At 69.0% G+C, this 56,283-nt stretch carries 58 protein-coding genes and 1 pseudogene (1 of these 59 only partly in view); 32 read left to right on the top strand and 27 right to left on the bottom strand.

Annotated features, from left to right (window positions below; translation table 11 throughout):
- Positions 1–321, bottom strand: the start of a protein-coding gene (gene hpnC, locus RJ03_RS17045; RefSeq protein WP_036503549.1) for a squalene synthase HpnC. The gene continues 534 nt to the left of window position 1, outside the view; 321 of the gene's 855 nt are visible here — the first part of the coding sequence; its start codon is at positions 319–321; its stop codon lies beyond the left edge, outside the window.
- Positions 322–425: 104 nt separating this feature from the next.
- Between hpnC and RJ03_RS17040 the strand changes: the two genes are divergently transcribed.
- Entirely contained in the window at positions 426–1,643 is a 1,218-nt protein-coding gene (locus tag RJ03_RS17040) for a helix-turn-helix domain-containing protein (RefSeq protein ID WP_063820397.1), read from the top strand.
- Positions 1,644–1,655: 12 nt separating this feature from the next.
- On the opposite strand, the gene crcB (RJ03_RS17035) is transcribed toward RJ03_RS17040, so the two are convergent.
- From crcB (RJ03_RS17035) to RJ03_RS17025, 3 genes are all read right to left on the bottom strand, one after another.
- The gene (gene crcB, locus RJ03_RS17035) at positions 1,656–2,018 is read right to left on the bottom strand and encodes a fluoride efflux transporter CrcB (RefSeq protein ID WP_036503547.1); all 363 of its coding nucleotides are present in this window, start codon (positions 2,016–2,018) and stop codon (positions 1,656–1,658) included.
- The gene (gene crcB, locus RJ03_RS17030) at positions 2,015–2,533 is read right to left on the bottom strand and encodes a fluoride efflux transporter CrcB (protein ID WP_036503544.1); all 519 of its coding nucleotides are present in this window, start codon (positions 2,531–2,533) and stop codon (positions 2,015–2,017) included. The genes crcB (RJ03_RS17035) and crcB (RJ03_RS17030) overlap by 4 nt, the downstream gene beginning before the upstream one ends.
- Positions 2,534–2,680: 147 nt before the next feature.
- Positions 2,681–3,328 (bottom strand): phosphatase PAP2 family protein, encoded by a 648-nt coding sequence (locus RJ03_RS17025; RefSeq protein WP_036503542.1) that lies wholly within the window; start codon positions 3,326–3,328, stop codon positions 2,681–2,683.
- A 194-nt stretch (positions 3,329–3,522) separates the two neighbouring features.
- Between RJ03_RS17025 and RJ03_RS17020 the strand changes: the two genes are divergently transcribed.
- A complete protein-coding gene (locus tag RJ03_RS17020; protein ID WP_036503541.1) occupies positions 3,523–4,257 on the top strand; it encodes a LysR substrate-binding domain-containing protein in 735 nt (244 codons plus the stop codon).
- Positions 4,258–4,304: 47 nt separating this feature from the next.
- On the opposite strand, the gene RJ03_RS17015 is transcribed toward RJ03_RS17020, so the two are convergent.
- Entirely contained in the window at positions 4,305–4,589 is a 285-nt protein-coding gene (locus RJ03_RS17015; protein ID WP_086007267.1) for a DUF2631 domain-containing protein, read from the bottom strand.
- Positions 4,590–4,751: 162 nt separating this feature from the next.
- Here RJ03_RS17015 and dxr point away from each other — a divergent pair, with 162 nt between their 5' ends.
- Together dxr and RJ03_RS17005 are read left to right on the top strand one after the other, a co-directional pair.
- Positions 4,752–5,891, top strand: coding sequence for a 1-deoxy-D-xylulose-5-phosphate reductoisomerase (dxr, locus tag RJ03_RS17010; protein WP_036503588.1), 1,140 nt, complete (start codon positions 4,752–4,754; stop codon positions 5,889–5,891).
- Positions 5,892–5,912: 21 nt separating this feature from the next.
- Positions 5,913–7,136 carry a M50 family metallopeptidase gene (locus tag RJ03_RS17005; protein ID WP_036503539.1) on the top strand — a complete coding sequence of 408 codons (1,224 nt, stop codon included), beginning with the start codon at positions 5,913–5,915 and terminating at the stop codon, positions 7,134–7,136.
- Here the strand turns inward: RJ03_RS17005 and RJ03_RS17000 are convergent.
- From RJ03_RS17000 to nfi, 5 genes are all read right to left on the bottom strand, one after another.
- A complete protein-coding gene (locus RJ03_RS17000; protein ID WP_083870902.1) occupies positions 7,120–8,502 on the bottom strand; it encodes a diacylglycerol/lipid kinase family protein in 1,383 nt (460 codons plus the stop codon). The two genes, RJ03_RS17005 and RJ03_RS17000, sit on opposite strands and share 17 nt — an antisense overlap.
- 130 nt (positions 8,503–8,632) lie before the next feature.
- The gene (locus RJ03_RS16995) at positions 8,633–11,428 is read right to left on the bottom strand and encodes a cation-translocating P-type ATPase (RefSeq protein ID WP_036503538.1); all 2,796 of its coding nucleotides are present in this window, start codon (positions 11,426–11,428) and stop codon (positions 8,633–8,635) included.
- A 32-nt stretch (positions 11,429–11,460) separates the two neighbouring features.
- Positions 11,461–11,691, bottom strand: a complete 231-nt coding sequence (locus RJ03_RS38960) for a hypothetical protein (RefSeq protein ID WP_036503537.1) — start codon at positions 11,689–11,691, stop codon at positions 11,461–11,463.
- A 12-nt stretch (positions 11,692–11,703) separates the two neighbouring features.
- The gene (locus tag RJ03_RS16985) at positions 11,704–11,964 is read right to left on the bottom strand and encodes a three-helix bundle dimerization domain-containing protein (RefSeq protein WP_051024782.1); all 261 of its coding nucleotides are present in this window, start codon (positions 11,962–11,964) and stop codon (positions 11,704–11,706) included.
- Positions 11,965–12,469: 505 nt separating this feature from the next.
- A complete protein-coding gene (gene nfi / locus RJ03_RS16980) occupies positions 12,470–13,252 on the bottom strand; it encodes a deoxyribonuclease V (RefSeq protein ID WP_245552305.1) in 783 nt (260 codons plus the stop codon).
- Positions 13,253–13,507: 255 nt separating this feature from the next.
- Here nfi and ispG point away from each other — a divergent pair, with 255 nt between their 5' ends.
- The 3 genes from ispG to RJ03_RS16965 all read left to right on the top strand — a co-directional run bounded on the left by ispG (position 13,508) and on the right by RJ03_RS16965 (position 17,511).
- Positions 13,508–14,641, top strand: coding sequence for a flavodoxin-dependent (E)-4-hydroxy-3-methylbut-2-enyl-diphosphate synthase (gene ispG / locus RJ03_RS16975; protein ID WP_210743744.1), 1,134 nt, complete (start codon positions 13,508–13,510; stop codon positions 14,639–14,641).
- Positions 14,642–14,749: 108 nt separating this feature from the next.
- Positions 14,750–15,610, top strand: coding sequence for a GNAT family N-acetyltransferase (locus tag RJ03_RS16970; protein ID WP_083870899.1), 861 nt, complete (start codon positions 14,750–14,752; stop codon positions 15,608–15,610).
- 80 nt (positions 15,611–15,690) lie between these two features.
- Complete coding sequence (locus tag RJ03_RS16965; RefSeq protein ID WP_083870913.1) at positions 15,691–17,511, top strand: penicillin-binding transpeptidase domain-containing protein; 1,821 nt, start codon at positions 15,691–15,693, stop codon at positions 17,509–17,511.
- Positions 17,512–17,578: 67 nt separating this feature from the next.
- Here RJ03_RS16965 and RJ03_RS37185 read toward each other — a convergent pair whose 3' ends face one another.
- Together RJ03_RS37185 and RJ03_RS16960 are read right to left on the bottom strand one after the other, a co-directional pair.
- Positions 17,579–17,734 (bottom strand): hypothetical protein, encoded by a 156-nt coding sequence (locus RJ03_RS37185; protein ID WP_157122006.1) that lies wholly within the window; start codon positions 17,732–17,734, stop codon positions 17,579–17,581.
- A 153-nt stretch (positions 17,735–17,887) separates the two neighbouring features.
- Positions 17,888–18,418, bottom strand: a complete 531-nt coding sequence (locus tag RJ03_RS16960) for a peroxynitrite isomerase (RefSeq protein ID WP_371507284.1) — start codon at positions 18,416–18,418, stop codon at positions 17,888–17,890.
- Between the two features lie 184 nt (positions 18,419–18,602).
- On the opposite strand from RJ03_RS16960, the gene RJ03_RS16955 reads away from it, so the two are divergent.
- Positions 18,603–19,436, top strand: coding sequence for an ABC transporter permease (locus RJ03_RS16955; RefSeq protein ID WP_083870892.1), 834 nt, complete (start codon positions 18,603–18,605; stop codon positions 19,434–19,436).
- Positions 19,433–20,254 (top strand): ABC transporter permease, encoded by an 822-nt coding sequence (locus RJ03_RS16950; RefSeq protein WP_083870890.1) that lies wholly within the window; start codon positions 19,433–19,435, stop codon positions 20,252–20,254. Before RJ03_RS16955 ends, RJ03_RS16950 begins: the two co-directional genes overlap by 4 nt.
- Positions 20,255–20,275: 21 nt before the next feature.
- On the opposite strand, the gene RJ03_RS16945 is transcribed toward RJ03_RS16950, so the two are convergent.
- Entirely contained in the window at positions 20,276–21,139 is an 864-nt protein-coding gene (locus RJ03_RS16945; RefSeq protein ID WP_036503530.1) for a helix-turn-helix domain-containing protein, read from the bottom strand.
- Positions 21,140–21,316: 177 nt separating this feature from the next.
- Between RJ03_RS16945 and RJ03_RS16940 the strand changes: the two genes are divergently transcribed.
- On the top strand, positions 21,317–22,078 hold the full coding sequence (locus RJ03_RS16940) for a pirin family protein (RefSeq protein ID WP_036503528.1): 762 nt from the start codon (positions 21,317–21,319) through the stop codon (positions 22,076–22,078).
- A 15-nt stretch (positions 22,079–22,093) separates the two neighbouring features.
- Here RJ03_RS16940 and RJ03_RS39075 read toward each other — a convergent pair whose 3' ends face one another.
- Together RJ03_RS39075 and RJ03_RS39070 are read right to left on the bottom strand one after the other, a co-directional pair.
- The gene (locus tag RJ03_RS39075) at positions 22,094–22,312 is read right to left on the bottom strand and encodes a thioredoxin domain-containing protein (protein ID WP_373281708.1); all 219 of its coding nucleotides are present in this window, start codon (positions 22,310–22,312) and stop codon (positions 22,094–22,096) included.
- 50 nt (positions 22,313–22,362) lie between these two features.
- Positions 22,363–22,644: pseudogene (locus tag RJ03_RS39070) on the bottom strand (thioredoxin domain-containing protein); the annotation flags it as partial.
- A gap of 75 nt (positions 22,645–22,719) precedes the next feature.
- On the opposite strand from RJ03_RS39070, the gene RJ03_RS16930 reads away from it, so the two are divergent.
- The 5 genes from RJ03_RS16930 to RJ03_RS16910 all read left to right on the top strand — a co-directional run bounded on the left by RJ03_RS16930 (position 22,720) and on the right by RJ03_RS16910 (position 27,309).
- Positions 22,720–23,334 (top strand): TetR/AcrR family transcriptional regulator, encoded by a 615-nt coding sequence (locus tag RJ03_RS16930; RefSeq protein ID WP_036503526.1) that lies wholly within the window; start codon positions 22,720–22,722, stop codon positions 23,332–23,334.
- A gap of 281 nt (positions 23,335–23,615) precedes the next feature.
- Complete coding sequence (locus tag RJ03_RS16925; protein ID WP_083870910.1) at positions 23,616–24,047, top strand: hypothetical protein; 432 nt, start codon at positions 23,616–23,618, stop codon at positions 24,045–24,047.
- A 59-nt stretch (positions 24,048–24,106) separates the two neighbouring features.
- Entirely contained in the window at positions 24,107–24,970 is an 864-nt protein-coding gene (gene map / locus RJ03_RS16920; RefSeq protein ID WP_036503524.1) for a type I methionyl aminopeptidase, read from the top strand.
- 31 nt (positions 24,971–25,001) lie between these two features.
- A complete protein-coding gene (locus RJ03_RS16915; RefSeq protein ID WP_036503521.1) occupies positions 25,002–26,555 on the top strand; it encodes a cobyric acid synthase in 1,554 nt (517 codons plus the stop codon).
- A gap of 193 nt (positions 26,556–26,748) precedes the next feature.
- Complete coding sequence (locus tag RJ03_RS16910) at positions 26,749–27,309, top strand: hypothetical protein (protein ID WP_036503519.1); 561 nt, start codon at positions 26,749–26,751, stop codon at positions 27,307–27,309.
- Between the two features lie 50 nt (positions 27,310–27,359).
- Here the strand turns inward: RJ03_RS16910 and RJ03_RS16905 are convergent, their stop codons facing one another.
- A complete protein-coding gene (locus RJ03_RS16905) occupies positions 27,360–28,373 on the bottom strand; it encodes an alpha/beta hydrolase (protein WP_051024781.1) in 1,014 nt (337 codons plus the stop codon).
- A gap of 191 nt (positions 28,374–28,564) precedes the next feature.
- On the opposite strand from RJ03_RS16905, the gene mqo reads away from it, so the two are divergent.
- Together mqo and RJ03_RS16895 are read left to right on the top strand one after the other, a co-directional pair.
- Positions 28,565–30,157 (top strand): malate dehydrogenase (quinone), encoded by a 1,593-nt coding sequence (gene mqo, locus RJ03_RS16900; RefSeq protein ID WP_444543647.1) that lies wholly within the window; start codon positions 28,565–28,567, stop codon positions 30,155–30,157.
- Positions 30,063–30,425, top strand: a complete 363-nt coding sequence (locus RJ03_RS16895) for a GNAT family N-acetyltransferase (protein ID WP_444543646.1) — start codon at positions 30,063–30,065, stop codon at positions 30,423–30,425. The genes mqo and RJ03_RS16895 overlap by 95 nt, the downstream gene beginning before the upstream one ends.
- Before the next feature lie 79 nt (positions 30,426–30,504).
- On the opposite strand, the gene RJ03_RS16890 is transcribed toward RJ03_RS16895, so the two are convergent.
- Positions 30,505–31,281 carry an EI24 domain-containing protein gene (locus RJ03_RS16890; protein ID WP_036503515.1) on the bottom strand — a complete coding sequence of 259 codons (777 nt, stop codon included), beginning with the start codon at positions 31,279–31,281 and terminating at the stop codon, positions 30,505–30,507.
- A 68-nt stretch (positions 31,282–31,349) separates the two neighbouring features.
- On the opposite strand from RJ03_RS16890, the gene purN reads away from it, so the two are divergent.
- The 5 genes from purN to RJ03_RS16865 all read left to right on the top strand — a co-directional run bounded on the left by purN (position 31,350) and on the right by RJ03_RS16865 (position 36,782).
- Positions 31,350–31,946 carry a phosphoribosylglycinamide formyltransferase gene (gene purN, locus RJ03_RS16885; RefSeq protein WP_036503513.1) on the top strand — a complete coding sequence of 199 codons (597 nt, stop codon included), beginning with the start codon at positions 31,350–31,352 and terminating at the stop codon, positions 31,944–31,946.
- A 53-nt stretch (positions 31,947–31,999) separates the two neighbouring features.
- The gene (locus tag RJ03_RS16880) at positions 32,000–34,051 is read left to right on the top strand and encodes a magnesium chelatase subunit D family protein (protein ID WP_083870884.1); all 2,052 of its coding nucleotides are present in this window, start codon (positions 32,000–32,002) and stop codon (positions 34,049–34,051) included.
- 119 nt (positions 34,052–34,170) lie between these two features.
- Positions 34,171–34,785 carry a cob(I)yrinic acid a,c-diamide adenosyltransferase gene (gene cobO, locus RJ03_RS16875; RefSeq protein WP_036503569.1) on the top strand — a complete coding sequence of 205 codons (615 nt, stop codon included), beginning with the start codon at positions 34,171–34,173 and terminating at the stop codon, positions 34,783–34,785.
- Between the two features lie 13 nt (positions 34,786–34,798).
- A complete protein-coding gene (locus RJ03_RS16870) occupies positions 34,799–36,337 on the top strand; it encodes a cobyrinic acid a,c-diamide synthase CobB (RefSeq protein WP_036503509.1) in 1,539 nt (512 codons plus the stop codon).
- Positions 36,338–36,407: 70 nt separating this feature from the next.
- Positions 36,408–36,782, top strand: a complete 375-nt coding sequence (locus RJ03_RS16865) for a cobalamin biosynthesis protein (RefSeq protein WP_036503508.1) — start codon at positions 36,408–36,410, stop codon at positions 36,780–36,782.
- A gap of 187 nt (positions 36,783–36,969) precedes the next feature.
- Here the strand turns inward: RJ03_RS16865 and RJ03_RS16860 are convergent, their stop codons facing one another.
- The 3 genes from RJ03_RS16860 to RJ03_RS16850 all read right to left on the bottom strand — a co-directional run bounded on the left by RJ03_RS16860 (position 36,970) and on the right by RJ03_RS16850 (position 39,916).
- Complete coding sequence (locus RJ03_RS16860; RefSeq protein ID WP_157163443.1) at positions 36,970–37,479, bottom strand: hypothetical protein; 510 nt, start codon at positions 37,477–37,479, stop codon at positions 36,970–36,972.
- A 161-nt stretch (positions 37,480–37,640) separates the two neighbouring features.
- A complete protein-coding gene (locus tag RJ03_RS16855; RefSeq protein WP_051024780.1) occupies positions 37,641–38,771 on the bottom strand; it encodes an Rv3169 family protein in 1,131 nt (376 codons plus the stop codon).
- An 8-nt stretch (positions 38,772–38,779) separates the two neighbouring features.
- Entirely contained in the window at positions 38,780–39,916 is a 1,137-nt protein-coding gene (locus RJ03_RS16850; RefSeq protein WP_036503505.1) for a phosphotransferase family protein, read from the bottom strand.
- A 357-nt stretch (positions 39,917–40,273) separates the two neighbouring features.
- On the opposite strand from RJ03_RS16850, the gene RJ03_RS16845 reads away from it, so the two are divergent.
- Positions 40,274–41,614, top strand: a complete 1,341-nt coding sequence (locus RJ03_RS16845) for a DoxX family protein (RefSeq protein WP_083870881.1) — start codon at positions 40,274–40,276, stop codon at positions 41,612–41,614.
- Positions 41,615–41,616: 2 nt separating this feature from the next.
- Here the strand turns inward: RJ03_RS16845 and RJ03_RS35065 are convergent, their stop codons facing one another.
- On the bottom strand, positions 41,617–42,585 hold the full coding sequence (locus RJ03_RS35065) for a poly(ethylene terephthalate) hydrolase family protein (RefSeq protein ID WP_051024779.1): 969 nt from the start codon (positions 42,583–42,585) through the stop codon (positions 41,617–41,619).
- Between the two features lie 87 nt (positions 42,586–42,672).
- Here RJ03_RS35065 and RJ03_RS16835 point away from each other — a divergent pair, with 87 nt between their 5' ends.
- The 4 genes from RJ03_RS16835 (at position 42,673) to RJ03_RS16820 (ending at position 46,764) form a co-directional block, all read left to right on the top strand.
- On the top strand, positions 42,673–43,080 hold the full coding sequence (locus tag RJ03_RS16835; RefSeq protein WP_036503502.1) for a PPOX class F420-dependent oxidoreductase: 408 nt from the start codon (positions 42,673–42,675) through the stop codon (positions 43,078–43,080).
- A 155-nt stretch (positions 43,081–43,235) separates the two neighbouring features.
- Entirely contained in the window at positions 43,236–43,841 is a 606-nt protein-coding gene (locus RJ03_RS16830) for an LGFP repeat-containing protein (protein WP_306304680.1), read from the top strand.
- A gap of 70 nt (positions 43,842–43,911) precedes the next feature.
- Positions 43,912–45,171, top strand: coding sequence for a uroporphyrinogen-III C-methyltransferase (gene cobA / locus RJ03_RS16825; RefSeq protein WP_036503499.1), 1,260 nt, complete (start codon positions 43,912–43,914; stop codon positions 45,169–45,171).
- A gap of 132 nt (positions 45,172–45,303) precedes the next feature.
- A complete protein-coding gene (locus tag RJ03_RS16820; RefSeq protein WP_036503497.1) occupies positions 45,304–46,764 on the top strand; it encodes an MFS transporter in 1,461 nt (486 codons plus the stop codon).
- A gap of 22 nt (positions 46,765–46,786) precedes the next feature.
- On the opposite strand, the gene RJ03_RS16815 is transcribed toward RJ03_RS16820, so the two are convergent.
- The 3 genes from RJ03_RS16815 to yaaA all read right to left on the bottom strand — a co-directional run bounded on the left by RJ03_RS16815 (position 46,787) and on the right by yaaA (position 49,886).
- Entirely contained in the window at positions 46,787–47,182 is a 396-nt protein-coding gene (locus tag RJ03_RS16815; protein ID WP_036503495.1) for an ankyrin repeat domain-containing protein, read from the bottom strand.
- Between the two features lie 56 nt (positions 47,183–47,238).
- The gene (locus RJ03_RS16810) at positions 47,239–48,909 is read right to left on the bottom strand and encodes a three-helix bundle dimerization domain-containing protein (RefSeq protein WP_218000975.1); all 1,671 of its coding nucleotides are present in this window, start codon (positions 48,907–48,909) and stop codon (positions 47,239–47,241) included.
- Between the two features lie 212 nt (positions 48,910–49,121).
- Positions 49,122–49,886 (bottom strand): peroxide stress protein YaaA, encoded by a 765-nt coding sequence (gene yaaA, locus RJ03_RS16805; protein ID WP_036503492.1) that lies wholly within the window; start codon positions 49,884–49,886, stop codon positions 49,122–49,124.
- Positions 49,887–49,944: 58 nt separating this feature from the next.
- Between yaaA and RJ03_RS16800 the strand changes: the two genes are divergently transcribed.
- On the top strand, positions 49,945–51,702 hold the full coding sequence (locus tag RJ03_RS16800; protein WP_036503491.1) for a proline--tRNA ligase: 1,758 nt from the start codon (positions 49,945–49,947) through the stop codon (positions 51,700–51,702).
- Between the two features lie 66 nt (positions 51,703–51,768).
- Here RJ03_RS16800 and RJ03_RS16795 read toward each other — a convergent pair whose 3' ends face one another.
- The 3 genes from RJ03_RS16795 to RJ03_RS16785 form a co-directional block, all read right to left on the bottom strand.
- The gene (locus RJ03_RS16795) at positions 51,769–52,194 is read right to left on the bottom strand and encodes a hypothetical protein (RefSeq protein WP_157163442.1); all 426 of its coding nucleotides are present in this window, start codon (positions 52,192–52,194) and stop codon (positions 51,769–51,771) included.
- Positions 52,195–52,332: 138 nt separating this feature from the next.
- Entirely contained in the window at positions 52,333–52,764 is a 432-nt protein-coding gene (locus tag RJ03_RS16790; protein WP_036503487.1) for a ferritin-like domain-containing protein, read from the bottom strand.
- Positions 52,765–52,834: 70 nt separating this feature from the next.
- A complete protein-coding gene (locus RJ03_RS16785) occupies positions 52,835–53,374 on the bottom strand; it encodes a hypothetical protein (RefSeq protein ID WP_084506851.1) in 540 nt (179 codons plus the stop codon).
- A gap of 402 nt (positions 53,375–53,776) precedes the next feature.
- On the opposite strand from RJ03_RS16785, the gene rimP reads away from it, so the two are divergent.
- The 4 genes from rimP to RJ03_RS16770 all read left to right on the top strand — a co-directional run.
- Complete coding sequence (gene rimP, locus RJ03_RS16780; protein ID WP_036503484.1) at positions 53,777–54,412, top strand: ribosome maturation factor RimP; 636 nt, start codon at positions 53,777–53,779, stop codon at positions 54,410–54,412.
- Positions 54,409–55,437, top strand: coding sequence for a transcription termination factor NusA (gene nusA, locus RJ03_RS16775; RefSeq protein WP_036503481.1), 1,029 nt, complete (start codon positions 54,409–54,411; stop codon positions 55,435–55,437). The genes rimP and nusA overlap by 4 nt, the downstream gene beginning before the upstream one ends.
- Before the next feature lie 63 nt (positions 55,438–55,500).
- A complete protein-coding gene (locus RJ03_RS36040) occupies positions 55,501–55,881 on the top strand; it encodes a YlxR family protein (protein WP_081879203.1) in 381 nt (126 codons plus the stop codon).
- Between the two features lie 120 nt (positions 55,882–56,001).
- A partial coding sequence (locus tag RJ03_RS16770; RefSeq protein ID WP_036503479.1) for a translation initiation factor IF-2 N-terminal domain-containing protein occupies positions 56,002–56,283 on the top strand: 282 nt, incomplete at its 3' end.

Raw genomic sequence — 56,283 nt, 5'->3', positions numbered from 1 at the left:
GAGCAGATTCGCCTCGATCAATTCCTGGAACGCCTCCTGCGGCAGATCGCACGCCGCCACGGTGGGGGCCAGCATCTGCAGCACCGGATCGTCGGGTGTGCGACCCTGGTAGAGACCGGCGAGGTCGGCGCGCAGCGTCAGCAGGTGCGACACACGATCGCCCGGGGCCGCGTCGCCGACCTGGTCGATTAACCTGGTGGCTGCGTAGACCGCGTGCAGGTGCCGGCGTGGTTCGCGCGGCAACCACCGCAGCGCGACGGGAAAGTTCTCTTCCTTTTCACGGGCCCGCAGCCAGCGGGCCGGGGCTGTCGCTGCGTCCATGATTCGATGGTGAACGCAACACAGGGCTCAAATCTTCAACCGTTGAAGTGATTCCGGTTGGCGTTTTTTGTATCCGGAAGATAATCGAGTCGGAGAGGACTCGAATGAGCGATTCCCATAATGAAATTCCGATAACACCGGAGGCATTGGAGCAGCTTTCGGAGGAACTCGACGCTAGGATGCCCGATCTTCTGGACGAGGTTCGTGATCTGCTCGCCGCCGAGTGGCCCGACTACGCGCGCTATCTCGACGACCATCGCCCCGAGGTGGCCGAGGTCGGCGTGCTGTTCGTCCATCGGCTGCTGGACCTGGCCGAACACGGGCCGCGCACAGGCGATTCCGCTGGTGAGGGCGTTCCGCCGCCGACGCAGCTGGTTTTCGAACAGGTCGGCCGCCAGCAACTGCAGGACGGCGCGGACCTGTCCGATCTGCTCGGCGCGTACCAGGTCGGCGCCCGCGCGGCTTGGCATCACGTCGCGGAAACGGCGCTGAAACTCGACCTGGGGCCGGAGGTCCTCGCGGTGCTGGCGGAGGCCGTTTTCGCCTTCGTCGACGAATTCTCCGCGGCCTCCGCACACGGTTATGTGCTCGAACAATCCGCGTCCAGCGCGGCCCGGGAACGCCATCGCGAGGAATTGGCGGAAATGTTGCTCTCCGGGCGTTCCGACACCATCGGAATCCGGCTGGCCGCCGAGCGCGCGGGCTGGCAACTGCCCCCCGAGGTCGCGGTGGTCCTCGCCGATCCGGCCGATGCGCGCTCCTGCGGGGTGGTGGAACATCTCGGCGGTCACTGCCTGCCGATCCGGCGCGACGACGCGATCGGGGCGATCGTGCCCAGTCCGATGCTGGGCGGGCGGATCACCCGGCTCGTCGCCGCGCTGCGGGGCTGCGACGCGGTGATCGGTCATCCGCTCACACTGGACCTGCTGCCGACCGGTATGCGGATCGCTCGCACCGCGCTGCGGTTGCGCAAGGCCGGGGTGCTGTCCGGATCGCCGGTCGTGGTCGCCGAGGAACTCGACACCATCATCGCCAATCGTGACGAATGGCTGCTGGAAACGCTGCGAGCCCAAGTGCTGCAACCACTTCGGGAGCTGCCCGACGGTAAGCGCGACCGGCTGGTCGAAACGCTGCGCAGCTGGCTGTGGAACATGGGCGACCGGCACGCGGTCGCCGACGATCTGCACATCCACCCGCAGACCGTGCGTTACCGCATGGACCGGCTGCACGATCTGCTCGGAGAACGCCTGGATTCGCCGCGCGAGCGGGCCCGCATGTATCTGGCGCTGGTCTGGGACCAGCCGCACGGACGAGCCGGTTGAGTACGCGAGTCCTCAGCCGATCAGCGCGTGCGCGACGGCATAGCCGAGCAGTGCGGCACCCAGTCCGGCGATCACGCTGATCACCACGTTCATCGCGGCGTAGAACACGGCGCGCTGTTCGAGCAGCCGGACCGTCTCATAGCCGAAGGTGCTGTAGGTGGTGAGCGCCCCGCAGAATCCGGTGCCGGCGAACGCCAGCACCGGACTGCCGGCCGCACCACCGGTGAGCGCGCCCAGGATGAGGCAGCCGACGATGTTGACCGTCAGCGTGCCCCACGGAAACAGGCTGTCGTGGCGTGCCTGCACGAACCGATCGGTGAGATAGCGGGCCGGGGCACCGAGCACCGCACCGGCGAATACCAGGACGACGGTCACCGTGCCTCCCCTCGAATCACCTTGCGAAGCACCGTCATTCGCGTCACCGTCACCCCGGCGAGCACCGCGAGCAGCGCGCTCAGCAACGTCGCGGCCAGATAGACGAACGCCGTCACGGCCGAACCGGGCTGCAGCAGATTGCGGATCTCGACGGCGTAGGTGGAGAAGGTGGTGAACCCGCCCAGAAATCCGACCCCGAGGAACGGCCGCACCAGTCGATGCGCCGACCACACCTCGGTGATCAGCACCATCAGCACGCCGATGGCCAGGCAGCCGAGGACGTTCTCGGTGAAGGTGCCCCACGGGAACTGCCCGGGGCGGGTCGGCAGCAGCTGGGTCAGGCCGTAGCGGGCCAGACCGCCCAATCCGCCACCCAGCCCGATCACCGCCAGTACGGCGCCGTGTTCGCGCAGTAGTTCGCGGCGCTGGGACGGGACGTGCAGATCGATATCCGGATCGACCGGCCGGTCGGCGGATGCGCCGGGCCGGGGCTCCTCGCGGCGTAGTTCGGTCAACGACGGACTCCTACTCGAACACGAACATGGCGGTACCTCGAGTAGGGACTGTTGGCGATCGTCCGATCACGGTTGCTCCGGCCGCTGCGCCGAAGTGGCGAGCCCCACCGCCACGTCGGACAGAATAGCGAACCCGGGCGGACTCGCTCACACCCGCGATACCGGCGTACTTCCGGTGTCGGCGACCAGCGGCGCCAGTGCGGAGGACCGCATCCGCGTCACCATCGCGGTGGCCGGGCGGGCCAGCAGCAGACTGACGGCCGCGGCGACCGGAATGGCCAGGATCGCCGAGGCCACGACGTCGTGCGGGTAATGACCGCCGACGTAGACCCGGCTGAAGGCCAGGACGACCGCGAACACCGCTGTGATCCAGCCCAGCCGCCGATTCAGCAGATACAGCGCCGCGACGGTCGCCGCGGCGGTGGTGGTGTGGCCGCTGGGGAACGAATAGTCGCTCGGCACCGGGCACGTCTCGATGATGTAGGCGGTGGGCACGCCCCGGCACGGGCGCGGTTCGGCGACGATCACCTTCACCACCTCGGCGACCAGATAGGCGATCACCACGCTCACCGGAGCCAGCAGCGCCAGCGCCATCGACCGGTCGTCGCGGCGGCGGGCCTGCCACCAGCCGATCACCATCAGCACCGCGAACACCGCCAGGCCGGCATCGGTCAACCACAGCATCGTGTCGTTGAGCCACCGGGTGTGGTCGGCGAAATCGGTGATGGTGGTGAACAGCGGCCGATCGAATCCGGGGCCGCCGGATGCCATCGGGGCCGGGGAGGGGGTCGTCAACGCATATCCGATCTGGTCTGCCCGGGACGCCGGGGGAGGATGGGAAACGTACTGCGATCATTTCTACCGTGTTCGCCCGGCGGGCACGGTTTCGACCACTGCCGTCGACCTCCGTGTCACCTCGATCGCGTACCGGACCGCTGTGGTTCGCGGCGGATGCCGGGCCGCCCCGCCCGGTGCCATACGCTGGCCGCATGACCGAGTCTGCTCCCACCGCGCTGCGCATCGGCTACGTCCCGGGCGTCACCGTCGCCAAGTGGGCGCGGGTGTGGGCCGAACGCTTCCCCGACGTCCCGCTCGACGTGATCGCGGTGCCGCAGGCCCAGCAGCGCGAGGCCCTGGCGCAGGGACGGGTCGACATGTGCTTCGTCCGGTTGCCGATCGAACGCGAAGGGCTGCACGCGATTCCGCTCTACCACGAGGTCGCCGTGGCGGTGGTGCCCAAGGATCATCCGATCGGGCTGTTCGACGAGGTGAGCCTGGCCGATCTGGACGGCGAGCGGATGCAGGACGCGACCGATCTCGACGCCGTGGGCGACACCGTCGAGTTGGTGGCCGCGGTCGGCGGGGCGGCGGTGGTGCCGCAGTCGCTCGCGCGGCTGCATCATCGCCGCGACCTGATCTATCGTCCGCTCACCGATGTCGATCCGACGCAGATCGCCCTGTCCTGGCCGATCGAGGACGCGGTCGAACTCGCCGAGGAATTCATCGGTGTCGTGCGGGGGCGCACCGCACGCAGTTCCCGGACCACCGGTGAACGGGATCGGCGCGGGCGCCAGGAGTCCGGCACGCGCGCCGAAGGCGGTGCGGCACAGCGCGGTAGGAGCCGGGGCGAGAGCGGTGCGAAACCGGCCGCGCGCCGGGGTGGCACGGCGAAACCGGGGCGGGCGGGTAAGGCCGGCGGCCCCCGGAAACGACGCGGCCGCTGAGGCGGAACCTCAGCGGCCGGTCGAAACAGGCTGTGCGCGAAGCGGATTCAGCGCGGCTTGCGCTGGATGATCGAATCACGGATCAGCACGGCCGCCAGCGCGACGGCGAAACCGATCAGGAAGATGTATCCGGTGTAACCGGTGCCGGAGGTGTGGCCCTGCTGGTTCTCGAACAGCATGGCCAGCAGGATCACGACGACGACCCATCCGGCGATACGGAAGGTGCGCCGCGATTCACCACTCCAGCCCCAGGCGGCGGAGGGAACCTCGGCGGGATCGACCTTGGTGACGACGCCGGCGCTCTTGGCGGGTTCCAGTTCCGTGGCGGCCACGTTCGCTCCCATCATTTCCGTGTGCGCTGCGGCTCGCGGGCGCGGAGTACGCCGTGAGGTCCGCAGGTCGTGAAGGTGTCTGTCGAGAATATGTTTGCATACGACCGGCCGTCGTAGCCAGCGGGGTGACGTCCGCGGCGATTCACCGTGGACAATGAGTGCGTGTCCGACATCGTGAAAGTTCTGCTGCTGGGCAGCACCGGCTCCATCGGCACCCAGGCATTGGAGGTCGTCGCCGCCAATCCGGACCGATTCCAGGTGGTCGGACTGGCCGCGCGCGGCGGCAATACCGACCTGCTGGCCGAGCAGATCCGCGCCACCGGCACCGACAACGTGGCCGTCGCCGATCCGGCCGCGGCCGCGAAACTCGGTGTGGCCCTGGCCGGTCCGGACGCGGCGACCGAACTCGTTCGCCGCACCGACGCCGACGTGGTGCTCAACGCCCTGGTCGGCGCGCTGGGGCTGCGGCCGACGCTCGCGACCCTGGAATCGGGGCGGCGCCTGGCACTGGCCAACAAGGAATCGCTGGTCGCGGGCGGCAGCCTGGTGACGCGGGCCGCCACTCCCGGGCAGATCGTCCCGGTCGACTCCGAACACTCCGCGATGGCGCAATGTCTGCGCGGCGGGCGCGCCGACGAGGTCGCGCGGCTGGTGCTCACCGCCTCCGGCGGCCCGTTCCGGGGCTGGACCGCGCAGATGCTGGAATCGGTGCGCCCCGAGGAGGCCAAGGCCCATCCCACCTGGTCGATGGGTCTGATGAACACCCTCAATTCGGCCACGCTGGTGAACAAGGGCCTCGAACTGATCGAGGCGCACATGCTGTTCGGCATCGACTACGACAAGATCGACGTCACGGTGCATCCGCAGTCGATCGTGCACTCGATGGCGACCTTCACCGACGGCTCCACCCTCGCCCAGGCCAGCCCGCCGGATATGAAACTGCCGATCGCGCTGGCGCTGGGCTGGCCGGACCGGGTCCCCGGCACCCTCGCCCCGATCGACTTCGGCACCGCGTTCACCTGGGAATTCGAACCGGTCGACACCGAGGTCTTCCCCGCGGTCGAACTGGCTCGCGCGGCGGGTAAGGCCGGCGGCAGCGTGACCGCGGTCTACAACGCGGCCAACGAGATCGCGGTGCAGGCGTTCCTCGACGGTGCGCTCCGATTCCCGGATATCGTGCGCACGGTCGCGCGGGTGGTCGAGTCGGCCGACCGCTGGGCCGCGGAACCCAGTACCTTGGACGAGGTGCTCGCGGCGGATGCGTGGGCGCGACAGCGTGCGCGCACGCTCGTGAGCAACTGATTCAGGAGGGTTCCATACCGCATGGGCTTCGCGATCGGATTCGTGCTGTTCGCCCTCGGCATCACGGTATCGGTGGCGCTACACGAATGTGGCCACATGTGGGCGGCGCAGGCCACCGGCATGCAGGTGCGCCGCTACTTCGTCGGCTTCGGGCCGAAGGTGTTCTCCTTCCGCCGCGGTGAGACCGAATACGGCCTCAAGGCGCTGCCGCTGGGCGGTTTCTGCGATATCGCGGGCATGACCGCGCTGGACGAGGTACCACCCGAGGACCTGCATCGCGCGATGTACCGGCAGGCCACCTGGAAGCGCCTGGTGGTGATGTTCGGCGGCATCGCGATGAACTTCATCCTCGGCTTCCTGCTGATCATGCTCCTCGCGGTGGCCTGGGGGCTGCCGCGGCTGGATTCGCCGCCGGCCACCCAGATCTACCCGGCCGGTTGTGTGCCCGCGCAGAACCCCGACGGGTCGACGCAGAAGTGCACCGGCCCCGGCCCGGCCGAACGCGCCGGACTGCAGCGCGGCGACCTGGTGACCGCGATCGACGGCAAGCCCGTCAAGACCTGGGACGACTTCCGCTCGATCACCGAGAAGGCGAACGGCCCGGTCGTCTACACGGTCAAGCGCGACGATCAGACGCTGCAGATTCCGGTGACCCCGGAGCGTGTGGCGACCTATCCGCTGAAGTCCACGGACAGTTCCGAGCGAGTCACCACGCCGGTGTACGTGAGCAAAGTCGGTGTGGCACAGGATGTGTACAGCCCGGTGAAGTACAACCTCATCGCGGCGGTTCCGGCGTCAGCGGCCTTCACCGGCGACATGTTCGGCCGTACCTTCGCTTCGCTCGCGCAGATGCCGAGCAAAGTGGTCAGTCTCTGGCACGCCGTGACCGGTGGTCAGCGCGATGCCGACACTCCGGTCAGTGTTTACGGCGCCAGCAAGATCGGCGGTGAGACGGCCGAACACGGATACTGGAACATGTTTGTGCTGGTGCTGGCCAGCCTGAACTTCTTCCTAGGCGCGTTCAACCTGCTGCCGCTGCTGCCGCTGGACGGCGGCCACATCGCGGTAGTGATCTACGAGAAACTGCGCAACATGTGGCGTAACCGGAGAGGGCTGCCCAACGGCGCTCCGGTCGACTACATGAAGCTGCTACCAGCCACCTACATCGTGGTGGTGATCGGCGGTGCGTACATGATCCTCACCCTGGTCGCCGACATCGTGAACCCGATCAAGCTGTTCCCGTAGCGAATCCGGCGTGCGCGCGGCCGATCGCCAGATCGCGCAGGCGCATCCAATCCAGAGCCGGTGCGGCTGGGCGTATTCCGGGGCGATTACGCGGCACACGCACGCGCAGGGCGCCCGGTTCGACGACGCATCGCACCGGTGTGTCGAGCAGTAGCGATTCTCCGTCGACGCCCACGGGGATCGATGCGCCACCGGCCTCGACGACGACCGCGGACGCGGTCTGCTGCGTCAGGCCGCGGCTGTGCGTGCGGCGGATCAGACCCACGGCCGCGCGGGTATCGGAGACCGAGACCGTGACCGCCCCGAGCACGCCGCGGTCGAGGCGGTCGCGGCGGCTCAGCCCGGCGAGATCGCTGGTGCCGTAGGGGTTGTTGCTCACCAGCACCGCTTGCGGGCCGATCACCGTGGTGGCGCCGATATGAGCGATCAGCCGGGTCCCGCTGTGGCCGGCGAGCAGATCGGGGAGCAGGCGCAGGACGGTCGCGGTCTTGTCGTCGCGGTAGGCGGGGCTGCGCACGATTTCGGCGTAGACGCCGAACGAGGCGTTGTTGACGAACGGTCGGCCGTTGACGCGGCCCAGGTCGACGCGCATCTCCACACCGTCGCGTAAGGCGTCGAGCCCGGTCGCCGGATCGGCGCCGCCGAGCCCGAGGTCCAGCGCGAAATGGTTGCGGGTGCCCGCGCTGAGCACCAGGAACGGCAGGTCGTGCGCGGCCGCGACATCCGCCACGAGGGCTTGGGTTCCGTCGCCGCCCGCGACGCCCAGCAGATCCGCGCCGCGTTCGACGGCCTCGCGGGCCAGGGCGGCCACATCGACGCTGCCCTCCAGCAGGACGACCTCCGCGCCGAGTTCCTCGGCCCGGCGCCGCAGATCGAATTTCGCGACCTTCCCGCCGCCGGATCGCGGATTCATGATCAGGAACGGTCGCCGCGGTGGCGGTGCGGCGTATTCGACCGCGGTTGTGTGCGTGACGAGGGGGCGCAGCGCACGGTGGGCGGACACCACGGCGGCCAGGGCTGCCGCGCCCGTCAGCAATACCACCCACAGCAGGCCGGCGCGCACGAACATCACGAGCACCACGATCGGCGTCGCGACCGCCACCGCCGCCGACACCCAGCGCAGGACGCCGCGCGCGCTCACGAACCAGTACAGCGCCGCCACGGTCACCACCATGCCGCCGGCGCCGACGATCAGCACCACGAGAGTACCCAGGAGTCCGGCGAACACCACCGGTACCACGACCGTCACCGCGGCGCAGGCGAATGCCGTTCGCGCCCAGCGGGTTCGGCCGCGCAGGTCGTGACGACCGTTCGCGGTGCCGGTCGCTGCACGGTGGGTATCCGGCCGGTCGGGGGTGTGATCCATGGCGTGCCTCGTCCCGGAGTTCAGGTGCCGGCCGGGCGGCCGGATCGGTGCCGGAAGGGTCCAGGCCGGTGATCGCCTCGGCGACGACCACCCATTCGACGGGATCGGGGCGATCGCGCGACGACCGGCCTCAGTAGGTCCGGGCTCGCAGCGGCGCCACCGCGACCGCAGCGTTCAACGGCTCCGGCGGTGTACTGCGGCGAATGTGGCGGCGCCGCAGCGCCTTCTCCGCCTCGACGGCGAGCGGGATCAGCAGCGACCAGCCGAGACAGGCCAGCCACTGCCCGCCCGTCAGCGAGGTCGTCATCAGCAGGTCCTGCAGGAAGCCCAGCTGCACGGCCAGAACGGTGACCACGACCGGTATCGACAGAATCTTCAGGGCGCCGAGAATCGGTGCGGTGAAACCGGATTCGGGGTCGCGACGCATCGCCAGCCCGGCGAGGACCGACCCCAGCGACAACACCACGAAGGTCGTCGTCATCGGCACCGAGGCGGTGTCCGTGCTCATCTCGCCGGGCGCCAGCAGCATGGCGGCGAGGGCGACCGCGAACTGCAGCACACCGTAGATCAGCCACTGCGTGAACGCGGTCCGGTTGGCGATCGGCATCGCCGGATCGCGGGGCGGTTTGTTCATCAGATTCGGTGGCGGGGGATCGGTCATGATGACCGCGACCGGGAACAGCGTGATGAAGAAGTGCTGGAACAGCACCATCAGCGGGGTCAGCGCGACGCCGTGGTTGATGTCGAAGATGCTGGCCACCAGGAACAGCAGGACCAGGGAGAACAGTTTCGACATCTGGTACCGGATGTAGGACACGATCTTGTCGTAGATGCTGCGGCCCAGGCGGATCGCGGTGATCAAGGTCCCGAAGTTGTCGTCGGTGAGCACCATCTTGCCCGCCTGTTTGGTGACCTCGCTGCCCGAACCCATCGCGACGCCGATATCGGCCTTCTTCAACGCGGCGGCATCGTTGACCGCGTCACCGGTCATCGCCACCACCGCGCCGGCACGTTGCATCACGCCGGCCAGCCGCAACTTGTCCTGTGGGGTCACCCGGCCGAAGACGTGCAGATTCGGCAGCGCCTCGGCCAGTTGCTCGTCGGTCATGGCTTGCAGTTCGGCGCCGCCGACCGCCCCCGGCCCCAGCCCGAGCTCGGCTCCGATCGCGGCGGCGGTGATCGCGTGGTCGCCGGTGATCATGCGCACGTCGATGCCCGCCTCGTGGGCGATGCGCACCGATTCGACCGCCTCGGGCCGCAGCGGGTCGATGATGCCCGCCATGCCGACGAAGGTGAGATCCTCGACCATCGACATGGGGTCGGCCCGCGCGGCGTCCTCCTGACCGTCGAGGATCCGGGCAGCGAAGGCCAGGACGCGAAGCCCCTGCTCCGACATGGTGCGCATCGCGGCGGTGATCTCGGCGCGCACCTCGTCGATCGGCACCTCGGTGCGGCCCGGGCGGTAGGCGCTCGCGCAGCGGGCCAGGACCATATCGGGTGCGCCCTTGACCAATTCGACGAATCGAGTCTCACCGTCGACGCGCAGATGGTGGAAGGTCGCCATGAATTTGTAGGCCGAGTCGAAGGGCACCGCGGCGACGCGCGGGTAGTCGCGGCGGGTGAGCGGAGCGTCGATGCCGAGCTTGGCCGCCAGGACCACCAGGGCGGCCTCGGTCGGATCGCCGACCACCTCCCCGGTGTCGGCCACGGTGGCATCGCTGTCCAGGCACAGCCCGTAGGCGAGCAGGGTGAAATCCGGGACGCCCGCACCGGCGGCCTCGGTGACGGTTCCGTTCTTGCTGTAGCCCTCTCCGGTCACGCCGTACCACCGGCAGTGGAAGAACAGCGAGCGCACCGTCATCTGGTTCATGGTCAGGGTGCCGGTCTTGTCCGAGTTGATGGCGCTGGTCGCACCCAGCGTCTCGACATCGGTGAGGTTCTTGACCACGGCCTTGGCGTCGGCGAGGCGGCGGGCGCCGTAGGCGAGCATCGCCTGGACGAAGGTCGGCAGCCCGGTGGGAATCGCGGAGACGCCCATCGAAATGCCCAGCAGCAGTACCGCTGTCACATCCTGACCGCGCAGCGCGCCGATCACCACGATGATCGCCACCGCCGTCCACGCGATCACACCCAGCAGTTTCGTCAGCGAATCCAGCTCCCGCTGCAGCGGTGACCGCGACGGGGCGACCGCGGACAGCATGGACGCGATCCGGCCCATCTCGGTGTTCATCCCGGTTTCGGTCACCACCATGGTCGCGGTTCCCCGAGTGATCGAGGTGTTCTGATAGACCATGTCGGCGCGGTCGCCGAGCGGCACGTCCGCAGCGGCGAGGGTGCCGGGATCCTTGGCGACGGGGGCGCTTTCCCCGGTGAGCGCCGCCTCCTGGGTTTCCAGAGTGGCGGAGGTGACGAGCCGGCCGTCGGCGGGGACGATATCGCCGGCTTCGAGCTGGACGATATCGCCGGGCACCAGCTCGAGCGCGTCGAGCTGGATCAGCACTCCGTCGCGCAGCACCCGCGCCTGCGGCGACTGCATCTTCGCCAGGGCGTCCACGCTCGCGCGCGCCACGAGTTCCTGCCGCGTGCCGAGCACCACGTTGAGTACGACCAGCACCGCCACCACGACGGCGGTCGGAATCTCGCCGATGACGACGCTGACCACCACCACCGCGATCAACATCAGGTTCATCGGATCGCGGAGCTGGCGCAGCGCGACGGTCCACGGCGCCGGTGCGGGTTCGGCGGCTATCTCGTTGGGGCCGTAGCGTTGACGCCGCTCCTCGGCCGAGGCGGAGGTGAGGCCGGTATGCCGGTCCGAGGACAGCGCCGCCACCACGGCGTCGGCGTCGCGGGCGTGCCACTCGGCCGGTTCGGGAGCCGGCGGACCCGCCGACGAACTCTGGGGCACCGCGTGTGTGGCCGCCATAACGCTCGTCCTTTCCCTCGGCGCGCGAATCCTCAGTACGGCGTCGGACTCCAGTGCAGCGGCTGCGGGGGGACGCGATAGCCGTTGGCGCTCTGCCGATCCGGTAGCACGACCTCCGGCCGGTCGAGCGGCGCGCCGGAGGCTTTCACCCACTCCCGCAGCGCGACCAGTTCGGCCGGCCGGCGCGGACGGTGGGAACGCTCGGTGACCGTGTTCCCCGGTCTGTCGGCCCGGCCCTTGCCGTCGTGGGACTTCTTTCCCAAGAACTCGTCTCCTCAGATGACCGTCACCGGGTGGGTGCCGCGCGCACGGGTGCGAGACGAGGGCGCCGCTGTTCCGGCCGGACGGATGCTGATCGCTTGCCGCGCCGCCTTCTCGACCAGAAGAGGGACGAAGTCGTGTACTCGTGCATCGGAGAACCGCTTGTGGATGCCGCGCACGATGAGTTCTATGTCCCCGGGCGGGACGGCCGGGTGGCTTGCGATCAGCCGCTCGATGACTTGTTCGACCTGAATCAATTCCTCATCGCCGGTCATCGGTCCATCGTCTGCCCGGCGACGGAACTCGTCAAGGCACGAATTGGACGCGAATTTCGACCGCGGCTTGCCTTTTCGTGTTTCGCCCTGTCCGTCGCCGGCATCCGCTCCGCGATTACACGGCTTGATCTGCGATATTCAGCGCGGAAGCGGTGGCGGCGGTGGGCCCCCGGCGGCGTCGCGGATCGGAGGAAAGGAGTCGGATCGCACGGAGACAGGACGAATTGATTTTCGGTTTCCAGCTGCTTCGATTGTGTTCGAGGAACAGATAAACAAATCGATCGGGTTGATCGTGCCGGTAATTCGACAACCAATATTCGGAAGGAGGTGGCATTCGACTCCGGCGCCTCCCGGACGATGATCGCCCGTCGCATCGGGTGGCGTTGACGCTTCGCGGATCTCGCCGGTGAGCACGTCGAGAACTCCCATTAGCGATGAGATTGCCGAAGCTCGTCTCCGGCATTGTTTCGATGCTGCCGCGCGGCGCCGGTCGCCGGATTCGCGCTCAGCCGCGAGCGGCGGTGTCGCGCAACAGGGTCCGGCACAGCTGATCGGCGCGACGGGTGGTTTCGGGCTGGCGGTACTTCGGCGCCAGCGCGAGAACCTGGGCGCAGGCGGTGTCGAGGGAGATGCGATGGCCCACCGATACGTACACCGGTTTGATCCCGGGCTGGGTGCGCAGCGCCCGCCCGACCACCGCACCGTCCACGGTGATGTCGGCGACCGAACCACGCGCGGCGTCGGGCTCGCCGCAGTCACCCCACACCGTCTTGGCGACGCCGATCGACGGCAGCCCGGTCAGCACGCCCAGGTGGCACGCCAGCCCGAAGCGCCGCGGGTGGGCGATGCCCTGGCCGTCGCACACCAGCAGATCGGGCGTGGTGCCGAGGCGTTCCAGCGCGGCCAGGGTGGTCGGCAGCTCCCGGAACGCGAGCAGGCCGGGGACGTAGGGAAACCGTGTCGTGCCGTGGGCGACGGCGGTGTCGACGGTCTCCATCGTGGCGATATCGAGGACCACGACGGCGGCGACCACCGCGCCGGACTCGTCGTAGGCCGAATCCAGGCCCGCGACGGTGCCGAATCGCGGCGGCCGCGGGTCGTGGGTGAGCACCGAATCGCGCAATCGCTCCTGCAGTGCCGCAGCCGCTTCCGGGTCGGCGGGCAGTTCCGGAGTCATCGCCAGGCGCACGGTCAGCGCCGCCCGACACGTGGTCGTGGGATGTACATCCGGTGAATCCTCCTGAACGCGACGGTGGGTGCGGGCCTTCGGCCGGTCCACGGTAACCACATCGGCCTCCGAGCGGAAAACCCCGGATGACCGGGCACACCAGAGGGCCGCGAGCAGCCCGGCCGCGCAGCGGTGCGGTCCTGGTCACAGTCGTTCCGGGCGGTCGAGGACCCCGGACGCGCCGGCCACCGGCCGGGGTGTCGGTGCTCTCACAGGTCGCTCCCATACCGCCCGCACTAGACTCGGCAACGAACGGGTGCACCAGACGCAGACGAAAGTAGGCAGCCGAACGTGAGCACAGCCATCACCCTGGGGATGCCGGCCGCACCGGCGGCGGTCCTCGCACCGCGGCGTAAGACGCGACAGCTGATGGTGGGCACGGTGGGAGTGGGCAGTGATCACCCCATCTCCGTCCAGTCGATGACCACGACCAAGACCCACGACGTGAACGCCACGCTGCAGCAGATCGCGGAGTTGACCGCATCGGGCTGTGACATCGTGCGCGTGGCCTGCCCGCGGCAGGAGGATGCCGACGCGCTGCCGATGATCGCGAAGAAGTCGCAGATCCCGGTGATCGCGGACATCCACTTCCAGCCGCGCTACATCTTCGCCGCGATCGATGCCGGCTGTGCCGCCGTGCGCGTCAATCCGGGCAACATCAAGGAGTTCGACGGCCGGGTCAAGGAGGTCGCCAAGGCCGCCGGTGCGGCCGGAATCCCGATCCGGATCGGCGTGAACGCCGGCTCCCTGGACAAGCGCATGCTCGAGAAGTACGGCAAAGCCACCCCCGAGGCGCTGGTGGAGTCGGCGCTGTGGGAGGCGAGCCTGTTCGAGGAGCACGGCTTCGGCGACATCAAGATCTCGGTCAAGCACAACGATCCGGTGGTCATGGTCGAGGCCTACCGGCAGCTGGCCGCGCAGTGCGACTACCCGCTGCACTTGGGCGTCACCGAGGCCGGACCGGCCTTCCAGGGCACGATCAAATCGGCGGTGGCCTTCGGCGCCCTGCTCAGCGAGGGCATCGGCGACACCATCCGGGTCTCGCTGTCCGCGCCGCCCGCCGAGGAGGTCAAGGTCGGTGGGCAGATCCTGCAGTCGCTGAATCTGCGGCCGCGCAAACTCGAGATCGTGTCCTGCCCCTCCTGCGGACGTGCGCAGGTCGATGTCTACACCCTCGCCAACGAGGTCACCGCGGGGCTGGAAGGTCTCGAGGTGCCGCTGCGGGTGGCGGTGATGGGTTGTGTGGTCAACGGTCCGGGTGAGGCGCGCGAGGCCGATCTGGGTGTCGCCTCCGGCAACGGCAAGGGCCAGATCTTCGTGAAGGGCGAGGTCGTCAAGACCGTGCCCGAACATCAGATCGTGGAGACTCTGATCGAAGAGGCCATGCGCATCGCCGACGAGATGGGTACCGACGCCGAAACCGGCGAGCCCGTCGTCACCGTCGGATGATCGCCGGACGCGGATAGGGGAGTGGGCGTGTCGCGCGCCGGCCGCATTCTGTCCCTGGAGCCGAGCAAAGCCCCCGCACGCAGGCGACGTTCATGGCAGGCTGGGAGCGTGCGGAGTGTGCTGGAACCGTCGCGCCGGTCACGGATTTCCGGTGCTCGTCAGCTCGCGGATCGCGATCTGGCGCAGGTGCTGGAAGTGCTGGACACCGATCCGGTGGCCGGGTGCATGGTCGCCGCGCGCCTGCAGGAATACGGTCTGGACAATCGCGGCGGCGGGGAACTGTGGACGCGGGGCACCCCGACGGATTCGCTGTGTTTCTCCGGCGCCAATCTGGTGCCGCTGCGTGGGACGACCGACGATATGCGCGCCTTCGCCGACCGGGCGGCCCGCTGGCCGCGGGTGTGCTCCTCGGTGGTGGGCCGCCAGGAATTGGCGTTGCCGCTGTGGGAGACGCTGGAGCAGCGGTGGGGTCCGCCGCGCGAGATCCGCGCCGATCAGCCGCTGCTGGCCCTCGACGGCCGCGCCCAGGCCGTCCCCGATCCGAAGGTGCGCCGCGTGCGCGGTGACGAGCTGGAACGGTATCTGGTCGCCGCGGTCGCCATGTTCACCGAGGAGATCGGCGTCGATCCGCGGGCCGGTGACGGTGGTCGCGGATACCGGCGTCGCGTCGCGAGCCTCATCGAAGCGGGCCGCGCCTGGGCGCGCTTCGAGGACGGTGAGGTCGTCTACAAGGCCGAGGTGGGAGCCATGTCCCGGCGGACCGGCCAGATCCAGGGCGTCTGGGTGCATCCGCAGTGGCGCGGGCGAGGCCTGGGCACCGCCGGGACGGCCGCGGTCGCCGATGCGGTGGTCGCGGCGGGGCGGACCGCGAGCCTGTACGTGAACTCCTACAACGAGGTCGCCCGCCGCGCCTACGCCAAGGTCGGCTTCCATCAGGTCGCGACATTCGCGACGATCCTCGTGGACTGAACGCCCGGTTCCGCCGCGCACCGGGCAAAGCCAGTGTGTCGCAACGTTTACCAGCGACCGGCTGGCTACCATCGGTGGCGATGTCGAAGTCGAGATGTGCGCCGCGCGCGTGGGCGCCCCGCGCGCTGGTGCTGAGTGCGGCCGCCGCCGTGGTGATGACGGCGGGCGCGTGTTCGTCCGGACCGCGGGGGCCGGTCGCCGCCGCCGACTCCTTCCTGGCGGCCTTCGCCCGGCAGGATCCGGCGGACGCCGCCGATCTGACCACGCAGCCCGAGAAGGCCTCGGCGGCACTGGCTTCGGCGTGGCAGAACCTGCAGGCACAGCACCTGACCGCGCACACCGGCTCCGCGCGCGTCACCGGCGATACCGCCACCGTCGACTACACCTACGAGTGGACACTGCCGAAGGACCGCGTCTGGACCTACTCCGGACAGTTGCAGATGGGCCGCAGCGGCGGGCAGTGGAAGGTGCGCTGGAGCGCTTCCGACATACACCCGAAATTGGGTGACACCCAGAATCTGCACCTGCGCACCACCCCGGCGCCTCGCGCCCGGGTCAACGAACGATCCGGCAGCGACGTCCTGGTTCCGGGTGTGGTGCACCGGATATCGTTCACGGTGTCCGACGCCCCGGACCCGGGTTATGTGGCCGGTGCGCTGTCGGCCGCGCTCAAGCAGTTCGACGACACCGTGACCACCGACGCGATCCTGGCCGCCGCCCGCAAACAACGCGGCCCCGCACTCGTGCTGGGCCTGAGCGACTGGGAATTCGATCAGGTCAGCGGACAGTTGCTGGGCCTGCCCGGGGTGACCACCGACCGGCAATGGGACCTCATCCCGACCGACCGGCATTTCGCGCCCGATCTGATGACCCAGATCCGCAAGACCGTCATCGACGAGGTCGACGGCAAGGCCGGCTGGAGCGTGGTCACCGTGAATGCCGACGGTGTCGACACCGATGTGCTGAAAGAGGTTGCGCCGCAACCGGCACCGTCGTTCTCGCTGAGTATCGACCGCACCGTGCAGAACGCCGCGCAGCGGGCCGTCGACCCGCGCCGTGAGCAGACCATGATGGTGGTGATCCAGCCCTCGACCGGAGCGATCCTCGCGGTGGCGCAGAACGAGGCCGCCGACACCGACGGTCCGGTCGCGACGACCGGGCTGTATCCGCCCGGCTCCACCTTCAAAACCGTCACCGCCGCCGCCGCGATGACCGCCGACATCGCGAACCCGGACACCGTCGTCCCATGCCCGAGCCGAATCGTGGTGGGGGAGCGCACGATTCCGAACTACGACGAGTTCTCCCTCGGCGATGTGCCGATGTCGACGGCGTACGAACGTTCCTGCAATACGGCCTTCGCGAAATTGGCCAGCGAACTGCCGGGGACGGCACTGACCGACGCGGCGGCACGGATGGGAGTCGGCCCGGACTACACCGTGGCCGGGTTGCCGACCGTATCGGGTTCGGTGCCGCACGCCGACGACGAGGTGGTCCGCACCGAGGACGGTATCGGCCAGGGCAAGGTGGTGGTCAGTCCGTTCGGCATGGCGCTGGTGGCGGCGACGGTCGCGCACGGCTCGGCGCCGACGCCGTATCTGATCTCCGGGCACGAGACGGCCGTGCACGGCGATCGGCCGAACCTGTCGCCGCAGGTGGTGGAGGGGTTGCAGGCGATGATGCGCAAGGTGGTCACCGGCGGTACGGCGGAGCGGATCGCCGACCAGGGTGAGGTGTTCGGCAAGACCGGTGAGGCGGAGGTCGACGGCGGATCGCATTCGTGGTTCATCGGCTATCGCGGCGATCTGGCGTGGGCCACCCTGCTGGTGCGCGGCGGAAGTTCCGACAACGCGGTCGCGGTGACCAGGGATATGCTGGCGGCTCTGCCGCCGGGGAGTGCCTGAAACGATCGTGACCGGACGCTCGGCGCGTCCGGTCACGGGGGTGAAAGCTGTGTAGTTCGGGTGCCGTTTATTGTCCCTGCACCTCCGTTCCACCGACGGATGCCGAGGTCGCGTGCTCGGTCGGGGGTGACGCCCCGGCCGAACCATCTCCCAGAATCTCCACGGCCCCGGTCCCGGCGAGGATCATCCCCGCGGTGATCAGCGTGAGCGTCGAACGCTTCATGGTCTTCTCCCTTGTCGGTGAGTGAGAGCCACTGGCATCGAACCATCGGGTTCGCCGACTATTAGCCGACCTGGAAAACCGTAAACCGGCGAACCGCGCGCCGACAACCCCCTGTGCCGGAATGCGCAGCGGAAAAGGCCATGAAAAGCCTGGTTACCCCGTCAATTTCTCATTCTGTTCAGCGCGGTGCAAGCTGGCCGACAGATGGTGTTGCTTCGGTTGCCCGACGGCCGCCATCCGCAGCTTGTAATCGATCGTGTCCCCGGACAGATGGATCGAGCGGCCCAGCGCGGTGACCGACTTCGCCGTACTGGAGTTGCCGATATGAGTGGAATCGAGTTCGAGCCGCAGCCCGTCCTCGGCGACGGCGATCCGCCCTTCGCAGATCTCGGTGATCCCGGTGGGATGGGCGAGGATCAGTTCGACCCGGTCCGCGCCGATCGAGCGCAGATAGCCGGTCTCGGCGTGCAGCGAGCGGCCGTCGCCGGCGTGGCGGGTGCGCTGCCGGTAGGTGAGGAACGGCCGGCCGACGTGGCCGAACCGGATTTCCTCGTGATAGTCGAACGGCTCGATGGTCGGGTACTCCCCGTGGCCGGAGCCCCGCCAGGTGCCCAGCAGCGGAGCCAGATGGGCGATATCCGGATGGGGGGCGACGGCGGGTTGGGGTTCGAGCACGGCGCACAGCTTAGTTCCCCGCGCCGCAGAGGGTGGGAGGACCACGCGGCCTGGTCCGGTTCGTCCGGGACGAGAGCCGGTAGGTCGCGACATACATCGCGAATCGGACCGCGCTTTGCGCGGAGATCGCGCCGCGGCGGCCCCGGGTCTGGTGTGATGGACGGATGCCGACCGGGTGCGAACGGAGCAGGCGATGACCGTGCGAATCCAGGCGATGCCGCGGCGGGGCGCGCATGCCGTGCTGCGCGGCTGGTGGCTGCCGTGTTGGGTGCTCACCCGGCGCCAGATCCGGCCGTCGCTGCGCAACGGCGAGGTGCTGACGGCGGTGCTGGCGCCGACGGTGTTCACCCTGGGGTTCTACGTACCGCTGAATCGGGTGATGAGTTTCGCCGGGCACGGGGCGAGCAGCTACGCCCAGTTCCTGATGCCGATGATCGTCATGCAGGCGGTGTCGTTCTGCGCGTCCGCGGCCGCGCTGCGCGCGGCGGTCGATGCCCGCGACGGTCTCGATGCCCGGCTGGCGACCATGCCCATTCCGTCGATCGCACCGTTGACGGCCCGCACCGCCGCCACCGGATACCGCGTCGTGGTCGCATTGGCGGCGGCGCTGCTGGCCGCGCACGTGATCGGTTTTCGATTCGGCGGAAGTAACTGGGAAACCCTGGGTTTCGTCTTGTTCGCGGTGTCGGTCGGGGTGATGCTGGGTCTGTTCGGTGATCTGCTGGGGGCGCTGTCGAAGTCGCCGGAGGCCACCACCCAGGTGCTGATCCTGCCGCAGTTGATTCTCGGCATGGTGTCCACCGGGTTCGCGCCGGCCTCTCAATTCCCGCCGTGGATTCAGGGTTTCGCACGGAACCAGCCGGTGTCGCAGTTCGTCGACGCGATGCGGGCGCTCGCGGGTGACAAGCCGGGTTTCGCGACGGCGGTGGACCGGTCGACGATCGGGCCGGGTGTGGTGTGGACGGTGGCCGGGCTGCTGGTCTTCGGCGCCGGGTCGGTGGTGCTGGCCGTACGGAGGCAGCGATGACGGGGGCGGACACCGCAGTGCGCGAATTGGCCACCGTGCAGGTGGATACCGAGCGCTGGCGGTATCTGCTGCCGCAGACCCTGGTGCAGACCGGCCGGCTGCTGCGGCGGTGGCGCCGCGATCCGCTCACGACGGCGCAAATCCTGGTCTTCCCGGCGCTGCTGCTGGTGATGCTGAATACGGTGCTCGGCCGGCAGATCTCGTCGTTCTCCGGCGTCGACGCGCTCTACGGTTCGGTGCCGATGGTGACCATGGTGTCGGTGATGTCGGGATCGCTGGCCGGGGCGGTGACGCTGGGCCGCGAACGCGACGCGGGTCTGCTGGGCCGGTTCTGGGCGCTGCCGGTACACCGCGCCTCGGGATTGCTGTCGCGGCTGCTCGCCGAGGTCGCCCGGATCGTGCTCTGCACGGTGGTGCTCTTCGCGGTGGGCATGGCGCTCGGTTTCCGGTTCCACCGTCCCGCCGCCGCACTCGCGGTGCTCGGGGTGCCGCTGCTCTACGGAATCGGATTCGCCACCATGGTGACGGCGGTGGCGGTGTATTCGGCCAAAACGTTCGTGGTGGAGGCCATTTCGCTCGGGTCCTCGCTGCTGATGTTCTTCAGCACCGGATTCGTCCCGCTGCCCGCCTATCCCGACTGGGCGCAGCCGATCGTGGCCCATCAGCCGCTGTCCACGGCGATCGACTCGATGAGCGCGCTGGCGCTCGGCGAGTCGGCCCGCGGGCCGCTGTGGGCGACGGTGGGATGGTCGGTCGGTGCGATGGTCGTGTTCGCGGTGCCGGCGGCGGTCGGATTCCGGCGTGCCAGCCGGCAGTGAGCGGGGCCGGGACGGGGTCGCTCAGCGCAGTCCGTCGGCGATCTCGTTGATCATCTCCGCGGAATCACGCGGGCTCAACGCCATCGCGCGCAACTGGTCGAACATCACGCCGAAGCGCCGAATCTCGTTGTGGCCCTCGACGATATCGTCGCCGGCGATGCCTTCGACGTAGACCAGTTCGGGGTCGGCCGGATCGGGGAAGTCGAGGACGACGAAGGAGCCGACCATCGCCGGATGGGCACCGGCGCCGAACGGCAGCACCTGCAGGATGACATTGCGCTTGTCGGTGTCCTCGGTGAGGCGCAGCAACTGCTCGCGCATCACCTCCGGCCCGCCGACGACCCGGCGGATCGCGGCCTCGTCGAGGACCACCCACAATTCCAGCGGATTCCCGTCGCGGGTCAGCACCTTGGAGCGCTCCACCCGGGCCCGCAGGCGCTGTTCGATCACCGAGGTCTCGACCTTGGGCATCGCGGTATCCAGGACCGCCCACGCGTAGCGCTCGGTCTGCAGCAGGCCGGGGATGAACGAGGTCTGGAACAGACGCGCCGACAGCGCCTCGGTCTCGAAGTTGATGTAGGCGGCGTAGACCTCCGAGACAGCCGCCTCGAACGGGCGTGACATACCCGGCTTCTGCGCCTCCATCAGCAACTGCACCGCGTCGGAGCGTTGCGGTTCGCCGATGCCGTACAGGTCGAGCATCGCGGTGAGGGTGCGTCGCTGCGGGCGCGCCTGCGCGGTTTCGATCCGGTAGAGCGTGGTGACGTTGATGCCGGTGCGGGCGCTGACCACCTCCTTGCTGATCCCCGCCTGCTCACGCATCTCCGACAGCAGTGCGGCGAGCCGCCGCAGCTGAACCGTCAGCACCGTGCGTTTACCTGCCATCGCGCGCGTACTCCTTGTGAGATTCGGGACGCTCGAGCACGTTCCACGGATATGGGAACGGTCGGGCGAGCATACCGCCCGCCGCGCAGGTCCCGGCGCGATCCTGCCCGCTGGGAATATCCGCGATTGCCCGCGGATTGCAGCAGGAGAAATACGGTGGAACGGAGGTCGATCGCCATGGCGCCGACGGCAGTGGAGGCGGTGCGGGTCGTACGGTCCGGGCAGCGATACGGCTGGAAGAACGAATGGCTCGATTCCCGGCAGTCGTTTCCCGCGACCGGCAATTTCGATCTCGCCGCCAACGCGCACGGAATGTTGCTGGTGCACAACGAGGATGTCGTCGAGGCCGGTGCCGGTTTCGACACGCATCAGCATCTGAATACCGAGATCGTCACGTGGGTCCTGGAAGGCACTGTGGTGCACCAGGATTCGGCAGGCCACTCGGGCCTGATCCGTCCCGGTCTGGCGCAGCGCATGAGCGCGGGAACCGGCATCCTGCATTCCGAGCGCAACGGCGCGGTGTACGGCGAGCGCGCGAACCTGCACGTGGTGCAGATGTGGATTCCGCCGGACGAGGCCGGTCGGACGCCGAGCTATCAGGAAGCCGATGTCGAGGCCGGCCTGTCGCACAACGAGTTGGTCACCGTCGCATCCGGAATGTCCCGGCACCGCGGCGAGACGGCGATCACCCTCGGCAACCGCTACGCGGCCTTCCATGTCGCACGGCTGGACCCGGGCCGTTCGGTCCTGGTGCCGGAGGCGCCGTTCGGCCACATCTTCCTCGCCCGCGGATCCGTCGTCTTCGAGGGCACGGCCGACGGGCGGACGAGCTTGTCCGCCGGTGACGCGGTTCGCACCACGGCCACCGGCGGGCAACGCATCACGGCCGTGGCGCCGAGCGAGGTGCTGATCTGGGAGATGCACGCGAGCACCGCCTGACCGGCCCGGCCTTCGTCAGCCGGCTTTCCGTGCGCGGGAGAGCACGTCGTCGACCGTCCACTGGTCGTCGGCGTGTGTGCCGTAGTGGGAGGCGGCGAGGGAACCGTCGGAGGCGATGAGGAAATCGGCGGGCAGGCCGAGGCGGCCGCCCTGCGGGGTGCCGCGGGGGTGGGTTGTTCGCCGCGCGCCATCGGTCCGACGGCGCTGCCGATCGCCAGTGCGATGCCTGGCCACGCCCGCGGATGCAGCAGTGCGCGAGGTGCGGATTCCACGCCGAATTCGCGATACAGCGTCTTGTCCGGATCGGCGATCAGGTCGAACGGGATATCGGCGGCATAGTCGGTCAATTCGGCTGCCGCGGAATGGAAGACGGCGACTTCGCGGATTCCGGCGGCCTCGATCTCGGCATGCCGGGTGACGAAGGTGCGCAGATGGCGATGACAGATGGGGCATCCGGCGAACCGGCGGAATTGCAGATGAATCAGGCGATCGGGATCGGGGACGGGAATCGGTTCGCCGGTGACCGCGGTCAGGGTCCGGCTCGCGACGGTGGTGGGTGCCGACATGCATGCTCCTCGGTAGGTAGGTGTACCTCGTACGCCTACGGACCAGTATGCGCGTATCTTGTACGCTGTCAATCCGTGCCCCGCCCTCGCTCGCTGACCACCGCGGACCTGTCGACGGCGGCCCTCGCCGTGATCGACCGCGCGGGCCTGCCCGGTCTGACCATGCGCGCGGTGGCCGCCGAACTGGGGATGGCCACCATGGCGCTGTATCGCTATGTGGCCGACCGGGAGGCTCTCGAAGTGCTGATCGTCGACCGGCTGCTCGGCGACGTCGATGTGTCCACCCCCGTCGACGCCGACTGGCGGGCGGCGATCGCGGTATTGCTCGAGCGCATGCGGGCGGCGGTCGCGGCCCATCCGGCGGCGGCGCCGCTGGTGCCGCGGCATCGGCACGCCAGTCCGGCCGCACTGCGATGGATGGATGCCACCCTCGCCGCGCTCACCGCGGGCGGTTTCACGGGGCGGGAGCGAGTGATAGCTCAGCGGACGCTGGTGGCCTTTCTGCTCGGCTGTCTGGAGAACGAACACCATGCCGCGATCGGCGGTGCGGGCACCGCGGCGATCACTACGCTGCCGCCGGCCGACTATCCGTACCTCATCGAAACCGCCGCGCAGGCCCGCGACATCTCCGCCGAGGAGGAGTTTCGCGGCGGCATGGAGATCGTTTTGCGTGGTTTGTCGCCACACTGAGCGCGTCGCATGATCACTGCCGACGCGCCGTCGCGGATTCCGGCCATGGATGGACGGCCCGTGAAATGATTGCCAGCGCAGTCGTTCTCGAGGTATCACCGCACGTCGCGGGCATACCCCGACGCCGGGAAGACTGTGACCACACCGTGATTCCAGCAATGCGGACGCAATCTTGCGTTCTTGCATATGCAAGAGCAGAATCCGATCTACCCTTGAATTCGCCACATTCGATCCGAACGACGGACGAGCGAAATCCGGAGATCAGTGATGACGGTGCGACGATGACGACTTCGATTGCCAGTGCGTTACCCGCAGCCCCGCAATTGTTGTGCGCCTTCCAAGGTCGGCGATTCCCGGACCGCGAACTGTTGCGGTCCGCCCGGGCGCTGGCCGAACTGCACACCCGGCGCGCGCAGATCGCCGACCCGATTCTCATCGCGGAAATCGACTGCCGCCGCGGTGAACTCATCGACGACATCAACGAATGGGTCGAACGCGAATTGCCGGGTTATCGCACCGGTGTCGCGCTGCGCACCGATGTCCTCGGGCCGATGGTGGACCGCATGGCCGGCAGCTGGGTCGCCGCCAACCGTGCCATCGACCGCGACGGCGCCCGCAGCGACACCACCCACAAGCACTGGTATCACCTCGCCGAACTGGTCGACGGTTATACCGACCTCGTCAGCGGCGTCACCGCGCCGCCCGCCCGGTAACCCCAGCGCACAGCGGCGTCGCCGCCGTGGCCCCGTCCCGGGGCGGATAGTCTGGATACATGTCTGTGCGCACCCGCAAGCCACTCGCCCCCGGAACGCTCTCGCCCGTGCGCGAGGTGCCGCGCTCGATCGAGCGGCCGGAGTACGCGTGGAAGAAGACCGTGAACGAGGGCCGCGAACCGTGGGTGCAGACGCCGGAGACCATCGAGAAGATGCGGCTGGCGAGCAAACTGGCCGCCCAGGCGCTGCAGGAGGCCGGTAAAGCCGTCGCCCCGGGCGTCACCACCGATCATCTCGACGCCGTCGTGCACGACTATCTCTGCGATCACGGGGCCTACCCGTCGACCCTGGGTTACAAGGGTTTCCCCAAATCCTGCTGCACCTCGCTGAACGAGGTGATCTGCCACGGCATTCCGGACTCCACGGTGATCGAGGACGGTGACATCGTCAATATCGACGTCACGGCCTACATCAACGGCGTGCACGGCGATACGAACGCCACCTTCCTCGCCGGTGACGTCGACGAGGAGGCCCGGCTGCTGGTGGAGCGCACCCACGAGGCCACCATGCGGGCCATCAAGGCGGTCCGGCCCGGTCGTGCGCTGAACGTGATCGGGCGGGTCATCGAGTCGTATGCGAACCGTTTCGGCTACGGCGTGGTCCGCGACTTCACCGGCCACGGTGTCGGCCCGACCTTCCACAGCGGCCTGGTGATCCTGCACTACGACCAGCCCGCCATCGAATCGGTCATCGAGCCGGGTATGACCTTCACCATCGAGCCGATGATCAACCTCGGCGGTATCGATTACGAGATCTGGGACGACGGCTGGACCGTGGTCACCAAGGACCGCAAGTGGACCGCGCAATTCGAGCACACGCTGGTCGTGACCGAGGAAGGCGCCGAAATCCTCACGCTCCCATGAGGTTCGCCGCTGCGGCCGGCGCGGTGACGCGGTGAACGGCGCGCTGTTGATCGCCGGCACCACCTCCGATGCCGGCAAAAGCGTGGTGGTGGCCGGCATCTGCCGGATGCTGGCGCGGCGCGGCGTGCGGGTGGCGCCGTTCAAGGCGCAGAACATGTCCAACAATTCGGTCGTAACCCTGGACGGGGGTGAGATCGGACGGGCACAGGCGTTGCAGGCGCGCGCCTGCGGCCTCGAACCCAGCGTGCGGTTCAATCCGGTACTGCTCAAACCCGGCAGCGATCGCCGCTCGCAGCTGGTGGTGCGCGGTATCGCCGTCGACACCGTGGGCGCCCGCGACTATTTCCGGCACCGGCGGCGGTTGCGAGAGGTGGTGGCCGGTGAACTCGCCGCCCTGCGTGCCGAATTCGACGTGGTGATCTGCGAGGGCGCCGGCTCACCCGCCGAGATCAACCTGCGCGCGACCGATCTGGCGAATATGGGTCTCGCGCGGGCCGCGCGGTTGCCGGTCCTGCTGGTGGGCGATATCGATCGCGGCGGGGTGCTGGCGCACCTGTTCGGCACCGTCGCCATTCTCGATCCCGAGGATCAGCAGTTGATCTCGGGCTACATCGTCAACAAGTTCCGCGGCGACGTGGAATTGCTGCGGCCGGGGCTGGACCAGCTGACCGCGCTCACCGGCCGCCCGACGCTCGGGGTCCTGCCCTACAGCGACGAGTTGTGGATCGACGCGGAGGATTCGCTCGGCACGGTCGCCGACGCCCCGGTCGGCCGCCCGCGCCCGCCGGTGGGCACCGAATGGCTGAGCGTCGGCGCGATCCGGCTGCCACGCATCTCCAACTCCACCGATATCGAGGCGCTGGCGTGCGAGCCGGGGGTTTCGGTGCGCTGGGTGAGCGACCCATCGCGGCTGGCCGGCGCCGACGTGGTCGTCGTTCCGGGGAGCAAATCCACCGTCTCGGATCTGAACTGGTTGCGCCGCACCGGAATCGCGGACGCGATCGTGGCCCACGCCGGCGCCGGAAAACCGGTGCTGGGCATCTGCGGTGGTTATCAGATGCTCGGCCGCCGCATCCACGACGACGTCGAATCCGGGGCGGGCGAGGTCGCCGGTCTCGGCCTGCTGGACCTCGAGATCGAATTCGCCGATCCGAAGGTGCTGCGACGCACTGCCGGCCACGGCGCGGCGAGCGGGGGAGCCGTCGCCGGAATCCCCTTGTCCGGCTATGAGATTCACCACGGCCGGGTGCGGCGCAGCGGTGATCCGGCCTGGGTCGAGACCAGCGGTGTCGAGACGGATCCGGAGAGGCGCGAAGGCAGCGTGCGCGGGGCCGTTCGCGGCACACATCTGCACGGGCTGCTGGAATCCGACGAGTTCCGCCGCGCCTGGCTGCGAGAGGCCGCGCGGCAGGCCGGTCGCACCGGCTTCGCGGTCGCCTCCGATACCTGTGTGGAGGCGGTGCGTACCGCTCAATTGGATCTGCTCGCCGACCTGATCGAGAAACACCTCGACATCGCGGCGCTCGAGCGCCTGATCAGCGACGGCGCACCCGCGGGGTTGCCCACTCTCACCGTCGGCCGGTGAGTGCTGGTCCGGTCGCGCGCGGCGCTCCGGAACCGTTCGCGGACCGATGCCGTACTCGCTCGATGTGCCGCGATCGAGTTTCCGGTGCCGGGGCCACCCACCTCACAGCGGTGCGATCCGCGTCATCACCGGGCGAGGAACGTGGCCGAGGACATGGCGTGCGCCCGTCCGCTCCCGTGTAGCGTTGATCGGCATGGAGACCCGGCGAATCGCGGTCGGTGACCGCGCCTGGACCGTACGAGTCGGCGGGCCGGAGTCCAGGCATACGGTGCTGCTGCTACCCGACGCCGGAGCTCCGGCCGACGTCTACGACCAGGTGTGCGAGCGACTGCACAATTCCGATCTGCGCACCATCACGGTGGAGTCGATCGACGGCCTGGACAAGGCCGCGGTCTACGCCATCCTCGACGATCTCGGCGTGGCCTGGGCCAACCTGGCTGGTTACGGCGCGGGCGCGGAACTGGCCTGGCAGCTGGGCGCGCGCGGCTTCGGCCGATTCGTCGGACTGGTGGTGGCCGGGCGACCGCATCCGGCCGTGGCCGTGGACGGAACCGCCGCCGATGCCACCTGCCCGGCCGTGGAGTTGCCCACCACCGTCATCGCCACCGAGGACCTGCCGCGCGGGGTCGCCGATTCCTGCGGTCGCCACGTCTTCGGCGAATTCCGTGTCACCCAGGTCGACACCGCCGAGGTGCCGATCAAGGCCGATCACGAATTCGCCACCGAGATCGTGCTGCGCTCGGGTCTGTGGTGAGCGCGAGCTCCCGATAGAACTGCGGCGAACACTCTGCGCGGCAACGTGATTCAGTGTGCGTCGCGGAAGTCGCGCAACCAGCTCAGCCACGCGTCCAGCTCGGTGAACGCATGCGAGCGCACCTCCGGCGCCGAGAGGAACACGTCGTGGCGAGCGCCTTCGATCGGCACGATGTTGGTGCGCCCGCCCAGACATCCCGACCAGCGCTGAATCTGGCGCACATCGAGCACCACATCCGACACATCGGCGGCCGGGCCGTACTTGCGCATGAACTTCGTCACCTTCGATCGCAGGATCAGCGCCGGAACGCCGACGTCGAGCCCGCGATGCAGCTCCGCATGGCCCCTGCGGATGGCGCGCAGCCAGCCCAGATGCACCGGGAACCCGGCCAGCGGCTTCCAATCCAGGTTGTAGTCCCACTCGCCGGAGACGCTGGTGTGCAGGCTGTCGCCGTAGGTGCTCAGTTCGCCGCCGGGCAGGCGAGTCATCGCGCGCAACCGGCCCACACCGCCGATCACGGCGGTGCCGACGTGGCGGTAGTAGGCCGGGCCCTGCAGATCGAACCAGGGGCTGTTGAGCACGAGTCCGGTGATGCCCTCGGCGGCGGCGTCGCGGCGGTTGAGCCACAGCGGCAACACCAGACCGCCGGTGGAGTGCGCCATCAGCAACACCGGCAATCCGGTCTCCTCGCGCACGATCTGCACCGCGCGATCCAGTTCCGCGTCGTAGAGCCGCAGGTCGCTGACGTAGTGCGCGGTCTGGCCGGGCCGGCGCGAACGCCCGCACTTGCGCAGGTCCAGAGCGTAGAAGCGATAGCCGCGCGCACTCATGTGCTCGGCGAGATGCTTCTGGAAGAAGTAGTCGGTGAAGCCGTGCACGTACAGCACGGCGCTGGTGGCCGGCTCGGCGATATCGGGCTCGTGTCGGACCAGGGTGGCGTCGACGACGCCCTCACCGTCGGGATCGGGCCCGAGCGGAATGGTCAGCTGCCGATATCCCTCGCCCAGAACATCGGGCTGCCAGGCGTGGGTGGTCGACGGGGCCAGGGGCGTCTCGTTCGTCACAGCTTCACGATATTCGACCCGCTCAGGGGCGTGCACGGCGAGCCGTGGCGAACGCGCATGTGTGACGGTTTCGGAAACGGGCATGGTGAGGGGCAGAATCAAGTTGAAGTGAACGGCGGGTAACCTCATTACCCGCTCACCAAGTGCCCGCGCTGGACAAGGAAGTCGATCACCCCGTGCCGAACGCTGCGATGACTGAAAAGACCGATGTAGTCCTCATCGGTGCCGGCATCATGAGTGCCACCCTGGGCGCACTGCTTCGCCAGTTGCAGCCCGACTGGTCGATCACCATGTTCGAGCGGCTGGACGCGGCCGCGCCCGAGAGCAGCGACCCGTGGAACAACGCGGGCACCGGCCACTCGGCGCTGTGCGAGCTGAACTACACGCCGCAGGCCGCCGACGGTTCGGTCGACATCACCAAGGCGATCGATATCAACGAGCGCTTCCAGGTGTCGCGCCAGTTCTGGGCCTACGGCGCCGAGAACGGCGTGCTCGCCGACCCGTCGGGCTTCATCAATCCCATTCCGCACGTGAGCTTCTGCCACGGTGCCGACGGTGTGGACTATCTGCGCAAGCGCCACGCGGCGCTGTCGCGGCACCCGTTGTTCGAGGGCATGGAGTTCATCGACAGCCCGGACGAATTCACCCGCCGCCTCCCGCTGATGGCCCGGGGCCGCGACTTCTCCGAGCCGGTCGCGCTGAACTGGACCCAGACCGGCACCGATATCGACTTCGGCGCGCTGACCAAGCAGTTGCTGGCCTACCTCGGTTCCTCGGGCGTGGAGATCGCGTTCGGCAACGAGGTGCGCAACCTGTCCAAGAAGTCCGACGGCAGCTGGACGGTCAAGGTTCGCAACACCCGCACCCGCACCACGCGCACGATCGACGCCAAATTCGTCTTCGTCGGCGCGGGTGGGTACGCGCTGCCGCTGCTGCAGAAGGCCGGCATCAAGGAAATCCAGGGCTTCGCCGGATTCCCGGTCAGCGGCCAGTTCCTGCGCTGCACCAACCCCGAGCTGATCGCCAAGCACAACGCCAAGGTGTACGGCAAGGCCGCCGTCGGTGCGCCGCCGATGTCGGTGCCGCACTTGGACACTCGCGTCATCAACGGCAAGCCGGGCCTGCTGTTCGGCCCCTATGCCGGCTGGACCCCGAAGTTCCTCAAGGACGGCAAGTTCAGCGACCTGTTCAAGTCGGTGCGGGCCGGCAACGTCACCCCGATGCTGGGGGTCGGCGTCACCGAACTCGGCCTGGTCAAGTACCTCGTCAGCGAACTGCTGAAGTCGCCGGCGGGCAAGGTGAACACCATGGAGGAGTTCATCCCGCGTGCCGACGGCCACGACTGGGAGCTGATCACCGCCGGTCAGCGCGATGATCGATGTGCTGCAGCGGTGCTTCCCGAGCGAATACGCCGACTGGACACCGAAGCTCAAGGAAATGGTGCCGTCGCTGGGTGTGAAGCTCTCGGAGAATCAGGCGCTGTTCCACGAGGTGTGGGACTGGTCGACCAAGGCCCTCAATCTCAACGGCAGCGGCCGTGTCGACAACACGCCGATCGCCGCTGGGGTCGCGCACAGCTGAATCATGTGATAGCAAGACGCGATGATGTCAACGGTTGCGCTCAAACGGTCGTGGGCCGCGGATCTCGATACCGCGACGCTGTACAAGCTGTTGAAACTGCGCGTCGAAGTGTTCGTCGTGGAGCAGAAATGCGCTTATCCGGAACTGGACGGGCTCGATCTGCTCCCCGAGACACGCCACTTCTGGCTCGACGACGAGGGTGAGATCATCTGCACCCTGCGGCTGCTCGAGGAGCACAACAACGGGGTGAAGTCGTTCCGCATCGGCCGGTTGTGCACCACCCCCGAGGCGCGCGGTCACGGCTACACCACCCGCGTACTGCAGGCGGCCATCGCCGAAGCCGGTTCGGCGACAGTGCGTTTGAACGCCCAGACCTATCTGGTCGACCTCTACACCAAGCACGGGTTCAAACCCGACGGTGAGGAGTACGAGGAAGACGGGATCGCGCACATCCCCATGCGCAGGGGCTGAGTGGCGGGTCCACCACGGAGATGCCGGCCCCGTATCCCGTTCCCGGGTGCGGGGCCCTCTGGTGCCGGGGTGCGGGTTGTCAGTCCCGCGACGGATCCGGTGCCGGATCGCTGTCCGCACCGCACAATTCGCGGGCGAGCATCGTGGCGCCGGCGACCGCACCCGGCATCAGGACGATCGCCACGAACGGCACGAGGAACGCGGTCGCCAGCGGAATGCCGAAGCCCCACACCAGCATTCGATGCGAACGCAGCGTAGTCAGATGTTCGCGCAACTCGATTCCGCGGCGCAGCATCGCGACCGCGGTCAGTTCCTGCGCCAGGAAGAACCCGGCCACGCAGACCCCGAGCACCGGGACGACGGTCTGCCCGACGAGCGGCAGGAATCCGGCGCAGAACAGCGCCACACCCCACACCGCGGCCCGGATCAGAATGCGCACCCCGTCGCGGACCCCGATCCACACCTCCCGCCACAGCGGCAGTCCCGATTCCGGCGCACGGCCGTCGGCCGACAGCGACCGGTCCACCCGTTCCGACAGGGCCTCGTAGAACGGCTGGCCGATCACCAGCGTCACCGCGGTGAACGTGATCACCGCCAGGAACAGCCCCAGCAGGACCAGCAGCACGGCCAGGCCGCCGCGCAACAGTCCGGGCCACGGCGACGACCAGTGCGCCGCGAACGGCGTCGCCCACGCCACCAGATCCCCCGCGAACCACACCAGCGCCACCAGCAGCCCCAGATACAGCACCATCGAGACCACGCCCGGCAGCAACCCCAGCCCCAGCTCCCGGCGATGCGCCACGGCCCACCGCTGCCCCCGCATCAGATACCCGAAGCCCCGCACCACATCCCGCACCCGCCCAGCGTATTCGGCGGGTGAGAGGCGCGCCGAATCCCTCGTACAGCTGTGGGAGACTGCGAGGTGTGCGCAATCTGCGAGTCGGCGTACTCGTCTCACACCACGGCTCGAATCTTCGCGCCCTCCACCGGTCCTCCGTCGAACCCGGCGCGCGCTTCGAGATCGCGGTCGTCATCGGCAACAACAGCGACGCCGCGGGTCTGGCCTACGCCCGCGAGAATCGCATTCCGACCCGGCATCTCTCGGGCGCGACACATCCGGACCCCGACGCATTGGACGAGGCGATCCGCGCCGCTCTGGCCGAGCATGCGACCGACTGGGTGGTGACGGCGGGCTATATGAAGAAACTCGGACCACGAACGCGCCGGCACTTCGATTCCCGAATACTGAACATCCACCCGGCGCCCCTGCCGCGATTCGGCGGCGCCGGCATGTTCGGCCATCGCGTGCACGACGCGGTGCTGGCGTCCGGCGTCGCGGTCACCGGGCCCACGGTGCATCTGGTGGCCGGCGACTACGACACCGGCCGGGTGATCGCGCATCGCGAGGTTCCGGTGCGCGTGGACGACACCGTCGAAACCCTGGCCGCGCGGGTGCTGGAGGCCGAACATGTGGTGTTGCCACTGGTGGTGCGGCGGATCGCTGCGGGGGAGCGGCTCTAGCGGACAGGGCAGCCCGGTGCGGGGGCGGAACGGGGCGCGCATACAGTGGGGGCGTGTCCGATTTCCGAGGTGATTCCGCATCGGCTGTGTCCCCGCATCACGACGGTGAGGCGGGGTTTCCGTTCTCGGCGGTGGTGGGGCAGGAGCAGCTGCAGCTGGCGCTGATTCTGTGTGCGGTGCATCCGGGGATCGGCGGGGTACTGGTGCGCGGGGAGAAGGGCACCGCGAAATCGACCGTGGTGCGGGCGCTTGCGCAGTTGTTGCCGCCGGTGGCCGACGAGAGTGGGCAGCGGCCCGCCCGGCTGGTGGAATTGCCGGTCGGTGCCACCGAGGACCGGGTCGTGGGATCGCTGGATCTGGAGCGGGTGCTGCGCGACGGGGAACAGGCGTTCCGGCCGGGGCTGCTGGCGGCCGCCCATCACGGTGTGCTGTACGTCGACGAAGTGAATCTGCTGCACGACCATCTGGTCGACGTTCTGCTCGACGCGGCGGCCATGGGGCGGGTGCACATCGAACGCGACGGCGTGTCGCATTCGCATCCGGCTCGATTCGTCCTGGTCGGCACCATGAACCCGGAGGAGGGTGAACTCCGCCCGCAGCTGCTGGACCGCTTCGGCCTCACCGTCGACGTCGCGGCCTCCCGCGATGTGGACGTGCGGATGGCCGTGGTGCGCCGCCGCCTCGACTACGAGGCCGATCCGGCCGGCTTCGCGACCGCCTACGCCGCCGCCGATCGCGACGTCGCCGAGCGCATTCTGGCCGCACGCGAACGCCTCGCCGAGGTGGCGCTCGACGATATCGAACTGCGCCGGATCGCGGCGCTGTGCGCATCCTTCGACGTCGACGGCATGCGCGCGGATCTGGTGGTGGCGCGGACCGCGACCGCGCACGCGGCGTGGCGCGGAAGTGACCGCGTCACTGCCGACGACGTGCGTATCGCCGCGGAACTGGCACTGCCGCACCGCCGTCGGCGCGACCCGTTCGACGAACCGGGCATCACCGACGAACAACTCGACGATGCCATGCGCGATGCCGAACAGGAGGCCGAACGGGCCCGCGCCGAGCAGAGTCGAGCCGCGGAAGACGAAACACGAAGCGACGCCGCGGAATCGGAGTCCGATCCGCAGCGCGAGTTCGATCACGACCAGCGCGAGCCGGATACGGACGCCGGAGCTGCCGAGAACAACGGCTCCGACGGCGGTCCCGGCGACGAGGGCCCCGACGACGACGGTCCCGGCTCACCGGGCGGCGGCCCGCGCGGCGGCGCCCGCGAGGGCAGTGCGGCGACCCCGGCGAATTCCGTTGCCCGCCCGCCCCACTGGGAGATCCCGGGGGTCGGGGAGGGTGCTCCCGGGCGCCGATCCCGCGCCCACACCCGGCACGGCCGGGTGGTGCGGTCGGTCACCGATACCTCCACCGGCCTGCATCTGCTGGGCACCCTGTTCGCCGCAGCGCCCCATCAGCATGCCCGCGGCCGCGTCGACGGCCCGCTGGCATTGGAGGCGACCGATCTGCGGGGCGCGTATCGCGAAGGGCGCGAAGGCAATCTGGTGGTGTTCGTGGTCGACGCCTCCGGGTCGATGGCCGCCCGCGATCGTCTGTCGGCGGTCACCGGGGCGGTGGTGGCCCTGCTGCGCGATGCCTATCAGCGCCGCGACAAGGTCGCCGTGATCACCGTGCGCGGCAGCGAGGCCGAACTGGTGCTGCCGCCGACCTCCTCGGTGGATATCGCGGTCCGCCGCCTCGCCGATCTGCGCACCGGCGGCAAAACCCCACTGGCACAAGGATTGCTCAAGGCGCGCGAGGTGGTGGCGCGCGAACACGTCCGCGATCCGCAGCGCCGCGCGATGGTCGTACTGCTCACCGACGGCCGCGCCACCGGCGGTGTCGATCCGATTCCGCGTGCCCGCGCCGCCGCCCGCCTGCTCGCCCGCGACGGTGTGGCCGGTGTGGTCGTGGACTGCGAGCGCGGCATGGTCCGGCTGGGTCTGGCCGCCGAATTCGCCCGGGAACTGCGCGCCACCTACCTGCGCCTCGGCGAGCTCACCGGCGATTCGGTCGCCGCCGCGGTCAAGTCCGGGCTGCCGCATCACCTGGCGGCGTGAGCGATCACGCCACGCCGTCCGCGACCGGTCGGACCATGCGACGGCCGGACCCGCGCGGCAAGCCGAGGGCGCGGATGTGGGAATGTGATGCGTAGGTGCTCGACCAGGAGGATGCAGCGATGCCGAAGGGCGTTCCGGAGACGATTCCCGACGACGGACTGACCACTCGCCAGCGGCGTAATCAGCCGGTGCTGGCGGTGCACACCGGTCCCGGCAAGGGCAAGTCGACCGCCGCGTTCGGGATGGCGTTGCGGGCCTGGAATCAGGGATTCGATATCGCGGTCTTCCAGTTCGTGAAGAGCGCGAAATGGAAGGTCGGCGAGGAAGCCGCCTTCCGCACCCTGGGCCGGCTGCACGAGGAGACCGGAACCGGCGGCCCGGTGGAATGGCACAAGATGGGCGAGGGCTGGTCGTGGACCCGCAAACAGGGCAGCGAGGACGATCACGCCGCCGCCGCCCTGGCCGGATGGCGGGAGATCGCGCGCCGGCTGACCGCCGAACAGCACCGCTTCTACGTCCTCGACGAGTTCACCTACCCGCTGAAATGGGGCTGGGTGGACGTCGACGAGGTGGTCGAGACGCTGCGGAACCGGCCCGGCAACCAGCATGTGGTGATCACCGGCCGCGACGCCCCGCAGGCACTGGTCGACGCGGCGGATCTGGTCACCGAGATGAGCAAGGTGAAACATCCGATGGACGCCGGGCGCAAGGGTCAGCGAGGTATCGAGTGGTGACGGCGGGCGGCCGATGAGCACTCCGGCCGTGGTGATCGCCGCGCCCGCCTCGGGCAGCGGAAAGACCACGCTGGCAACCGGTTTGATCGGAGCCCTGCGCCGCGCCGGACACCGGGTCGCGCCGTTCAAGGTGGGACCCGACTACATCGATCCCGGGTATCACGGTCTGGCCGCCGGGCGGCCGGGACGCAATCTGGATCCGGTGCTGGTCGGTGCCGAGCGGGTGGTGCCGCTGTACCGGCACGGCAGCGCGGGCTGCGATGTGGCCGTGGTCGAGGGCGTGATGGGCCTGTTCGACGGCCGGATCGACGCCTCGAATCCCGCCCCGATCGCCGAGGGGTCGACCGCCCAGGTCGCCGCGCTGCTCGGCGCTCCGGTGCTGCTGGTCGTCGACGCGCGCGGCCACAGTCAGAGCCTGGCCGCCCTGCTGCACGGCTTCGCGACCTTCGACAGCGGGATCCGGCTCGGCGGCGTGATCCTCAACCGCGTCGGCAGCCCGCGCCACGAACAGGTGCTGCGCGCCGCCTGCGCCCGGGTCGGCCTTCCGGTGCTCGGCGCGCTACCTCGGATGGACGAATTATCGGTTCCGGCACGGCATCTCGGCCTCGTTCCGGCGGTCGAGCACGGTTCCGCGGCGCATGCGGCGGTCGAGGCCATGACCGAACTCGTCGGCGCGCACGTCGATGTGGGTGCGGTCGCGCGACTGGCGGCCGCCGACGTGGACGGGCCCGCGTGGGATCCGATCGGTGAGGTCGCGGCAGCGGCCCCGCATTTGCGGTGGCGGGGTCCCGGAGCGCTGCCTCTCGACAGCACGGCGCCTACGATCGGCAGGTCGCGGATCCCGGCGGAGACGGTGGGGCAGCAGCAGAACGGCGGGCCGGAGACGCTTGCAACCACTTCCGCCTCGGGTAGTGGGGTGCGAGAGTCGGCGCCGATCATCGCGATGGCGGGCGGTCCGGCGTTCACCTTCGGTTACGCCGAACATCGGGAACTGCTGATGGCGGCCGGAGCGCGGGTGGCGGTCTTCGATCCGTTGCACGAGCAATTGCCCCCGGGGACAGCCGGTTTGATCCTGCCCGGTGGCTTCCCGGAGGAGCATGCGGCCGATCTGGCCGCGAATACGCCACTGCTGATCGCGGTCGCCGAGGCCGCAGCCCGAGGCATGCCGATTCACGCCGAATGCGCGGGCCTGCTCTATCTGACCCGCTCGCTGGACGGGCACCGCATGGCTGGAGTCCTCGATGCCACCGCCGAATTCGGACCGCGCCTGACCCTCGGCTACCGGGATGCGGTGGCGCTGGCCAACTCGGTGCTGTGGCGCACGGGAGAACGTGTGCGCGGCCACGAATTCCACCGCACCCGCTTGGTCACCACGGGATCGCACCTACCCGCCTGGGGATGGCGCAACGACGATGCCGCGGTCCGGGAAGGTGCGGTGGCACGTCAGGTGCATGCGTCCTACCTGCACACCCACCCTGCCGGAAACCCCATGGCCGCAGTGCGTTTCGTCGAGGTAGGCAGACGATTCGCCGCGGCATGCTCCAGCGTGTGACGGTGATGAATGTTTCGTCTTCGGGCCCGATCGACAGATACCTTTACCGTAGCCGGACGAGGAGACCTCGATGAGCGGGGCGGTGATCGTGGGACTGGGGGCGCGGCCGGATCCCGCGGCGGAAGCCATCGTGGCGGCTGTGCGGAAAGTGGTGGGGGAGGGCGCGATCCGGTGTTTGGCGACGATCGATCGGCGGGCACAGGAGCCGGGAGTGGTGGCGGCTGCGGCCGCGTTCGAGGTGCCGGTGACCGGGTTCGGTGCGGACGAACTGGCTCACGTCGACGTTCCTCATCCGGGCGACCGTGCGGCCGTCGCGGTCGGCACGCCGAGTGTCGCCGAAGCGGCCGCGCTGCTCGCCTGGGCGCGCTGGGGTCGGCGCGGGCGGTTGATCGTGCCGAAGAGGGCGTTCGGCACCATCACGGTCGCCGTCGCGGAGGAGGAATGACGCGGGACGCCCGCCATACTCGCCGGCTCTGTTTCGCAGGCGGTGCCACGAGCGCCCGTCTCTGATCGAATCGTGGTCCGGCCGCCGTGACGAACCCGGCGGATAGGCGGCCCGAACGAAACCCGGCCGGATCCGCGGTGGTGCGGATTCGGCCGGTCGGATATGAAAGTTGTTTCCCCGCACCGTCTTATACGCAGGCACCGCCGAGGCTCGCGGTCGTCACGATGGTGTATCCGGCGACCGGTGAGAGTTCCGGGAGTCCGTCGTAGTACACCGCGCTGACGACGTGTTCGCCCGCCCGGTCGGGCATCCATCCGATGCTGGCGACCCCGTTGACCACGGGCGCGGTGCCGACGATATTGCCGCTGATCCCCGAGAGGTGACTGAAGAAGTCGACCGTGCCGTGGGTGACGGGGCTGCCGTCCGGGTTGCGCACCGTCGCCACCGCGTTCTGTGCGCAGCCGACCAGCGCCCCGCTGACCGGGCTCAGTGCCGAACCGGACATCGAGACCGCGATCGTGGGGGCCACCGTCGCTTCGGCCGGAGCCGCCCCGACGATCGGGAGGATTGCGCCCGCCAGCGTCCCGGCCGCAAGGACGAACCCGGCCCGGGTGCGGCCGCGCCACGCCCGCCCGGACGACAGCGCCGGGCGGGGGAGAACCTGGGAGGTACCACGCGAAACACGGAAACCGCTCATCGTGCCTGCCTCTCGCTGTGCCGTCCCGGGCCGGCGGCCCGGCGTCGATCCGTCGCAGGCTACCCGAGATCCAGCTCACATCGGGCACGGCTCGCGGAGCGGCCCCGGCAATGCTGCTCGCGGAGCGGCCCCGGCAATGCTGCTCGCGGAGCGGGCTCGGGTTACGGTGCGACCGAGGTCCAATCGGCGAAGCCGGTCGGGTCGTGACGACCGAGGCTGCCGTGTTCGAACAACCCCCAGCCCTCGGCGTCGCCGCACCGCGCCTGTCCGACGTGGTCGATCACGCCCCACGGAATTCGCCCGGCCACCGCCGGATCCGTCAGGTCGTAGCTGCTGCTCGACGACCAGTCGCGCCCCTTCCACTGCCCGTGCAGCCAATCCGGATCGCCGCCGTAACCACAGCCGATATGCAGCGGAATGCAGGTGTGCGCACGCACCTCGACGGTCAGCGGGGAGCCGTCACCGGCGGTCATCTCCAGCCGCGCGGAGACGGGAATCCGCGTGCCGGAACGATAGTCGAGGTGAATGCGCGGCCAGCCGAGCTGTTCGACGCGCCCGTCCGGCCACACCCGCACGGCGTCGTTGAGGGTGCGGAAGCCGTCCGGATTCTCCTGCACGATGACCACGATCGCGAAGTCGTCGAACCGCAGCGGCACGTAGAGCCACCAGAATCCCGCCGCCGGTTCGCTCGCGTCGCGGCCGGGTGGTTCGGTCTCGCCGACCGGCCGGATACCCCAGGACCGGTCTCGGGTCCCCATCCAGATGTCCGGATCGACGGCGATGTCGTCACCGTCGACGTGCAGGGTCCCCGACCAGGAGCCGACCTGGGCGAACCGGGACGCGTCGATGATCGGCCGGCTGCCGGTGTGGATGAGATGCGGCTGCTCCTGGACGGCGGGAAACGACCCGTCCCAGGTGAGGTCGAACGACAGATCGTCGTGCTCGCAGATCACCCGGACGCGCCGCAGCGGTTCGATCACCTCGATGCGATAGCCGCCGACGCTCATATTCAGATCGCGTGGTGGCAGCGCGTCCGAGAATCGGACCGTGCGCTGGATATCGCCGCGGCGGACCGCGGCGTAGGCGTCGATCACGCCGAGATTCGGATAGACGCCGAAGCCGGTGACCAGCATCGTTCCGCCGCTGCGGTCGTGCGCGTTGAAGTAGCTGCGGTCGTAGAAGTTTCGGTCGGTGGTGGCCGCGCGCGCCAGCGACAGCGGCGTCTGGTGCACCGGATATTCGTCCAGCGGAACCGGCGCCTGGTGGGCCGGATGTCCGTCGATGCCTGCCATCAATCTCCTCAATCCCACTGGTAGGTGCCGTCGAGCAGGGCCTCGAGGGCCGCCCGGTGCATCACGTAGTCGTCGCGGTCGTCGGTGTCGGTGTCCTCACCGAAGTGGATCATCCGCCGCTTGATGCGCGCCATCACGATGCCGTGGCGCAGCGCGGCGTAGACGAGATACCACTCCAGATCGCGCGGCCGATGGCCGGTGAGCTCTTCGTAGCGCGCGACCACGTCGTCGCGGCGCAGATAGTCCGGCAGGCCGGGCTGATCGAAACGGGTGGCGATGTCCTGGAAGAAGCGGTGGATGAAGATCAGCCAGGCCACGTCGAGTTCGCGCGGGCCGAGGGTGGCCATCTCCCAGTCCAGCACCGCGACCGGGTCGAATTCGTCGAAGATGATGTTGCCGGGCCGGGCGTCGCCCCAGTTCAGTACGTCGGGTCCCGGATCGGCGGGCCAGTGCTGTTCGAGCCAGTCGAAACCGCGCTCCAGCAACGGGATTCGGTAGCCGTCGTCGGCGAGCGCCCACCGGTACCAGTGGCGCTGGGCGTCGAAGTGGCGGCGCAGTGACGATCCTTCGCCGGCCAGGGCGGGGAATTTCGCCGCCGGGTCGGCGATGGCGTGGACTCTCGCGATGATGTCGACCGTGGCGCGGGTGATCCGCATGCGCTGCTGTGGCGTGGCGTCGAATACCCAGCCGACGAAGACGTACGGCGGATTGTCCTCCGGGATCCGGCCGTGGATCCGTTCCATCACGAAAAACGGTGTGCCGAGGACGGATTCGTCCGGCTCGAACCAGCACAGCCGCGGCACCGGCACATCGCTGTGCGCGCCGACGCCGGCCATCACCGCGTACTGGGTGTCGAGGTCGTAGTTCTCGAAGACCGGGAACGAGCCCTCCTCGGGCGGCATGCGTGCCACATACGAGCCGCCCTCCGTGCGGCCGTCGCGCTCCCAGCTCGCCTCGAACATCACCGAGGAACTGGACATACCACCTGCCTGTGGCCGCGACAGCCCCGTGATCACCGGCGCGGTGGTGCCGGTGAGCTTGCCGGCCAGCCACTGGGTGAGTCGCTCGGCGAGTTCGTCGAGATCGCGAGCGCTGGTGGTCAGTTGCCGCCGCTGCCCGGGGTCGGTATCGGATTCGCCCGACATATCGGACCTCCTGACGGGATGAAAACGTCTGTGCGCCAACTCATTACGCTCGGGCACGGCGGTATCCGGCCCGGCGCGGGTGGCGTGTGGATGAAATGTAACGCGTTCTAGTGCGCGGTGGCACGGAATCGGCGGCGAATTTTCCGCCGTTCCGCTCACCGGGATCCGGTTTGCCCGCGAGATTCGTGCTGCCACGTACGCCGCGCGGAGTAGCGCGGAATCGGGGTCCGGCCCTGAGGACTTTCGCCGCGGGCCCTCGTAACGTCGTGCACCGATCCGCGCACCCCGTTCGCCTCGGCGTTCGGCGACGCAGCCGTGCGCCGGATCCGTCGGGGAGAGGAGTGGGTAGTGAGTGTCATGGTGGCGCAGGCCGAAACGCCGCGGCTGGAACCCGAATCCGAGACGGCGGTGGGCTGGAACCCCCTGACCCGCGTGGCCTTCCGGTTCACGTTCCTGTATTTCGGGTTGTTCTGTCTGATCTATCCGCAGATCGTGTTCGCCTTCACCGGCTGGTTCGGCCGCTGGCTCGACGCCGACGCGGTGCTGTGGCAACCGCGGTTGCTGCGCCCGGTGCTGGAGTGGGTCGGGCGCACGGTCTTCGGCGTGCATCCGGTGCTCAGTCCCAACGGCAGCGGCGACCAGACGATTCTGTGGGTGCTGGTGTTCTGCATCCTGGTCGTCGCCGTCGTCGGCACGCTGATCTGGACCCTGTTCGACCGCCGTCGCGCCGATTACCGGCGGCCGGCCGGGTGGTTTCTGCTGTTGCTCCGGCTGTGTGTGGCCGGTCAGATGCTCAACTACGGTTTCGCCAAGGTCATCCCCACCCAGATGCCCGAACCGATGCTGTCGACGCTGTTGGAGCCCTACGGCAACCTGACGCCGATGGGGGTGCTGTGGAATCAGGTCGGGATGAGCCCGGCCTACGAGATCCTGCTCGGCGCCGCGGAACTGCTGGCCGGGATCCTGCTGTTCATTCCGCGCACGGCGACGGTGGGCGCGATGCTGACGCTGGTGAGCATGGCGCAGGTCTTCATCCTGAACATGACCTTCGACGTGCCGGTCAAGATCCTGTCCGGCCACCTGATGCTGATGTCGATGGTGCTGCTCGCTCCGCAGGCGCGACGGCTGCTGGACGTGCTGGTGCTCGATCGCCCGGTCGGACGCTCGACGGCGCCGTACCCGTTCCGCACCCGCCGGGCCCGCCGGTTCGCGGCGCTGGTGCAGATCGGAATCGGGGTCTGGGTGGCGGTGGCTCTGACCCACGTGAGCCTGCAGTTGTGGGACGAGGGCCCGGGCCGGACGAAACCGCCGCTGTACGGGATCTGGCAGGTCGACGAATTCAGCCGCGACGGGCAGCCGGTCGCGCCGCTGCTCACGGACCGGGACCGCTGGCAGCGCGCGGTATTCGACGTCGACGGGGTCATGCAGTATCAGCGGATGGACGGGACGTTCGTGCCCGTACAGGTGCGGGTCGATACCGGCGCCCATCGCCTGGACCTGCACGCCGTGCCCGGTGCCGAGGGGCAATCCGTGACCGCCGGCGGCTTCGCCTACGAACAGCAGGGACCGGACCGGCTGCGGTTCACCGGCGACCTGGACGGGCATCCGGTGACGGTGACCTTCCGGCGCCAGGATCCGGACGCCTTCCCGCAACGCAGCCGCGGCTTCCACTGGATCCAGGACGCACCCGAGGGGTGAGGTCAGCCGGCCGTCGCACCGATCTGGTTGCCCCAGTGTGGATTCGGAGCATAGAACTCCCCGGTGCCGGGGGCGAAGGCGGCCGCCGCCGCGGCACATCTCCACAGCCGGGCCGCCAGCCACGCGGTCGGATAGCCGAGGTAGCCGTACACGCCGTCGGTGCACGGCGACGAGGCCCGGGCGCAGTCGGGCTGACCTTGGACGTCGTTGTGGTTGGGGCCGACCAGTGTGCCCCACGCCTTCGTCACCGATGCCGGCGTGGCCTCGTAGTAATCCTGGTTGGACTGCAGTCCCGGAAGCGCCCACAGCTTCTGCGAGGGGGAGATCAGCGCGTCGTCGGAGCCGTTGACGAAGAACACCGAACCGCCCGCCAGGCGACGAGTGTCGGTGCAGCTCAACCGGTTCGAGCAGAACGACTGGGCGGGCAATTCGATCGGCACGGCGGTGCGAATCAGCCCGCCGGATTCGATCATCGCGTTGAGCGCCCCGGTGGCGCCCTGGGAATGTCCGACGGCGCCGATCGCCGAGGTGTCGAGCCGATCGTGGAAGACACTCGCCGGATCGGCGGCTCGATCGATGAGATACCGTGCCGCTCCGGCGATGTCGACGCCGGAGCCGGTACTGCGATTCTCGGTCGCGATCACCACGAAACCCCAGGACGCCAGATGCCGCAGCAGATGGGCGTACTGCCGGGGTTGCGCGTTCGTGCCGTCGCCCCAGGTGATGATCGGATGGCGAGGACCGCGCGCGGCCACATCGGTCGGATACCAGATGTCGTAGGCGGCGCCGGTGCTGTCGCAGCAGCCGAATCCGTAGTGCTCGGTGACCTGCCACGGCCCCGGCTCCGAGTAGCGGGCCTCGGTCGGGCCGCTCGCGCGATAGGGGTCCTGGGCATACGCGGTGGCGGCCACCGCGGCGGCGACCGCCACCGTCACCAGCACGGTCAGAACCTGCAACACCGCTCGGCGCATGTTCGCAGCATAGAACGCGCCGAGCGCACCGTGACGTACCGGCGGCGAGCGGGAATGAGCGTGCGCGGCACCCGGTTGTGTCGTGGCATGGGTGCTGAACTCTCCGACGACCTGAAGAAGATCCTCGACGACACAAAGGTTTTCGCCACGCTGGCGACGATCGGCCGCGACGGGCAGCCGCATCTGACCGTCACCTGGCTCCTGCGCGAGGGCGAGGACCTGCTGTACTCCACCACCGTCTCGCGTCAGCAGTACAAGAACGTGGTGCGCGACCCGCGGGTGACGATCATGATCAACCCGCCGGACAATCCGTACGTCTACGCGGAGATCCGCGGTACCGCCACCGTCACGCCCGACCCCGACAAGGCCCTGCCCGACCGGCTGTCGGCGAAATACACCGGCCTGCCGTACGTGGAATTCAATCCCGCCTCCGTCGCCGACGCCGAGCGAGTGATCGTGCGGGTGACCCCGGAACGGGTCAACGGCCGCCTCTGAGCCGACTTCCGATGCGACCGAATTCACCTCGTGTAATTCTGTGAGATGAGTCTCGACTGTGATACGGCGAGCGTTGCAGAGCCGGTGTAACCCCTGCAGGATGACGGGGGCGGCAGCTTCCGTCGCACCAACTTCGCAGGTAAAGGGAGTTTCACTTGGCTTCGTCAGGTCGCAGACAGAGTAGACGCAGCACGCGCCGGACCGGGCTGCGCACGGCAGCCGCGGCCGCCGCCGCACTGGCCGCGCTCACCGGCACGGGCGCCGGAATCGCGGCTGCCCGACCGGTCGGCGCGTTCGATGTCGGCGGGGCGATCGAGAAGGAATACGACCGCGCCGGCGGTACCGCGGTCCTCGGCAACCCGACCGGACCGGAGTCCGACGCGAACGGCGGCAAATTCCAGGTCTTCGACCGCGGCTGCTCGATCTACTGGTCCGTGGGCACCGACGCCCATGCGATCTGCGGCCTGATCCGCGACAAGTGGGGCTCGATGGGCTGGGAGAACAGCCCGCTGGGCTTCCCGCTCACCGACGAGGCCAAGGCCGGCAAGGACGGCAAGGGCCGCTTCACCCGATTCCCCGGCGGCGTCATCGTGTGGTCGGCGAACACCGGCGCGCACCCGGTGTGGGGATCGATTCTCGGCATGTGGGAAGGCAGCAACGCCGACGGCGGCCGCTACGGCCTGCCGACCAGCGACGAATACGACTACAACGGCGGCAAGGCCCAGGATTTCCAGGGCGGCCGGATCACCTGGAAGCCCTGATAATCCCAGCCTGCGGCGTCGCGACGGGTGATTGCGGAGTTCGCCCGGCCACGCCGTAGGCTGAAACCTTGTGCCGAATACGACAGACGACCAGCAATCCGGTGACCCGAACTACGTCGTCGGGCTCGATCTGGCCGGCCGCCGCGTCGTCGTCGTGGGTGGCGGCTCGGTAGCCCAGCGCCGACTCGGACTGCTCATCGCCAGCGGGGCCGATATCGAGGTGATCAGCCGGACGGTCACCCCCGCGGTGGAGGGGATGGCCGCCTCCGGTCAACTGCGCATCTCCCAGCGGGCCTACGCCGACGGTGATCTCGACGGCGCCTGGTACGCGATCGCCTGCACCGACGAGCCCGAGACCAATGCCGCCGTCGTCGAGGAGGCCACCCGCCGCCGCATCTTCTGCGTGCGCGCCGACAACGCCCGCCTCGGCACCGCCGTCACGCCCGCCAGCGCCCGCTACGACGGGCTGACGCTCGCGGTGCTGGCCAGTGGGCGGCACCGCCGATCGGCCGCGGTGCGCACCGCACTGCTGGAGGCGCTGCAATCGGGTGTGATCGCCGACGACTCCGAACCCGTGACACCCGGTGTCGCGCTGGTCGGCGGCGGGCCGGGCGACCCCGATCTGATCACCGTGCGGGGCCGCCGGCTGCTCGCCCGCGCCGATCTGGTCGTCGCCGACCGGCTGGCGCCGCCGGAGCTGCTCGCCGAACTCGGACCGCATGTGGAGGTCGTCGACGCGGCGAAGATCCCGTACGGCCGCGCGATGGCGCAGGAGGCGATCAACACCGCCCTCGTCGAGGGTGCCAAGGCCGGCAAATTCGTGGTCCGGCTCAAGGGCGGCGATCCGTACGTCTTCGGCCGCGGCTACGAGGAACTCGAGGCGTGCGTGGACGCCGGCGTACCGGTGACCGTGGTTCCGGGCGTCACCTCCGCGATCTCGGTGCCCGCCCTGGCCGGTATTCCGGTGACCCACCGCGGCGTCACCCACGAATTCGTGGTGGTGAGCGGGCACATCCCGCCCGATCACCCGGATTCGCTGGTGGACTGGCCCGCACTGGCCCGGCTGCGCGGCACCCTGGTGCTGCTCATGGGGGTGGAACGCATCGAGAAGTTCGCCGCCGCGCTCGTCGACGGTGGCCGCGCCGCCGCCACGCCAGTCACCGTCGTTCAGGAAGGCAGCCTGCGCACCCAGCGGATCGTGCGCGCGGATCTGTCCACGGTCGCCGAACGTGTGCGCGCCGAGGGCATCCGGCCCCCGGCGATCATCGTCATCGGCCCGACCGCCGGTTTCACCGCGGGCGCGCCGGATGCCGACGAGCAGGCCGGTTAGGTCCGCGGTGCGTGCCCGGGACAGGGGTACAGCCGTGTCGAGTGTCGCGTGGACAGCGCGAGTACGCATTCGGCTGGCCGGTGCCGATATCCGTTACAGTGAGTCACTGTGCTCGATAACCCCGCTGCGACGATGCAATATCCGGTGACGAAGCGGGCCTTCGGGTTGCCGATCCTGGTCCTGTCCGGCCTGCAGTTGATGGTCGTACTGGACGGCACGGTCGTGATCCTGGCGCTGCCCGCCCTGCAACGTCACCTGGGCCTGACCAGTTCGGGCAGTGCGTGGACGGTGACCGCCTACGGTCTCACCTACGGCGGGCTGATGCTGCTGGGTGGCCGTCTCGGCGACTCGTTCGGGCGCAAAAAGATGCTGCTGCTTGGTGTTTCGTTCTTCACGCTGGCCTCACTGCTGTGTGGGCTGGCGCAGAACGAGGCCATGTTGATCTTCGCGCGGGCCCTGCAGGGCACCGGCGCGGCCATCGCCGCACCCGTGGCGATGGCGCTGGTGGTCAGCACCTTCGCACCCGGGCCGCCGCGCAACCAGGCGATCGCCATCTTCGGTTCGATGATGGGTGTGGGCTCGGTCGGCGGACTCGTCGTCGGCGGCGCTCTGGCCGAATGGAACTGGCGGCTGATCTTCCTGATCAATGTCCCGATCGGGCTCCTGATCATCCTCGGCGCGGCCTTCCAGCTGCACGATTCGACCCACCACCGGCTGCCCCTGGACGTGCGCGGCGCCTTCCTCGGCACCCTCGGCTGTGTGGGAGTGGTGTTCGGTGCGACCGAGGGCCCCGATCTCGGCTGGACCAGCCCGTATGTCATCGGCGCGCTGATCGCCGGTTTGCTGCTGCTGGTGGCGTTCGTGCTGGCCGAACGGTCCGCCGTCAATCCGCTGCTGCCGCTCACACTCTTCCGCGATCGCGACCGCTCGATCACGTTCATCGCGCTGCTGCTGGGCTCCGGTGTCCTCGGTGCGATGACCTACTTCGTCGCGCAGTTCCTGCAGAACGTCGTCGGCTACAGCCCCCTCGTCGCCGGTCTGGCCTCGATTCCGTTCACGATCGGCGCCGGCATCGGTACCGGCGTGGCGTCCAAGGCCGCGCTGATGATCCGGCCGCGCTGGCTGCTCGCGGGTGCCGCGGCCGTCCTGGCGGGGGCGCTGTTCTTCGGCTCCACGCTGGACCGCTCCGTCGAATATCTGCCGACCCTGCTGGTGCTGCTGGCGGTGGTCGGTATGGCGATCGGTTTCGTGATCGTGGTCGGGCCGCTGTGCCTGCTGGTGGGCGTGCCGGTGAACGAGGTCGGTCCGCTGTCGGCGATCGGCCAGATGATTCTCACCCTCGGCACCCCCTTCGCGGTCGGCCTGCTGACCCCGCTGGCGGCCTCGCGCACGCTCTCGCTCGGCGGCCGGACCGACCGGACGTCGAATCTGACGCCCACCGAGGTCGCGGCGCTGTCCAGCGGTTACACGTTCGTCCTGCTCATCTGCGCGATCGGTGCCGTGATCATCGGACTGCTGGTGCTCACGCTGCGCTACACCCCCCAGCAACTCGCCGAGGCCCAGCACGCGCAGGAGGAAGCGCAGCAGGTGTAACGCCTGCGGCCGATCGAGCGGCTCAGCGGCGATCGAACAGTTCCAGCAGCTCCGTTCTGCCGAAGACGGTCGCCGATTCCCGAGCCGACGGGGTGCCGGCGTCCGGGTCGGCCCCGGCCGCCAGCAGGGCCTTCAGAATGTCGTCCTCACCCTTGAATACCGCTCCCGCGGCCGGCGTCTGGCCGCGATCGTTCGCTCTATCGGGATCGGCGCCGCGCTCGAGCAGTGCGGTCACGGCCGCCCGATGCCCGTGGTAGGCGGCCAGCATCAGCAGCGTGTCGCCGTTGTCGTTGGTCAGATTCACCGGAACGCCCGCGTCGATATACGCCGCGAGCGTCGCGGCCTCGCCCGTGCGGGCCAGCTCGAAGACCTTGGTCGCCAGTTCGACCAGGTCCGGATCCACGCCGTCGGTAGCCACGGGCCATTACTACCACGGCGGGGCGGGGAGCCGGGGAACCGTCGACCTGTGCTCGATCAGTTGTAGGAACGCGCGACCCCGTCGAGAAGGTGTTCCAGGGTGTCGTAGGTCGGCGGGTCGACGATGTCGACCACATCCGGGGCGACCGGAATGTGGTGTTCGGCGGTCACCGCGGTGAACTGGGAAGGATCGGCGGTGCGGAAGCCGTGTTCGGCGGCCAGACGCTGCAATTCGGGATCGGTGCTCAGCAACTGCCCGACCCGATCGCCGGTGGCGGTCAGCGGGACCAGCGTGTGCCGGGACAGCACCGTCGGGGACGGGTACAGCATCACCGCGTCGGCGGGCAGCTTGCCGGCGACGGCGGCCTCCACGAACTGAGATTCGTATCCCCACACCATGGGCGTGGGACCCATTCCGGCGGCGAGATATTCGCCGAACGGTCCCGCGCTGGAGTTCTCGGTGTACCCCTGTCTGGTGAACAGTCGCGACACCTTCGAGAGGACGAAATTCTCGGCGGCCGGGCCCTGCACGATCGCATCGTCGTTGGCGACGTAGGCGGCCACCGCCAGATACATCGCCGCCGAATTGGAGGTCCGCGGGTCGGTGGTCGAGATCAACACGTTCTTGCGCACCGGATACGCGGTGTTGCCCTCCAGCTGATCCCACTGCGTGCCCTGCTGCGTGAGATCGAGATACCGCCGCATATCGAACGCCGGCACCGGCCCCTGCCGGACGATTCCCGCGCGGGTGAGCAGATCCACGATCGGCCGGAAACTCGCGACCACCATCGGCGAGGAGAACGGCGTGTATTTCGCGGTGATCCCGCGCTCGCGCTGAATCCGTTCGGCGGCGAGGCTGCTCGACGGGAAGGCGAAGTCGTCACCGTCCAGCTTCACCGACGTCGCGATCTGCCGAGATCCGGCCGGATCGACCTCCAGTCGAATCCCCTTACGCGCCAGGGCATCCACTACGCGCTGGTCGGTGAAGAAGCCCATCTTCTCCGACCCGACCACGCCGTGCGCGACGGTCAGCGCGGGAGCCGGGGCCGGGGCGGCGCCGTCGCCGCCGCGGAAGCCGAAGGCCACCACCAGTGCCACGACCACGACGACCACCGCGGCCGCTACGGCCAGGATCCGCGGCTGTCGCAGCGCGGTCACGAGGCTCGGTGTGGACGTAGTCGCGGAGGCCGGGCTCGGCGCGGTCTCGCGGTCCGGTTCCGGCGGAGCGTCACTGGTGGGCGAAATCTCCGCCACGGTCTCCGGTTTCGTCGGTTCGGCGGGGGAGTGGCCGGACGAGACCGCGACGGTGGATGCCGCGGAAACCGCCGGCGATTCGAGGTGTTGCCGCTCGTCCGCCGTGGTCTCGACGGGGGCCTCGGCGGCAGAGTCGATAATCGAATTACGTTGAGGTGCAGTGCTTTCGGCGGTGTCCTCCTCGATCGAGGGCGCCGCGACCCGTTCCGGAACAACCGGCGCGGCAGCGTATTCGAGCTCGTGCGAGGGGTCCTCGGCCTTGGGTGGCGGTGGGGTGTGCTGCAATTCGCGGCGCACGATGCGTTCCACCAGAATCGGCACGAAATCGCGCACGGCGTGGCCGTCGAAGCGCCGGCGCACCTGGCCGACCAATTCCTGTACCAATTCCGGGGAATGGCTGCTGCCGTAATGGCCGACCAGTCGATCGGTCAACTGACGCAGTGCCTTTTCTTCACGGTCGGTGGCGTCACCCACGCCGAACTCCTCGCCCAATCGCATCCCAACGGCAGCGGTCGGCCGGCCGCGCCGAAGTTACGATAGCGAGCCGGAATACCCGTTCCGTGCGGCCATGTTCGGGCCCGGACGCCTTGAAATATGCTGGTGGAGACGCATTTTTCGGCGATTGTTCCCGTGGTTGGGCAGGTCGCATTCGGCTCGAATTACGTCGGCGGTCACCGAGAATTCACTCACGTGAGGACCAGCAGTTCGCTCGACGACGCGATTTCCACACGCAGCCCGGCCTTTTCGGCTATCCGAGCCAGCGCCCGGATATCGCCGGGTTCGGCGCGGGTCGATACCAGGGCCCGCGCCAGCAGCCCCTTGTGATGTTTGTTGAAATGGCTCACCACCGTGCGGCTGCCGTCCGGGCGTTCGGTCAGTACGGTCGCGGTCACCGCGCCGGGCAACCGCCCCAATTGCTGATAGGTCCCCGAACGCAGGTCGACGACCAGCTGACCGGCCGTCGCTTCCCGCAATGCCGGGGCCAGCACCGGTTTCCACAGCGAAGCCAGCGTCGGCAGGCCCGGCAGTTTCGAACCGCCGGAGAGCCGATATCCCGGAATCGCGTCTCCCGCGCGGACGACCCCGAACAGCGCCGAACCTATCGCCAGCCGCTCCTCGGCGCGAGCGCGCTGTGTCTTGGTCAGCGAACCGGCGTCGAGTGCGTCGTAGAGCACACCGGTGTAGCGCCGCAGCGCGGGTGCGGTCGCGGCGGTCCGCAGTGACGCGTTGCGGGCGAGCGCGGTCTGCAAACCCTCCGCGCCCGCGCCGGTCGCCTTCCCCAGCCCCAATGCCACCCGCGCCGCCTCCGGGTCCGCGGCCAATTCGATCAGCTCGGTGATCAGCTTGTCCCGCACGGCGGTGAGCTGCGGTAACCACAGGGAATCCAGATCGAGCGGACCGAGAGTTCCGCCGTCGGACTTGGTTTCGGAAGGAGGCAGAATCACCAGCACGAGCCGATACGGTAATGCCCTGCAGGCATCCACGCAGCAGCGGCTAGTCTGTGCATCCGTGATCACCCGTCTCTCGCACCTGTTCCTGCGCACCCTGCGCGACGATCCCGCCGACGCCGAGGTGCCCAGCCACAAACTTCTGGTCCGTGCCGGATATGTGCGCCGGATCGCGCCGGGCGTCTATTCGTGGTTGCCGCTGGGTTTGAAGGTGCTGCGCAAGGTCGAGGACGTGGTGCGTCAGGAGATGGACGCGATCGGCGGCCAGGAGATTTCGCTGCCCGCGCTGCTGCCGCGCGAGCCGTACGAAACCACCAATCGCTGGACCGAATACGGCGACAGCCTTTTCCGCCTGCAGGACCGCAAGGGCACCGACATGCTGCTCGGACCCACCCACGAGGAATTGTTCGCCCTGACGGTCAAGGGTGAATACAACTCCTACAAGGATCTGCCGGTCACGCTGTACCAGATTCAGACCAAGTACCGCGACGAGGAACGGCCGCGTGCCGGAATTCTGCGCGGGCGCGAATTCGTCATGAAGGACTCCTATTCCTTCGATCTCGACGAGGACGGCCTGAAGGCCAGCTATGCCGCCCACCGCCAGGCATATCAGCGCATCTTCGCCCGGCTCGGGGTCGAATACGTGATCGTCGCCGCCACCTCCGGCGCGATGGGCGGCAGCGCCTCCGAGGAATTCCTGGCCAGCAGCCCGATCGGCGAGGACACCTATGTGACCTGCCGCGAGTCGGGGTACGCGGCCAATGTGGAGGCCGTGGTGACCCCCGCGCCGCCGGAGATCCCGATCGAGGGGCAGCCGACCGCCGTCGTGCACGACACCCCGGGCACGCCGACCATCGCGTCGCTCGTCGACTGGGCCAACGACGCCGGGATCGCCGAACAGTTCGGCCGCCCGGTGACCGCCGCCGACACGTTGAAGAACGTCATGGTGAAGTTGCGCCACCCCGACGGCAAGTCCGAGATCGTCGGCATCGGCGTGCCCGGTGATCGCGAGGTCGACGCCAAGCGGCTCGGCGCGAGCCTCGAGCCCGCCGAGGTGGAGTTGCTCACTGACGAGGACTTCGCCGCCAACCCGTTCCTGGTGAAGGGGTACATCGGTCCGAAGGCGCTGCTGGACAACGGCGTTCGCTATCTGGTCGACCCGCGCGTGGTGACCGGCACGTCGTGGATCACCGGCGCCGACGCCTCCGGCAAGCATGTCGTCGGACTCGTCGCGGGCCGCGATTTCACCCCCGACGGCACGATCGAGGCCGCCGAGGTCCGCGACGGCGACCCCTCACCCGACGGCCGCGGGGTGCTGCACTCGGCGCGCGGTATCGAGATCGCCCACATCTTCCAGCTCGGCTACAAGTACACCGATGCGTTCGAGGTGGACGTGCTCGGTGAGAACGGCAAACCGGTCCGGCTCGTCCAGGGTTCCTACGGGGTCGGCGTCTCCCGGATGGTCGCGGTGATCGCCGAGCAGATGCACGACGAGAAGGGCCTGCGCTGGCCCGCCGAGGTCGCCCCCTTCGATGTGCACGTCGTCATCGCCAACAAGGACGAGGCGGCCCGCGCCGGCGCCGAGGAGGTCGTCGCCGGTCTGGACGCCCAGGGCCTCGAGGTGCTGTTCGACGACCGGACCGCCTCGCCCGGCGTCAAGTTCAAGGATGCCGAATTGCTCGGCATGCCTTGGGTTCTCGTCATCGGGCGGGGCTGGGCCGACGGCAAGGTGGAACTGCGGAACCGTTTCACCGGGGAATCCGAGGACATTGCGGCGGCCGCGGCCGTCGACACCGTGCTCGCGAAGATTCGCGGCTGATCGCTCGCGGGCACCCGGTCGTCCGGACCGGGTGCACCCGCGCGGTCCCGGTGCCGGCGACGCGCGCTACGGCAGCGGAAGGCAGGAGCTGCCGGTGTTCAGGCCGCTGCCCACGACGTCGACGGTGATATAGCTGCTCGACGTGTAACTTCCGGGCTTGAACTGCTGCGCCGTGATGTTCTGCCGCCCGGTGTATTTCGGCGTCCACGCCATGGTGACCGTGCCGTTCTCGGGGTGATAGACCGGAGTGCCGGCGATAGGTTCGCCGTTACCGGGGACCGACCCGCCACTGTTGATGAACGTCACCGTGCGGTCCGGCACCGGGGTGTCGACCGTCGCGGTCAGCGTGGCGGAACATCCGGTGCGCAGCCCACTCGCCCCGGCGTCGACACGCACGCCCGTGACGTCGGCGCCCGCTACGCTCACGGCGAGCAGCGAGCCGAGTGCCCCCGCGGCCGCCGCCGCACCGATCCGTCGCATTCCCACTGCCATACCCGTTCTCCTTCGACGTATCCGCGCGGCACCGGCCGCACACCGGAGCACGCTACCGGTGTTTCGGCTCCACGAGTGATGCGCGGATACCGGGCGCGATGTGTGCGGCGGGACAGTCGTCGAGGGGCCGCCCGAGGCTCAGGGCCGGCCCGGGAACGGTGTGGTCGCGGGATTCACGCCGAGGATCGACTGCCAGGTGGCCAGGCGGATGGCGCATTCGGTGAGGGCCTCGGTGCCGGTGCGGCGGCGATCCGGGGTCGTGGAGTGTTCCACGACCGCACGCCAGGCGACCGCGGTGTCGGTTTCCACGGTGACGGCGAGTTTGGCCGCGGGGATGGGATCGTCGACCGGGAAGGGCGGGGTGTAGGCCGCGGCGGGGGCCGGGACGCTCGCGCCGGCCGCCTTCAGCGCATCGGCGGTGGCATCGCGGCGGGCACGGTGGGTCGCGGTGAATTCGGCGACGATCTTCGCCCGCTCCGGGGACGCGTAGGCCGCGATGAGGCCGTAGGCGTAGACCGCGGTGTATTCGGCGTTCAGCGCGTCCAGCAGCGCCTGCTGATCGGTACTCACGCGGTGTCCTTTCTGGCGTGTGCGGGGCGCTGCGTGGTGACGCTGCGCTGCCGCCTCCGCGCCTGACCGCTCACGCCAGCACCACCGCCACGTGGGCGCCGCAGCAGGCGCTGATCGAGGCGAGCAGGCCGGCGCGGTATCCGGTCTGGGCCGCGGCCAATTCGGCCGCTGAGTGCTGGGAGTCGGTGAGCCGGGCCCGCAGCGCGGCGACGGTCGGCGGCGGGGTGGGAGCGGGCGGTTCGGTGACGGGTGGCGTCGCGGATTTCGGTTTCGTGCCGTCGCCGTACACCCCTACCGCGCGGTCGATCTCGGTGCGCAGCGCATCGGCGTGCTGGGCGCGCTGTGCGGCGACGACGGTCAGCGCGGCGGTGTGTTCCGGCGCGGCGGCGATCGCCGCCTTCGCCCACACGGCGTCGGTACGCGCCGATTCCTCCTGCGACACAAGCACATCCGGTGCGGACGGCTTGTCGTCCGAACAGGCCGCGACCGCGCTCACGGCGACGAGCGCGACCACGCCGCCGCCGGCCGAGCGCAACAGCGAGCGGCGGTCGAGGCGCGGGGGGACGGTCCGATCCGGCGGCACCGGAATCACATCGAGACGGCTGGGCACGCCTACATCGTGCCAGTGATCATCATCGGCCCCCGCGCCCAGCCCGCCGGCATGCCTCGCTCGCGTCCGTTCGCCCCGGCGCCGCTTTCCGTCCGCGCAGCTGAGCCCGGGTGCCGCCATCGGTGCGCGGCCCGGCCCCGCCCCACCGGCCCCGCGAAGGAATGCTCCCGTCCGGAAGGGACGTGGCCCGTCGGCCGGTCGTTCGGTCAGCCTCGGGCAATCTCCGGCCCGACGGCGCGCAGCAGAACCCGACCCGGGCCGACTCGACCGGGTTGGCTGGTCCTTTACACTCTTGCAGCGCGTTACGCTAGACCTCCGGCGGAACAATCCGCGGGACATGCGCGCCGACCATGCCGGACCAGGACCAATACCGCGTCACAACTGAACCAGGAGCCGCCCCATATGCCGATGCCGACCGAGGAAAGGGTGAGCCAGCTCGTTGCTGGGCTCGTCGAACGCCGAGGGCTCGACCTCGAGGGCGTGCACATCACGGCCGCGGGCGGGCCGCAGGCGCGGGTGACGGTGACCGTCGACGGCGACGAGACCGTCGATCTGGACACGATCGCGGAAGTGAGTTCCGAGATCTCCGAAGCGCTCGACGAGGCCGCCGATCTGGGCGAAACCCCCTATCTGCTGGAAGTCACCACCCCGGGTGTCGAGCGCCCGCTGACGGCCCCGCGTCATTGGCGACGGGCTCGCGGTCGCAAGGTACGAGTGCGGATGCGGCCGGGTGCGCAGACCCCCGACGGTCCCTCCAGCTTCGACGCCCGGGTCGGCGCGAGCACCGATACCGAGGTGGCCCTGGTGCTCGGCGGTAAACGCGCGCCCCACCGGGTGAGCGTGCCGCTGGCCGATATCGAGTCCGCGGTCGTCCAGGTGGAGTTCTCACCGCCCGGTGCGGCGGAGATGGAACTCGCCGGGGGCGTGGCCACGGGCCGCCCGGAACCGGGCGCCGCCGATCAGGCCGTCGATCCGGCCGCACCCGCCGTCCGGGAAGAACACTCAGTAGTTGCGCCGACCGAAGGGATCGTGGAATGAACATCGAAATCGAAGCCCTGCGTGCGATCGTCGCCGATAAGGGAATCTCGATGGAGACAGTGCTCTCCGCGATCGAGTCGGCTCTGCTGACCGCTTATCGGCACACCGAGGGCCACGAGCCCAACGCACGCATCGACATCAATCAGAAGACCGGCGTGGTGCGCGTGATGGCCACCGAGACCGACGCCGACGGCAACGTCGTCTCCGAATGGGACGACACTCCCGAGGGCTTCGGCCGCATCGCCGCCACCACGGCGCGCCAAGTGGTGCTGCAGCGGCTGCGCGACGCCGAGAACGAGAAATCCTTCGGTGAGTTCTCGACGCACGAGGGCGATATCGTCGGCGGCGTCGTCCAGCGCGACGCCCGGATGAACGCCCGCGGCACCGTCGTGGTGCGCATCGGCAGCGAGGCCAACGGCGCCGAGGGAGTGATCCCGCCGGCCGAGCAGGTCCCCGGCGAGACCTACGAGCACGGCGACCGCATCAAGTGCTACGTCTACGGCGTCTCCCGCGGCGCGCGCGGCCCGCAGATCACGCTGTCGCGCACGCATCCGAATCTGGTGCGCCGGCTGTTCGCGCTCGAGGTGCCCGAGATCGCCGACGGATCGGTGGAGATCGTCGCCGTGGCCCGCGAGGCCGGCCACCGCTCCAAGATCGCGGTGCGCTCCACCGTGCCCGGCGTGAACGCCAAGGGCGCGTGTATCGGCCCGATGGGGCAGCGCGTGCGCAATGTGATGAGCGAGCTGGCGGGCGAGAAGATCGACATCATCGACTGGGCCGAGGATCCGGCCGCCTTCGTCGGGAATGCGCTGAGTCCGTCGAAGGTTGTCTCGGTCACGATCGTCGATCCGGAGGCCCGTGCCGCCCGGGTCGTGGTCCCCGATTTCCAGCTGTCGCTGGCGATCGGCAAGGAAGGTCAGAACGCCCGGTTGGCCGCGCGATTGACCGGTTGGCGCATCGATATCCGCTCCGACGCCGCCCCCGACGTGGCCGGATCGCCGCGACCGCACGCCCAGCACGGGTAGGCCGCGCCGGGACGGCAACGCGAGTGCGGAAGTCAACCAGGGGCTGGATGCGGAGATCGGGACATGGCAGCGGTACAGTGGACACAGGCTCAGCGCGAGTCTTCGGTATCCGCACTTTCCGCCCAGGTCGGTGCTCGGGTGAGAACCCGGACTCCCGGTCCGGTCCGGACCTGTGTCGGATGCCGGAAACGCGAGCTGGCCGCCGATCTGTTGCGGGTCGTGGCGCAATCGCCCGGCAGCGCTCCCGACAGGGACGCCGTCGTCGCGATAGTTCCCGATCCGCGGCGCAGACTTCCCGGGAGGGGTGCCTGGTTGCACCCCGTTTCGGCTTGTCTGAGCATGGCAGAGCGGCGCCGAGCGTTCGGCAGAGCGCTACGAGTGTCCGGAAAACTGGATATCTCAGCCCTGGAGCACTACGTCGAGAACAGGCACGAGCACTCATGAGCACACCGTGAAGTACCAACGATGAACGGCCATCGAAGATAACCCGAGGTCGTGCGGGCGTCCTGACCCCTGAACGGGGAGCAAGAGACTGTCGCGCTCGACCTCTCAGTGAGGAGAGCAGTGGCAGGCAAGGCCCGCGTGCACGAGTTGGCTAAAGAACTCGGTGTCACGAGCAAAGAACTACTCGCAACGCTCAAGGAGCAGGGCGAGTTCGTGAAGTCGGCGTCGTCGACGGTGGAGGCACCCGTCGCGCGTCGGCTCCGGGAGTCGTTCGCGGCGAAGTCCGCCCCGTCCAACGGCTCCGCGAAATCCTCCGCGAAACCCGGTCCCGCCCAGGCACGTCCGGCCGCCAAGCCGGCCGCCGGTGCGACCCCGGGTCCGCGTCCCGGCCCGCGTCCGGCT

It is taken from the genome of Nocardia aobensis NBRC 100429 (genome assembly GCF_000308375.1).
Taxonomy (GTDB): Bacteria; Actinomycetota; Actinomycetes; order Mycobacteriales; family Mycobacteriaceae; genus Nocardia; species Nocardia aobensis.
Note: the sequence above shows the minus strand (reverse complement) of the source record. Positions and strands in the feature narration are given on the sequence as shown.

Coding starts and splice junctions, on each gene's coding strand:
- RJ03_RS16955 (WP_083870892.1), top strand. CDS start 18,603: ATGACCGTGCGAATCCAGGCGATGCCGCGGCGGGGCGCGCATGCCGTG.
- RJ03_RS16925 (WP_083870910.1), top strand. CDS start 23,616: ATGACGACTTCGATTGCCAGTGCGTTACCCGCAGCCCCGCAATTGTTG.
- RJ03_RS17040 (WP_063820397.1), top strand. CDS start 426: ATGAGCGATTCCCATAATGAAATTCCGATAACACCGGAGGCATTGGAG.
- RJ03_RS17000 (WP_083870902.1), bottom strand. CDS start 8,502: ATGGATCACACCCCCGACCGGCCGGATACCCACCGTGCAGCGACCGGC.
- rimP (WP_036503484.1), top strand. CDS start 53,777: ATGCCGATGCCGACCGAGGAAAGGGTGAGCCAGCTCGTTGCTGGGCTC.
- RJ03_RS16820 (WP_036503497.1), top strand. CDS start 45,304: ATGCAATATCCGGTGACGAAGCGGGCCTTCGGGTTGCCGATCCTGGTC.
- RJ03_RS17005 (WP_036503539.1), top strand. CDS start 5,913: ATGGGCTTCGCGATCGGATTCGTGCTGTTCGCCCTCGGCATCACGGTA.
- map (WP_036503524.1), top strand. CDS start 24,107: ATGTCTGTGCGCACCCGCAAGCCACTCGCCCCCGGAACGCTCTCGCCC.
- RJ03_RS16850 (WP_036503505.1), bottom strand. CDS start 39,916: ATGTCGGGCGAATCCGATACCGACCCCGGGCAGCGGCGGCAACTGACC.
- RJ03_RS16845 (WP_083870881.1), top strand. CDS start 40,274: ATGGTGGCGCAGGCCGAAACGCCGCGGCTGGAACCCGAATCCGAGACG.
- RJ03_RS35065 (WP_051024779.1), bottom strand. CDS start 42,585: ATGCGCCGAGCGGTGTTGCAGGTTCTGACCGTGCTGGTGACGGTGGCG.
- RJ03_RS16940 (WP_036503528.1), top strand. CDS start 21,317: ATGGCGCCGACGGCAGTGGAGGCGGTGCGGGTCGTACGGTCCGGGCAG.
- RJ03_RS16865 (WP_036503508.1), top strand. CDS start 36,408: ATGAGCGGGGCGGTGATCGTGGGACTGGGGGCGCGGCCGGATCCCGCG.
- RJ03_RS16995 (WP_036503538.1), bottom strand. CDS start 11,428: ATGGCGGCCACACACGCGGTGCCCCAGAGTTCGTCGGCGGGTCCGCCG.
- cobO (WP_036503569.1), top strand. CDS start 34,171: ATGCCGAAGGGCGTTCCGGAGACGATTCCCGACGACGGACTGACCACT.
- RJ03_RS17020 (WP_036503541.1), top strand. CDS start 3,523: ATGACCGAGTCTGCTCCCACCGCGCTGCGCATCGGCTACGTCCCGGGC.
- RJ03_RS16910 (WP_036503519.1), top strand. CDS start 26,749: ATGGAGACCCGGCGAATCGCGGTCGGTGACCGCGCCTGGACCGTACGA.
- RJ03_RS16860 (WP_157163443.1), bottom strand. CDS start 37,479: ATGAGCGGTTTCCGTGTTTCGCGTGGTACCTCCCAGGTTCTCCCCCGC.
- ispG (WP_210743744.1), top strand. CDS start 13,508: ATGCCGGCCGCACCGGCGGCGGTCCTCGCACCGCGGCGTAAGACGCGA.
- RJ03_RS16870 (WP_036503509.1), top strand. CDS start 34,799: ATGAGCACTCCGGCCGTGGTGATCGCCGCGCCCGCCTCGGGCAGCGGA.
- RJ03_RS37185 (WP_157122006.1), bottom strand. CDS start 17,734: ATGAAGCGTTCGACGCTCACGCTGATCACCGCGGGGATGATCCTCGCC.
- RJ03_RS16950 (WP_083870890.1), top strand. CDS start 19,433: ATGACGGGGGCGGACACCGCAGTGCGCGAATTGGCCACCGTGCAGGTG.
- RJ03_RS16985 (WP_051024782.1), bottom strand. CDS start 11,964: ATGACCGGCGATGAGGAATTGATTCAGGTCGAACAAGTCATCGAGCGG.
- RJ03_RS16795 (WP_157163442.1), bottom strand. CDS start 52,194: ATGGCAGTGGGAATGCGACGGATCGGTGCGGCGGCGGCCGCGGGGGCA.
- RJ03_RS16855 (WP_051024780.1), bottom strand. CDS start 38,771: ATGGCAGGCATCGACGGACATCCGGCCCACCAGGCGCCGGTTCCGCTG.
- RJ03_RS36040 (WP_081879203.1), top strand. CDS start 55,501: ATGGCAGCGGTACAGTGGACACAGGCTCAGCGCGAGTCTTCGGTATCC.
- RJ03_RS16835 (WP_036503502.1), top strand. CDS start 42,673: ATGGGTGCTGAACTCTCCGACGACCTGAAGAAGATCCTCGACGACACA.
- nusA (WP_036503481.1), top strand. CDS start 54,409: ATGAACATCGAAATCGAAGCCCTGCGTGCGATCGTCGCCGATAAGGGA.
- RJ03_RS16965 (WP_083870913.1), top strand. CDS start 15,691: ATGTCGAAGTCGAGATGTGCGCCGCGCGCGTGGGCGCCCCGCGCGCTG.
- mqo (WP_444543647.1), top strand. CDS start 28,565: ATGACTGAAAAGACCGATGTAGTCCTCATCGGTGCCGGCATCATGAGT.
- RJ03_RS16945 (WP_036503530.1), bottom strand. CDS start 21,139: ATGGCAGGTAAACGCACGGTGCTGACGGTTCAGCTGCGGCGGCTCGCC.